Here is a 57,671-nt window from a genome sequence, read left to right on the forward strand (position 1 = left end):
CGATCCACCAGAGTGGTTTTTACGTTGATATCATCCTTGATCGCCAGGGCATCGCCGGGCTGTACTACAACGCCACCATCGGGATCTGGTTCAATGGTTTCTTTACAACTGGTCATTAAGGATACACAAGCTAGCACTAGCAGGAACAACTTGCTTACGGTTACTGCTGAGGTGCGGACTAATTGGGTACTTGCATTTTGGGAATTGTACATGGCTGTTTTCATGGCTAATGGTTAGTGAAAATGAATGCTGTTAAGTTTGAGTATGGAATAAATCATTACCCAAAAGTATCAGGCGTTGAGCAGACCAAAAGGTATGATGTCGGTGAAGCGGGAGAAATGCCCGATCAAACGATATTTTGAACAGGTGGTGTAACCGGAGAGACATAGAGGCATAAGAATATGCTTCTATTTACCGCACAAAGTCCAGCACCGCCTGGGTGAACTTCGCTGTTTCGGTAATAAACGGCTCGTGCCATGACTCACTGAAACGTACCTCTGTCACCGGCGCATTGGTCAGTACCTGTTTGGTAGCCTCACCTACTGCTACCGGTACTATGCCATCCTTCACGCCCCAGAACAGAGCTACCGGAATGCGGATGTCCCGTAGTAGCGGGCCCTTTTCGAACTGTCTGCTTTCGACGTTTCCGTAGTAGCTGTATGCCTTACTATGTGTGAATTGGGCCAGGGCTGTGTTAGGAGAGTTGAAAGCATAGTTGATCACGTACTTGCCGTCATCGTAGAGCGATACCGGGTTGCCGCCCAGCTTGTACATCCAGCGGTAGATGGGCTCCCACTCAATGGTTGCTGCATTCTCAAGCGTCACCGGATGATCCCGCAGGTACTTTTCGGCTTCGGTATTTTTTTGCCGCTGTGCCTCGCGCAGGGCCCAGTCATGTACGCTCATCAGCCAGTTGGCAAAGGAGTACATCCCGTTGACTACCATCAGCCCCGCCACTTCCTGCTGGTTGTTACCCGAAGTCAGGTACTGCCAGGAAAGCTCGACGCCAAAGCTATGAGCCAGCAGATAGATCTCTGCGTTAGGATACTGCTTTTTCAAAAGTTTTACGACAAAGCCCATATCCTCACTAAACTGGGCATAGCGCAGGGTACTCTCTTCTACCTTACCCGAGGATGCCCCGGCTACCCGCTGGTCCCAGTAGGCTACCATCGCTTCGGTTTCCAGTCCTTTGAGGTAGTAGCGGTAGCACATAGCGCAGTCGCCGGGCCCGCCGTGAACGTACAGGATAATCTTGTTGGACTGCCGGTCGCCTTTTACCCAGATGGGCATATCAGCTCCTTTGTTTCGCAGATAAAGGGTACTATCCTCGATGGGCTGCGGATCGCGGTCGCTACAGGCCAGCAGCAACAGCAGGCTGACCAGTGATAAATAGGTGTAAACTCCTTTCATTGTTTTTGTAGGGGAATGGTAACGCCCGCTTCCAGACTGAAGCGCATGAGCGTGGATGTATTATAAGGGCGTTGCTGCATTACATTTAAGCGGGTGTACCACGCTAGGGGTATATTCTTCCGCACGGATAAGTCTTTACCGATGCCCACAAAGGCCGTAGGCATAAAGGCGTTTCCACCTGCCCATCGTACCTGTTTGAAGTCGTCCGGGCCGTCGGGCGTATAGGTGGTTCCCTCCAGAAAGTAGTGGAAGTAGGAGGGAGCGAGACCGAGTTCGAAAATTCTCCCGCGTCGGCTGGTCCGCCTATAGGTGAGTTCGGGGGAGACTACCAGCCCGATGTGGTTATGCGGGTGGCGGTACACGGCCAGGCCGGGTGCAAACAGGAAGGTCTTACGAGCCTGATTCTTTTCCTTAATGTAGCTGTGGAGGGGTAATTCATAGGCTACTTTTAAGCCGTAGTGGGTTATAGTTTCGCCGTAGTAGCCTACCCGCAGCGCCTGCGCCTGCGCTTCAGGCATACAGGCCATCAGCAGAGGCGGCACGAGTGCCAGGCTTAGGAGTAGTTGAATCAGATTTTTCATGGACTAATAGTTATATGTAAATGGTTGGTAGTAGTACATAGACACGTCATTGGGCTCCTACCCCCACGCGCTTCATTCGAAAAACCCCCTTGACGGATGCTGTACCCATCTTACCAGGTGGAGTTGTGTCGATCCAGCCGGCTGGTTCTACGGTGAAGGTCCCTACTACCCAGGTGTCATCTGTGTTATCTACTTTCAAAGAACCGCCACTTACAGATGGAGCTGTTCCATAGAGGTGCTGATAGATCAGGGAGCCTTTTATGATATTAAAAGCTACATCAGCACTTTTGGTCCAGCGGAAGGTACCCGTTGGGGCACCCTTCCAACCTACTGAGGCGTATTCGGCTCCGCTTTGGCCCAAAACCACATTGTGAGTAGGATTGATGTTAGCACCACCCGGATAGGTTTTCCATTCCCCTCCATTAAGCTGGACTGAAATGCCTTCGGGAGCAACAAAGATATTTGTAATTAGGCGCAGGTCTTTGTATACCTTTCCTTCGATGGTAGTGGATTTATTTAAAAATACAGTAACCGTGGCAGGGTTAGTAGCGGGAATTTTGGCGGGAGCGTAGTAGTCCCCTTCATTATGCATGTGTGATAGGGTACCTTCTCCGCTTAGGGCCCATTTTTCGATATACTTAGTTGGTATAAGTATAGGTAGCGGTACAATTAAATCATCTTCGAACTCCGACTCCATCGTCTGAAATACTTTAAGATGAACTTTGTCCCCCGGATTCAGAAAAGAATTATATGGGTTGATGAACATTTTCTGAAACAAGCCCCAGTCGCTGAAGTGGGTGGTCTGGACGGTCACAGTATGGGCGGTTGTATCAATACTCTTTACGGTTGGTGACTGCCAGATACCCTTGTCGTTCTGGTAGGCTATACGCAGCAACGCGGGGTGGGAGCCATTTACATCATCTTCGTTGTATTGAAAAGTAATAGTTGCGGGTTTGGCGAAGTTAATGCCGTGAGGTGTTAGCCGGAAGGCCTGTCCCGTACCTGCCGGGCAGTGGTTGCTAATGGGTTGTACCGAAATTGTTTGGTTGGTGGTTAGTGCACCAGCTGGGATCTGGATCTGGACCCGTTTATCAGCTGATTGGATGATACCACCGGCCGGGCCTATAGTAGCCGTGGTGGCCGTACCTTCTGGATTGCCTACCGGCGTGACGGCACCGGTAGCAGGCTTTCCGGGGTTATTGTCAGGATTAGTAGGGTCAACAGTACCCGGATCGGTTTCGCAGGAGGCCATACACGCGACTAGCGTCAGGCTTAACAGTAGATTAGTAATGATTTTCATGGCTATAGTTGGTAATGAATTAACTGGACAAAGTTGGTGAGCTGCCAGTATGTTATTATATACATTCTGCATGAAACGGTAGATTTAAAAGCTGAACTGTACAGCATCTGGCTGTTAATAGGCTGAACTCCGTGTGGGAGTCAATTTGGAAGCAGTAGTTCATCAGCGCAGTGCACAATGAAGTATAGGTGCAATAGGTGCATGCACTGGAGCGTATAACCCTAAAAGTAACGGGTAGAAATTTTTCCTTCGGGGAATAGTAAGAAGCAGTTACTTGTAGCCTTTGCTGCTACAGAACACCTGTTCTTAGTTTATTGGTCATCAGAATGTTGACTTGATTTTGCAATTGTGTAATTTTGATCCGCTGATCCTAAGAACGGAATCCACCCATGAAACTACCCTCTTTTACCCGATATGACTGGCTCTTACAACTCACTGCGCTACCCGTATATATCATTATATATAACTGGCTGATTATAGGAGATAACTACTGGCACAGCTGGACGACTTTCGGGATGGCGACAGGTATTGCGGTGGTGATATCGCTGAGTAACTGGTATACCATTAGCTACATTAACTTTGAAGTCCGGAGTAGGTACGTTACCCTTCAGCACTACACAAAGCGGGCTGTACCAGGATTTATAATGGCCTCTGTCAGCTCATGTCTGCATTACAGCCTGTTGTTTCTGCTTTATCAGTGGGTCAATCTGCCCGGTTTTGTACCTGATCCCTTCCGGCTGGGACTGGTGCTGCTAATTAGCGTTATCGCTGTAGCTATTATTACTGCCATTTATGAAGGTATCCATAACTTTGAATACTGGAGGTACTCACGCCGGAAGGCCGACCAACTCAGCAAAGCTCAGTTACAGGTGCAGTTGGACATGCTGCGCCAGCAGGTCAATCCCCACTTTTTATTCAATAGCCTTAATTCGCTTATTTCACTGATTGACGAAGATCCCCGGCAGGCCGGAGCATTTGCCGAAGAGCTTAGCACCGTATACCGGTACCTGCTACGGAGCAACGAAGCGCCACTGGTACCATTGACCAACGAACTTGAGTTTATCCAGTCGTACTACCACTTACTGAAAACCCGCCACGGCCAGTCACTGACACTCGTTACCCTTATTCCACCCAGTGCCGAAAACCGGCAGATCCCGCCCCTGACGTTACAACTGCTGATCGAAAATGCCGTAAAGCACAACATCGTCCTGCCCGATCAGCCGCTTACCATTTCGCTGGTAGCTGACGAGCAATGCCTGACAGTTAGTAACAACCTGCAGCGCAAATCCAGTCCGGTACTTTCTAATGGGGTAGGGTTATCCAACATTTTAAGTAAGTACCAGATACTCGGGCAGCCTGTCCCGACCGTTGAGGACGATGGTCAGGAGTTTCGGGTGACGCTCCCACTGGTCTGAACCAGCGCGAGCGTCACCCCAAATAGATCAGCCTCATTTATTTTCTGCAAGCTGCACTTCCGCGCTCTTCTGAACAATGTTGTTTTTGACTTTGGGTACTGTTTTCAGGTACTCATAGATCGCCCCCACCTCCTGATCGGTGAGTCCTATTTTGGGAGCCATAGGTTGCCGAAGGATAGAGCCATCAGGTCGCACGCCCATTTTTACAGCCTTGATGAATTGCTCCTTGGTGTATTTGCGGGCAATACCAGTTTCTTCGTCGAAAGTAAGGTTAGCCGTTATGATGGGTTCTCCATTTTCACCCACCATCTCAATACCACCTCCATAGTATCCTTTACTCTGTTCAGGATGTACCTTATCCTGATCCAGCATATCGCCGGAGTGGCAGGCGTAGCAATCGCCGATAGCGTCGGCGGTATACTTACCCAGGGCTATCGGATCCGCACTGTCGGGCATGGCAACGAAAGTCTGCGGGTAGGGCAGTGGTTTCATCAGGGTGTGTGACAGTAGCTTAGATACAAAGCTCAGCTCCGAAGCCTGCGGCTCCTCGCTGGTAGCCTGCACCGGAAAGCGGTCTGAGCGCAGCCACGCTATTACTGACTTCAGGTCCTCATCGGCCATATTTGGAAATTGCGGCATGACAGGCGCAAAGGTGCCGTCACGCCGTACGCCGGTACGGAGAAAGTACACCAGCTCCCCGTCGGTCCAGTTACCGATACCCTTCTCCTTATCCTGAGTAATGTTTTTGGAATACAGTTTACCAAAGACAGCAGGTACCTCGCTCATATACTTTCCGGTGAGGCGGTTGTTTTTATCAGCGTGGCACTCCATGCACTGGATCTGAGCGATAACCTCTCCACGGGCCACGCGCTCCGGAGTAAGTTCAACGGATATTTTAGGAATGTTAGGCTGGTCGTAGGTAGGTACGCCAGTAATAGCTACATAGGCGCAGAATAACCCCAGTACTAAAAGCAGACTACCCAGCACAGCACCGGTAATTTTAAGTATTCTTTTCATACATGTAATAGATTAATGATGGCTAATAGTAATATCAGTGTGAATGAATTCACGGTGTAAAGGTGATAGTCCCGGTAACGGTACCCAACAGAAACTCTGGTGAAACGGAAGAAAACCCCTATAAAGTGAATAGTTATCCACCTGACTATCTAGGAGTTGTGGTTTTAGGGAAAGAAAGATAGAGGGTTGAAGAATGTGGATGCTGTAGGTTGTTTCAGTCACTTAAATCAACAGTTCATGCCTTCATTCTTCCAGTTGATGTACCCGGTTGTTTCTTTGTGATGATACAGTCTGCAACTTTGTATCGTCGGAAGGGGGAAACCTACCGACAGTCAAACTCTTACTTTTAAATCTTTACACTATTAGCCATGAAAAATTCTTACTTCCGCATCATTCCCCTGTTGATGATCTTGATGGTCACCGTTCTGTCATCCTGCAAGAAGGATAAAGACATCATTGCTCCCGATGCCGCCACTGCGATAGCAGGTCAGTACACGTACTCAGAGCTTACCTACAACGGTAAAACCTTACCTGCCAACCAGACCGATCTGAAAGGCTCTGTAAAACTGACTCGTCAGACCGCTTCTTTGGTGGATATAGCACTGAACATCCGCATCAAGAGCAGTGACAGCGAGTTTTTGGTAGGTACCCTGGATGGCGCTGATGTCATAGATCAGGGAAGTGGCAACTACAGCTTGTCGTATGAAAATGACGAGTTTGGTCAGATTAAAGGTGAAAAGCTTACTATCAAAGGCGTAGATTCAGATGGAGTATCCTTCACTATTACCGCCAAGAAATAATTCAATCACTACATTAGTATATACATATAATATAGCTATGAAATTAGTTAAGAAGTTTTCAGTGTTAGCCATGGCCGCAGTAATGCTGGCAGGATCTATGACAAGCTGTGCGACCGTATTTGGTGGACAAATCACCGAAAATCAGAAGCGTCGCCCCGCAGAGGGTGAGTCACGCCGGGAGGTGCGAATCGGCGCACTGGTTGCTGATATCCTCCTGTTCCCGCTGATTAGTATTCCCGTAGACTTTGCTACCGGGGCTATCTATAAGCCGCATTCCACTACTAAATCAAAGCCCGCGCAGGCAGCTAACACTACTGCTGCCGAGCTGAGCAAAAAATAATTCATAATGAGATTAGGTTAGGTTGATTGGTTAAAAAATCCGGCACACTCGTGCCGGATTTTTTTTGCTTACAGACAAGCTACTGTATGGTTTGTTACGTGGAGTGGCTACTTTTAGAGGAGTGGCTTGCTAATTTTACGGCTTCCCCTAACTTTGGTTCTTCAACAGCGTTATTATACAGATACTATCATTGAAGTAATACCTTACCTATGGCCCATCAAGACACCGTAGAAATACCTCAGCGGCCCCAGCGGGCTTTTATTGGAGAAGAATTTGATCTGAAAAGCTGGGATGATCTCCAGCCGTTTTACGAGAATCTTAAAAATCGTGAAATCAATAGTGGTAACGATCTGAGACAGTGGTTCCATAATCGCAGTGAACTGGAGTCGTACCTCTCTGAAAACTTTGCCTGGCGGTACATCCGACAGACCTGTGATACGGCCAACGAAGAGCTGGTGCAGTCCCTGCAGTTCTTTATTACGGATATTCAACCGCACCTGGCCGCTTATAGCAACGAGCTGGACAAGAAAGTAATCGAAAGCCCTTATCTGGCCGAGCTGAAAGACCAGGGCTTTGGAGTAGCAGTGCGGGGTATGAAGAAATCCATCGAGATATTCCGCGAAGAAAATATCCCACTACAGACCCAGATCCAGACTGAGGAGCGTAAGTATGGAGCCATCGCCGGAGCCATGACTGTAACGCTAGATGATGAGGAAATGACCTTGCAGAAGGCCGCCGACCGGTTGCAGTCAACTGATCGGGCGGTGCGTGAGGAAGCCTGGCGGGCCATCAGCGAACGCCGGTACCAAGCGCACAATGAACTGGACAGCCTGCTTAATAAGCTGGTGGAGCTACGGCATAAAATAGCCCATAACGCCAGCTTCGATAACTTCCGTGACTATATGTTTGCGGCTCTGGGGCGTTTTGATTATACTCCACAAGACTGCTTCGATTTTCATGAGGCCGTTACGGAGGCAGTAGTTCCCCTGCTCAACGATATGGCTCAGGAGCGTAAAGATACGCTGGAAGTAGATACGCTGCGTCCCTGGGATACCAAAGTGGACATACACGGGCGCCCGCCGCTAAAGCCATTCCAAAGTGGTCAGGAACTGCTGGACAAAACGATCCGCTGTTTCACGAAGCTGGACCCCTTCCTGGGCAACTGCCTGCGCATCATGAAAACGATGGGACACCTGGACCTGGAGTCGCGGAAAGGCAAAGCGCCTGGTGGCTATAACTACCCACTGGATGAGGTAGGGGTTCCGTTCATATTCATGAATGCCACCTCTAACCTGCGTGATATGATCACGCTGCTTCACGAGGGGGGTCATGCGGTGCATTCGCTCCTTACGCGCGATCTGACGCTCAACTCATTCAAGCATCCACCTTCGGAAGTAGCCGAGCTGGCCTCCATGTCCATGGAATTGCTGACGATGGACTACTGGGATGAGTTCTTCGCTAATGAAGAGGACCTGCGCCGGGCTAAGATCCAGCACCTCGAGTCCATTATCGAGACGCTCCCGTGGGTGGCTACCATCGATAAGTTTCAGCACTGGATGTACGAGCATCCGGAGCATACTCCCCAGCAGCGTACCGATGCCTGGGTGCAGATCTACAAGCAGTTTAGTGATAATGTAACGGACTGGTCAGGACTGGAGAAATTCTGTCATTACCTGTGGCAGCGGCAGTTACATATCTACGAGGTACCTTTTTACTACATCGAATACGGGATAGCCCAACTAGGTGCCATTGGTGTATGGAAGAACTACCGTGAAGATCCTGAAGCGGGACTACAGGGATACATCAATGCTCTGAAACTAGGTTATACGGCTCCGATCGGAGAAATCTATGCCGCGGCTCGTATACCTTTTGACTTTTCCAAAGAGCATATTACTGACCTGATGGATTTTGTGCGGAAAGAATTGGAACAGTTAAAAATTTAATAAAAACGAGCAAATGCTATTTGGTGGTTTTGGAAAAGGCCGTTACTTTTGCACAAAATCTATATAGACAAGTATACAATGAAACTCAGAAAGATAGCCGCATTGGTGGCAGGTATAGCGTTACTATCATCCTGCGAATATCAGAAGTATAACCGTGTAGAGCAGGAGGACCTACGTGAGGGTAGTGAGTACGTTTATGGACCTCACCCTGATTCGGCTGCCCGTCAGCTTTCTAATAAGTATGAAGATAATCCAGAGATGGATAAGCGTGCTCTTGCTATTCGTGAGAAGCTTTTTGGTAATACTGATGGTACTCCCGGTAGTACTGTACAGAGCGCTGCTGCCGCCCAGCAGGATACCACAGCTGCACAAGCCCAGTAAGTAACATATATCTGATACTGTAAGGCAGTGCTTCTTGACAAGTGCTGCCTTTTTTTGTCTTAGAGCTAAATTTACAAAACAATATCAGAATAGGATAGTTGAACGGGATGGGTATACGAGTGCCGGTTGGCCATTGGATAATTTTTATTAATTTTTCATCGTATTTACAGCAAAACAACATTTCTTGTAACTATTATATCCATTCTAATTTAAAACACTAAGTACTCTAAACTATGAACATAGCATTGGTTACCGGTTCAGCCGGCTTGATAGGAAGTGAATCTGTGGCTTTTCTGGCCGACAAATTTGATGTAGTCATAGGAGTTGATAACAATCTGCGTCAGTACTTCTTCGGAGCCGATGGCAACACCGAATGGAACCGCAACCGTATCACCGAAGCCTTCCCCAACTACAAGCACTACTCAGCCGATATCCGGGAGGTAAGTCAGCTGGAGCCTATCTTCAAGGAGTATGGTCAGGATATCAAGATGATCGTACATACCGCTGCTCAGCCTAGCCACGACTGGGCCGCCCGTGAGCCCTTCACTGACTTTGGCGTTAATGCCACCGGTACGCTCAACATGCTGGAGATGACCCGCCTGAACTGCCCTGACGCTGTGTTTATCTTCACGTCGACTAATAAAGTGTATGGTGATAACCCCAACTACCTACCACTGGTAGAGCTGGAAACCCGCTGGGAGATCGATCAGAACCACCCTTACTTTGAGAATGGTATTGATGAGCAGCACAGCATTGACCATACCAAGCATTCAATATTTGGAGCTTCTAAGGTAGCGGCTGATATCATGGTGCAGGAGTACGGTCGCTACTTCGGCATGAAGACCGGTATCTTCCGCGGAGGCTGTCTGACTGGCCCCAACCACTCCGGTGCGCAGCTGCACGGCTTCCTGGCTTACCTGATGAAGTGCGCCATCACCGGCAATCACTACACCATCTTTGGCTACAAAGGCAAGCAGGTACGTGACAACATCCACAGCCACGACCTGGTGAACATGTTCTGGCACTTCTACCAGAACCCCCGTCCGGGCGAGGTATACAACGCCGGTGGTGGCCGCTTTGCCAACTGCTCGATGCTGGAAGCTATTGCGCTTTGTGAGCAGATTTCAGGCAAGAAGATTAGCTACTCCTACTCGGATACCAACCGTATTGGTGATCACATCTGGTACGTGAGTGACCTTACCAAGTTCAAGTCGCACTATCCGGGCTGGAACTGGGAGTACGGTCTGGAAGAAACCCTCACCCAGATCCACGATGGTATCGCTGCCCGTCTGGCAGGTCAGGCTGTTTAATTTAAAGAGTTAAAATGCCTGAAAAGTACGTTATTCTTATTCCCCAGTTTAACGACTGGGAAGCCCTGAATTTACTGATAGAAAAACTCAATGAAGACGTGGAGGCCGATACGTTGGCCAATACGTCTTTATTGGTGGTAGACGACTGCTCATCCCGGGATCGTTCGGAGCCCTTTACGCCTTTTAAGGGTACTGGTATCCAGGTATTAAGGTTATACCGTAACCTGGGACACCAGCGGGCTATTGCCATTGGTCTGTCCTATCTGGCCCGCGAGGTTGACTGTGATAAGGTCATTGTCATGGATGCCGATGGGGAAGATGCCCCCCGTGATATCAATAAGCTGGTACAGAGGTCGGTCGAAAGGCCGGATAAGATCATATTTGCACGGCGGACCAAGCGGCAGGAAAACGCACTGTTTCGCGTTTTTTATATTATCTATAAGTCTATCTTTAAGCTCCTGACAGGGAAGGTCATCACGTTTGGTAATTTTAGTCTGGTACCTCAGCGGCGTCTTCAGAATCTGGCCAGGGTATCGGAAATATGGAATAATTATCCCGGAGGTATAATCCGTTCGCGTATTCCGTACGATGATGTACCCATAGAACGAGCCAAGCGACTAGCCGGAGAGAGTAAGATGAACTTTGTGTCGCTGGTACTGCACGGACTTAGCGCTATCTCGGTACTGATAGATACTACCGCCGTACGCATCCTGATATTTTCGTTGTGGATGTCGGGATTGGTGCTGGCGTTTATAGTTATTATCTTATTCCTCAAAGTAATCGGAAACGCTACTCCGGGCTGGGCCTCCACCCTCGCTACTACTTTGGTGATCGTTATTATGCAGTCGTTTCTGATTTCGCTGTTTCTGGTGTTTATGGTACTGCAGTACCGTACCCAGCAGCACTTTATCCCCGCTGTACATTACCGCGACTTTATCGAAAAAGTCGAAACCATAGCCTGATGCATGCTTACTTTTGATTACTCTCCTCTGATATACTGGGCTATTGGCTATTTGTTGGCAGGTGTGGTAATTTGGTCGGGAGTCAGTCGTCGTATTTCTAATCTGGCGTTTTTAAGCCTTAGCGTCGTGCTGCTAGTCATGATGAGGCTTCCCGTCCTCGTGATGAATCGGGAGATCAACCCCGATGAAAGCCAGATGATCAGCCATGGGATTACACTTTACTACAGTCCTGTTTACTGGCAGTCGGTGGATGGTACTACCATCGGTCCGCTGGACAACTACCTGCTGGTACTGCCGCGTCTGCTGGGCTTCCAGGTTGACTATACGTCGGCTCGTGTGATGGGGCTGCTTTGTGCGGTAGGGGCTTTACTTTTCTTTTTCGGCGCCGTGCGCCGCTGGTTTGGTAGTAGTACCGCCCGTCTGGGCTTACTGTTTCCGCTGCTCTTCCTGACATTCACGCAGGAGCCGGACTATGTTCACTATTCCAGCGAGCAGCTTCCGGTACTACTGCTAAGCTTTTGCCTGTGGTTGCTGGCCAGATTATCTACAAGTCAGTCACTCTCAGCCCGCTGGGCCTACCTGCTGGGTTTTGTAGCCGGAATGGTACCTTTTGCCAAACTACAGGCGGTGCCTCAGGCTGTGGTTCTGGCGTTAGGTGGTATCTGGATAGCTTACCAGTACTTCCGGTCCGAAAAGCAGTACAAACCCTTGGTAGCGCTACTACTGGGAGGCCTTACATTCCCGATACTGGTTACAGCTTGGACGCTCTACCACGGGGTATTCGATGACATGATCGATTTTTACCTGCTGGGCAACGCTATCTATGCTGGTAACAATAGCATTTTTACTATTCCGTCCTACCTGATCAGGCTGGTGTCACTCAGCCCTGATTTTCTATTTTACATCCTGCTTCTGGTAGTACCCATAGCGGTTGGCGTGGTACAGTGGGTAAGGCCTGCTTCCGGCCAGGGAGGATCTCTGTGGACTTTTCTGCCGTTGCTGTTTGTGGTGTACCTGTTGGCGGCCCTTTATGCGGCTACCAAGTCGGGTAACGCTTTTGTGCACTACCTTACGCTGTGTATATATCCATTGGCATTAGCGGCTTTGTGTGGTTTGCATTGGCTACGCCAGCAAAGAGTTGCCTGGTCTTTTGCCCTGCCTGGACTGTTGATATTCTGGTTTGCGGGAATGGATGCTTTCTCGGCCGTAAAGTATCGGCAAATCAACGCATATAATTCCGTAGGAGCTACTTCGCTGCCTGAGAGTACGTTGGTCAGCGAAATAAAGAAATACACCGAGCCGGGAGATTACCTGGTGGTGTGGGGGTGGAACCTGCTATACTATGTAGAAGCTCAGCTGCCACAGGGTACTGCCGAGAACCATTCCGAAAGGAGCATTTTTGTACATCCATTGCGTGATACATATCGGAATCGTTACATCAGTGATATAAAGAGAAACCGTCCGGTGGCGTTTGTGGATGCGGTGGATAATAGCTTGTGGCTGGGTAATCGCGAAGCCGAAGGGTACGAAAGCTTTCCTGAACTGGCTGGCTTTATAAAGCAGAACTACCGCTACGTGGGTACCTATGACAAAAACTTACTATTTATCCGTAAGGATAAGTACCCCGCTAAATAAGTCCGGGGTACTGGGCTTTTAGGAGGTCCTTAAGCGTAGTCTGATCCAGAACGTCCAGGTTCGCATCGCGCCATTTCTCCATAACTATCCGTAAGCTACAGGTCTCTTCATCCACGCAGTCCTCACACTTTCCGTAAAAGTAAAGCGACACACAAAGAGTAGGAGCAATGGGGCCATCAATAATGCGAAGTACCTTTGAAAACTTTACTTCTTCGGGAGGAATACGAAGCAGGTAGCCTCCTCCTTTACCTTTCTGGCTCTGCAGAATACCGTTGTTGCGCAGGTCGAGCAGAATAGCTTCCAGAAACTTCTTGGGGATTTTTTCTTTTTCAGCAATATAGGATATCAGTACCGGGCCTTTCCCATACTGTTCAGCTAGTACTTTCAGGGCTTTTAAGGCATATTTAGCTTTCTTCGAAATCATTGAGAGGCGATGAAGTATAAAAAATCTATATATCAAATATAGTAAATATTTTGATAACAGGAGGCTGGGGACCAAGGCGGCAGTAATACCGGAGATACAGGCTTATTTTACCTCAATAGGATTTGCAGAGTTCAGAGGCTCTCTGGAAAGACGGGGGAGAATAGTATCATAGAAGTCCTTGGGAAGGAAAGGCTTGGTGAGATAGGCCGTGAATCCGCTGGACATGGCGCGCTCTTTTTCAACGGAGAAGGCTGAGGCTGTAAGCGCGACAACAGGAATGTCCCGGTTTAATTCACGAATGATCCTGGTAGCTTCGTATCCATCCATTTCGGGCATTCGCAGGTCCATGAGTACCAGGTCGTATGCGTTGGCCTTGAACTTCTCAATAGCCTCCAGTCCATTCACGGCCGTATCAAACTGAATGCTACGACGCTTAAGGAAGTTAGTGGCTACCAGTAGGTTGATCGGGTTGTCATCTACTACCAGTACGCGGGCAAACGAGTAGGTGTCGGTTGTTTCAGGAAGAGCAACAGGCTCCTGCTTAGCTACTTCTTCTACTTCTTCGATGAACGGGAAGTCGATCGAAAAGGTGAAGCTGGACCCTTTGCCAACCTCGCTGAAAAGCTGTATTTCACAGCCGAACAGGTGCAGTAGTTCTTTGGTAATAGCCAGACCCAGACCCGTACCACCGTACTGGCGGTGTGTGGCCACTGTAGCCTGCGTAAAGCTTTCAAAAATAGTAGGCTGCTGCTCGTACGGGATTCCTATACCGGTATCAATGACCATGAAGTGCAGCCTTACTTTTTTCTCGTCCTTGCCGATTACCTTACTTACCACCTTCACCGACCCTTTCTCCGTAAACTTAATCGCATTATGAATCAGGTTGGTCAGGACCTGATTGAGCCGTACCTTATCACCTACGATCTGCAAAGGCATAGTAGCATCTACCTTAAAAATCAGATCCAGCTTTTTCTCGGCGGCCTTAGGAATAAAAGTTTTCTCTAGACTTGTCAGTAGTGCCCTTACATCAAACGGAACCGGGTCAAGCTGTACGTGGTTGGAGTTAATTTTATTGAAATCAAGTATATCGTTCACCACCGCCATCAGGTGATCCGAAGAGAATTTGAGCGTCTGTATCAGATCACTCTGAAGATTATTCTTCTTATTATCCTGCATCATCAGATGTACAACACCTACTATACCATTCAGGGGGGTACGTATCTCATGGCTCATCATGGACAAAAACTCTGATTTAGCACGAGTCGCCTGTTCGGCTATAGTCTTTTGCTTTTCTAGGGCTTCATTCTGTTTCTGAAGGGTATAGCGCAGGTAGAACTCTTTTTTATCCTTCTCGTACCGCATCTGGCACACGTAAGGAAATACCAGGTAGGCTCCTATCAGGAATAATCCGCCCTCACCTATAAACTGGGTAAGAGAACCAGGACTATGAAAATAGATAGCACTGGGAAGCAGCAGCATAGGTACCAGTGCTGAGATCAGGGCGTATCGGAAGTTCCACCGGACCACCAGCAGCGTAAACAGCAGAACGAGGATGATGTTGAATGTTTCCCGCTCATACGTCTGGTGTGGGACTTTCCACAGCAGGTAAGCGTGGAAAGCCGTCATTGTCAGCGTAGTATACAGAGCCAGGTTAGAGCTGCTAATCTTGTTTTTGTAATTTAAAAACAGGAATACAGCTATGGTAGCACTGGCCAGTAGCTGAATAGTTAATACCAGCTGCGTTAAGGGATTATTATGTATGTAGAAAAGAACAGACGTAATGGGATAGCCTACTATGAAAGCCATAGTAAGCATTCGGTGGCTCGAACGGGCTCTCACCTCAAGCTCTCTTTTCCAGAGGTTGTTGTACTGATAAGAGTAGTCAGTTTTGTTCAAGCAGATAAAATATTTTTAAAGCAGATAAAGTTTGGTACAAGGGAGTGAGCCTTGCCTATATCAAGCAAAAATCCCGCCAAAAATGAATTTTTCTGGCGGGATTTTTTGGTCTATAATCGGCTGATAGCTAGTTGCGTGGTGGTTTGCCTCCGGTTAGTAAGCCCTGCATCCGTTCCAGCGTTTTCTTCTCACCACAGAGGGATAGAAAAGCCTCCCGTTCCAGGTCCAGCAAATACTGTTCCGTAACATTCTGTGGATAACTTAATTCGCCTCCACATATTACATAGGCCAGTTTATTTGCAATCTTGACATCATGGTCACTGATGTAGTTGGCCATGCGCATCTGAGAGATACCCGCCTGGAACAAGGCGATACCTGTTTTGCCCTGCACCTTAATGTCCGAGCGTGGAGTCGGCTGGGTGTAGCCATTGTCAGCCAGCTCTACGGCGGCCTGTTTGGCTTCTGCAATCAGGCGGCTACGGTTCAGTACGATCTGGTCTTTGTCCTGCAGGTAGTTCATTTCGTAGGCTTCCTGTGCCGAAGTCGATACCTTAGCCTGGGCAATATTCATGAAAGCGTTCTGCAGTACATTCAGCTCGGGATCGCCGGTGCGGTAGAGATCGGAGCAGCGAACGGCCATTTCTTTGGTTCCTCCTCCGGCAGGTATCAGACCTACTCCCAGCTCTACGAGTCCAATGTAGGTTTCGGCGTGGGCTACTACCTTGTCGGCGTGCAGGGTCAGCTCGCAGCCACCACCGAGTGCCAGCGTGTGCGGAGCTGCTACTACCGGTACTGACGAGTAGCGGGCACGCATCATGGTCTGCTGGAACTGGGCGATCATGAGGTTGATCTCGTCAAAGTCCTGCTCAATCGCAAACATGAACAGCATAGCCAGGTTCGCTCCCGCCGAGAATGCCTCCGTAGATTCATTACCTATAACCAGTCCACGGAAATTCTTTTCGGCCAGGCTGATGCCTTTCTGGATTCCTTCTACCACCTCCGAACCCATCGTATTCATCTTGGAGTGGAACTCGAGGTTGAGGATACCATCGCCAATGTCATACAGGCTGGCGCCGGCATTCTTCCAGACCACATTGTCCGAGAAGTTGTTCAGGAGAATAAAGCTTTCCTGCCCCGGTACCGGCTTATAGCTTCTGGATGGGATATCGTAGTACAACCGCTTACCTTTCTCGGTCTTGTAGAACGACTCGTTTCCGGCTTCGAGCATTTCGTATACCCACGGAGCTGGCTGCTTGTCCAGACTTTCCATAATGCCCAGCATTTTGCGGATACCAATGGCGTCCCAGGTTTCAAACAAGCCCATCTGCCAGCCGAAGCCAGCCGTGATAGCCTGATCGATGCGGAATGTTTCGTCGGATATCTCGGGTATGCGGTAGGTTGCGTAGCGGAAGGCATCAGCAAAGGTCCGGCGGTAAAATTCACCTGCTTTATCCTTACCATCTAGTAGTACACCGAATCGCTTTGACAGATTATCGATGGCTTTGGTACCCTCCAGCGTAGCAAACTTTACTTTCTCGCTCGGGCGATACTCCATGGTATCAAAGGCCAGGGCCATAATGACCGTCTTTCCTTTTTCGTCCTTCGTCTTTTTGTAGAAACCCTGCCCGGTTTTGTCGCCTAATCGCTTGGCTTCGAAGAGCCGCTGCATAATAGGGGGCAGCATAAAGGCTTCTCGCGACTCATCCGTCGTTTCACCGGCCTGGTACAGGTTATTGGCAACATGTACGGTGGTATCCAATCCGACCAGGTCCGACAAGCGGAAGGTACCTGATTTGGGGCGGCCTACTACCGGACCTGTCAGCTTATCTACTTCCTCCACAGTCAGACCTATTTCTTCGGCGGTCCGAATGGTCTGCACCATGGCATAGATTCCCAGACGGTTGGCAATAAACCCGGGAGTATCTTTACAGAGTACTGTATTCTTACCCAGGAACAGGTCACCGTAGTGCATCAGGAAGTCGATGATAGCCGGGTCGGTCTGGGGACCGGGTATGACTTCCAGCAGGCGCAGGTATCGGGGAGGATTAAAGAAGTGGGTGCCGCAGAAATGACGTTGGAAGTCCTCGCTACGTCCTTCTGACATCAGGTGAATGGGGATACCCGAGGTGTTAGAGGTAATCAGCGTGCCCGGCTTGCGGAGCTGGTCTACCTTCTCAAATAGGCTCTTCTTGATATCCAGGCGCTCTACGATTACTTCAATGATCCAGTCGTAGTCTTTTATATCTTTAAGATTATCATCAAAATTACCCAGCTTGACCCGCTCCGCAAACTTGGAGCTATAAAGCGCAGCCGGTGAAGCTTTGAGTGTATTCTGGAAAGATTCGTTAACGATGCGATTCCGAACAGCCTGGTGTTCCAGGCTGAGTCCTTTGGCAGTTTCGGCCTCGGTAAGTTCACGGGGTACTATATCCAGCAGCAATACCTGTACACCAATATTGGCAAAATGACACGCAATGCGTGAGCCCATGATGCCGGAGCCAAGTACGGCGACTTTACTAATTGAACGATTCATTAGTTAAAAGGTATAAATGGTTTTTAGGATGATTTTTAGCTCAAAGCAGAAGTACTAAATATCCTCTACTCCTTCACTAGCCTTAAGTTTCTGATTTTCTTCTTCTACAATATGATTGATCTCTTTGATGACGTCCAGAAAGATAACAAGCTTATCCAGTGGTATCTTTTCACGGATCATATTATTGAAGGATATCACGCCCTCCCGGGCCATTTCGCGCTTGCGACGGCCCTCTTCGGTAAGCATGATATGTACGAAACGCTTGTCGGTTTCGTGTACTTCGCGCCGGATCAGCCCCCGCTCTTCGAGGTTTTTGAGCATCCGCACCAGGCTCCGGGGTTCCATACCCAGTAAGGGGGCTATTTTGGTAGCGGGAGTTCCGTTTTCGCTATCAATATTGAGCAACACATAGCTGGTAGCCATGGTCATATCAAAGCGGGCGGCATGAGCATTGTACATCCGGGATATCGAATGCCACGCCCATTTTATATGAAAATCCACTGTTTTTTCCTTACGCATACCTTATCAGATCTTGTGTGGCGTCAGAGTTGATCTCCTACAAAGAAATAAAATTAAATATTATTATGCAAGCATACTATCTTATGCTTGTTAGCTTCTTACAAAGCTGTAAAAAGCTGTTCCCGATACTGAATAATTTAACGGGCAGTAGCCTCAAGGGGCTGAGGAGCCGTATCGATTGGCTTGACCTGACGGGCTATGAAGATACTGAGAAAGATAGCTGTCATCGCAAAGAGGCCTACCAGACCATAATTGGTAACCTGTCCTTCGGGAGTTTTGCCGACTATGAGGCCTGCGCTATAAGCCGCCAGTGACTGGGCCAGTAGCTGTACCGACGAATTGATAGCCATAAAACCTCCGCGTTGGGTAGGTGTAACCACCGAGGTGACCATGGCCTGGGTAGGTACCAGTCGGCCATTTGAAAATACAAAGAACAGCCCCGAAACAAACAGGACGAACGCCAGCGGCGAAGGCGTCATGTGCGTAATAAGGTAGATAGGCAGCATGGACAGCAGTGCGAATACCACAAACACCGGGTACTTGCCCCGGCGGTCGGCCAGTTTGCCTACCATAGGAGCCGAGAATATAGTAAGCGCCCCACCCACCAGGTAGATGAGATATACATTGGTCTCGCTAAAGCCTACATTGGCTACAAGGTACGGGGTGATGAAGGGAATAATGCTGAAGTGCCCCAGCATGATGGTAGTAGTCAGGAACAGGGCCCGGAGCTGATTGGGGTTCCGGGTTATATTGGTCAGTACGGATAGAGGGTTACTGCGCTGCTGTTTGCTTTGTACGTGTTCGTTCAGAATGGGAACGTACCGCCAGATCAGAAATAGGACACCCAGCCCCAGTACGCCTACAAATACAAAGGGGGCATGCCAGCTGTATTCTGTGGCAATGTATAATCCGAATGGTACGCCTGCCACCGAAGCCGCCGAGAAGGCCGTCATGACGATGGACATAGCCTGAGCGCGTCGCTCGTAGGAGAATACATCGCCTACTATGGAAAGTACCTGTGAGCCAAGTACTCCGCCGAAAATACCCGCCAGCGCACGGGCTGCAATGAGCAGCCCATAGGTAGGGGCTATGGCACAAGCCAATGTACCTATCACGAAGCCCCCATAGGCCAGTAGTACCACGTACTTACGCGGGAAGCGATCTACTACAAAGGCCGCCAGAAAACCCGATATGCCGGCGCTGAGGCTGTATGATGAAACGATCAGAGCGAACTCCTGCGGGCCGATGCCGAAATACCGCATCAGCTGCGGACCCAGGGGCATCATGATCATGAAATCTACTATATGCGTAAAGTTGATACATGCCAGCACCAGGAGGAGCAATCGTTCGCTGCGGGTCATAGGTTTTTAGGGGTTAATCATATCCTTACTTTTCACTAACCAGTTTATCGATCAGCCGGTTGAAGTCTTCTACAAACTCATCGTAGTAGTGGCCGGTACCGGGGCCGTTGAAGCCGGTATGAATCTGGCGTACCTTACCTTTTTTGTCTATCACAATGGTAGTCGGAAACGACATGATGTGGTTTAGCATGGGCAAGGACTTAGCTGCAAGGGCTTTGTCGTTTAATCCGGCCAGCAACACAGGGTACTCTATATCGTAGCGGTCAATCATGCGGCGGAGTTTAGGAGCGGACTCCTCCAGCTTATCCGAACGCTCGTACGCAAGCCCTACGATCTCTACCCCCCGATCCCGGTTTTTCTTGTACCAGGGCGACAGGAAATTGCTTTCGTCCATACAGTTGGGGCACCACGATCCCATGATCTGCAGGATCACTACCTTGTTCTTAAAGCGCGGATCGCTGAGTGATACCTTCTTTCCTTCTGTGTCCGGAAAGGTAAAGGAAATGGTTTCGTAGCCGGGTTTCAGGTAGGTAAGCTTGGTAGCGTCGGGTAGTTCGGCCTTAGGATCGCGATGCGCCGTCCAGGTTTCATATCCCGTAATACCCGACCAGAAGCTTCCTTTGAGAGAGCCATCGGACTGGAAGGCGGCTTTGAACAGGAATACATGAGAGCCGTCAAAGCACGACAGGTACAGGCTGTCGCCTTTAACACTACCCGCCAGGTAGCGGTAGTCGCCGGTAGGCGTCAGGAAAGTACCCTGCACCGTAGTACCCTTTTGCTCAAATACACCCACCGCTACGGTAGAGTCCTTTCCATCTTGGCTGCGAAATAGGGTAGCCCATTTACCGTCTACATTTCTGCTGGAGGTAGTATTTTCTTCTTTAAAAAAGCGGTAGGTGTCGCCAAAGGTAGCCTTAAAAGGCAGCGTAGCTACTACTTTGCCCTGGCGGCTACGCTTCCACACGCCCGAAAGTTTATCTCCTTCCACCTTTGCTACCAGGTCAGAATCAAAAAGCTGCATCGGAATGTGCAGCGAATCATTCTCAACATAGGCCGTATCAAGCTGAAGCCGTTCAGTACCATTGAGGGAGTAAACGGTATAGGTTTTTTGATCAGGATTGGCCTGAATATCTAGCAGAAAGGGAAGTTTTTGTCCGTCGCGGGTAAGGGTGGCGCGCCAAACGCCGTTTTTTACAGGAGTACTGGAAGCCGAAGCGCCGGTAGCGGATGCCATTAAAAGTAAGGCGGCAAACCAGAGCAGATTTCGTATCATAATCACGTATTTAGCAATCGGGAGAGGACTTTTGATAAAAATTAAATCAGTAGCAGGCAGCCATGTGTACCATTGAAAATTGCTAAGTTTGTAACGGCCCCTTGCCAAGAATAAGTTCCTCAATACGTTGCTTTTTAAGAGAATGGATATACAGAATAGCTATCACGATCCGGTCATGCTTCAGGAATGCCTGAATGGACTGAATATAAGTCCCGAAGGTACGTACGTAGATGTGACCTTCGGAGGAGGAGGGCATTCAAGAGCCATTCTGGAGCGGCTCACTACGGGGCGTCTGCTTGTATTTGATCAGGATGCTGATGCGGCTGCCAACGCCGCCGCTCTGAAAGGTGATCCCCGTTTTACCTTTATACCCGCTAATTTTCGCCACCTGCGCAGGTACCTGCGCCTCCACAAAGCCGAACAGGTAGATGGTATCCTGGCCGATCTGGGGGTTTCGTCACACCAGTTTGATACGCCGGAGCGGGGCTTCTCGACGCGATTTGAGGCCGAACTGGATATGCGCATGAACCAGCAGGGTGAAAAAACGGCCCGGCAGGTACTTAACGACTATCCGGTAGAGGATCTGCAGCGTATCCTGGGGCGCTATGGCGAAGTACATAATGCCCGTACGGCGGCCGAGGCTATTTTTGCCGCCCGGCACAACACGACAATCGAGACAGTCAACGATCTGAAGGACATACTATTGCGCTACGCACCCCGCCACCGCGAGAACAAGTATTTTGCGCAGGTATTTCAGGCGTTGCGTATCGAGGTAAATGACGAATTGAGTGTACTGGAGGAGTTTCTGGAGCAGATTCCGGAGGCTCTGAAGCCCGGCGGACGGCTGGTGGTCATGTCGTATCACTCGCTGGAAGATCGCCTCGTCAAGAACTTTATCAACAAAGGGAAGTTTGAAGGAGAGGTGGAAAAAGATTTCTTCGGTAATGAAATCAAACCCCTGCGGGGCGTTACCCGTAAACCCGTAGAAGCTACGGCCGAAGAGGTAGCCCGTAACCCGCGTGCGCGCAGTGCCAAGTTGCGCGTTGCTGAAAAGATTGGAGAAGAATAAGAAAGAGTAAGGTTGTAACAGATTACAGGGATGGCAATAAACAAGCGGAGAATACAACCTAAGCCACCACGTCCCCGGCGGCAATATCAACTATTCAACTGGCTGAATCGCTTCCTGCCCCTGGACCGGTTCTTTGGAGATAAAGAGCCCGGTAAGGAGGAGCGTGTACCGGTCAAGTACTTTTACTACCTGGGGTGGCTGGTGCTGCTACTGGTAGTATATGAGCGGATTGGGTACTTGTCAGAGCAGTATGTCCGTAAGAGCATCAAGCTGCGAAGTGAGGTGGAAGACTTGCGTGCGGAGTATACTTCGATCAAAGCCGAATACATGAAAAGCGGCAAACAGTCCGAGATCATTGAGAAAATGAAAGCGTCGGGACTGGAAGAAAACCTGATGCCCCCGCACAAGATCATAGTCCAGTCACCGGACCAAAAGCGGTAGGTGATACATCAATAATACGTAATCAGGATTGAATGGCAGGAGCTTATCCTGTCACCGATACATCAGCAGCAGAGATAAGTACAACATGAAAAGCAGTAACGGAGGAGGCCAGAACAATAAGCAGGCGTTAATAACCCGGGCTCGCACTGTTGCGTTCTTTCTGGGGTTATTTGCGGTCGGGGTGTTTGCCAAGCTCATTCATGTGCAGTTTTACGAAACCTTCAAAGGCAAAAAGTGGTCGGCCTACGCCGAGCAGAATGACCTGAAGCTGGATACCATACCGGCTATGCGGGGTAATATATACTCCAGCGATGGGAGCCTGCTGGCTACCTCTCTTCCCTACTACTACGTAGGACTGGACGTAAAAGCTTCCAGTGAAGAGTATTTCAATGAACATGTTGATGACCTGGTTGATCTGCTGGTAAGAAACTTTGGCGAATATTCGGCGGAGCGGTACAGGCAACGTATCACATCGATCCGCCGTAGTAAGCGCTCACGCTACCTGCGCCTCAAAAGCCGCGAAATCAGCTACCTCGAGCGTGAAAAGGTACTATCATGGCCTTTCTTCCGTCGCGAAAAGGGGGGCGGAGGCGGTAAATTTGAAACCGTGTACCGCCGCTATGAGCCTTTTATGCCCATGGCCGATCGTACCATCGGGGGTCTTAACCCACGTACCGGTAAAGGCTGGGTAGGTGTAGAAGCCAGTTTTGATACGAAGCTGTCGGGCCGCAACGGAGTAGAACTGGTGGAGCGCGTAGAAGGTGGAGTACGGATACCCGTTGGAGATGAACTGAACATACGGCCTGAACCTGGCCTTGATGTGTACACTACCCTGGATATGAACTTTCAGGATATGGCAGAGTCGGCCTTGCGGCGTACGCTGCTGCAGTACCAGGCCGACTATGGTTGTGTTATAGTGATGGAGGTAGCTACGGGCGAAATACGCGCTATGGCAAACCTTACCAAGCGGAGCGATCAGGACTATCGGGAGGTATTTAATTATGCCCTGGCCGGTAGCACCGACCCCGGTTCTACCTTTAAGCTGCCTACCATGATGGCTGTTCTGGAAGAAACCGGTCTGGACCCTAATCGTGAATGGGTGGATACAGGCGATGGACTGGTCCACTATCGGAGAGTGAAGATTGAGGATACCAAGCGGGGCGGACACGGTAAGATTACCGCCAGAGAGGTAATGGAAAAATCCTCCAATGTGGGTGTACACCTACTGATGCAGAAGTACTTCTACCATCAGCCGGACAAGTACCTGCAGTACCTGAAAAAGTTTCATCTGACTACGCCTACGGGCATTCATATGAAAGGCGAAAAGCCTCCTCTGATCCGTGATCGGTCTTCCAAGCAGTGGAGTCGTACCTCACTTACCTTTATGTCGTACGGGTATGAGCTTCAGATGACCCCTTTACAGACGCTTACTTTGTACAATGCCGTGGCTAATAACGGGTACTGGGTACGCCCCATGATGGTACGCCAGATTCGTAGTGCCGAAGAAGTAGTGGACCAGCTGGAGCCTTACGTGGAAGAGGTTCCGCTCTGCTCGCCCAAGACCATCCGAAATGTACAGGAAATGCTCGAAGGGGTAGTGCAGCGAGGTACCGCCCGTAATATCAGCGCCAGCCACTACCGCATAGCCGGTAAAACGGGTACCGCCCAGAAGCTGGTCAATGGTCAGTACATGGTAGGGAGGTACTCTACATCCTTCGCAGGTTATTTTCCGGCCGATAAGCCCAAGTACAGTTGTATTGTCGTGATTGACAGTCCGCGTGGATTTAGCCGGGAGCAATTGTATGCAGGTAGTGTGGCGGCTCCGGTGTTCAAAGAGATAGCCGACCGTATCTATGCGTATGATATTACTATGCACAAGCCTATCCACAGAAAGCCTACTGAAGCGGCTAAAATGGTACAGTGGGTCGGTAAAGGTGCCGAACTTAAAGCTATCAGTAAAGCCCTGGATCTGACGCCGCTGCCCGAGGGTGAGGAGTGGGTACAGGGTACGGTTGTGGCTGCGGGTGATGTGCGCTGGCAGGCCAGACCGGTAGAGCGACCCGATGTACCGGACCTGAGCGGGATGGCCTTGCGTGATGCCCTGTATATCCTGGAAAATAAAGGGTTTAGGGTATCCTTCAAAGGAGCCGGTAAAGTAGTAGATCAGTCGCTGCCGCCGGGCTCAAAGGTATCGGGCCAGAAAAACATCTTATTGACATTACAGTAATCGGAATGGAAGATCAAAACCAGAAAATACTAAGTGAATTACTACGGGAGGTACCTCATGCTACGGTAGTAGGAAATACTGACCGGGCTATTAGTGAAATAGTACTGGATTCGCGCAAGGCAGATACTAATAGCCTTTTTGTTGCCGTCCGGGGTACCCAGACGGACGGGCATCAGTACATAGCTACGGCTATTGCGCAAGGTACCCGAGCGATACTTTGTGAGGAACTGCCTGCCGATACCCAGGCGGATGTTACTTATATACAGGTACTTGATTCGGCCCGGGCTATGGGGCTGATGGCCTCGGCTTTTTATGGATATCCTTCCCGCAACCTCCGGCTGGTGGGCGTGACCGGAACCAACGGTAAGACCTCAGTAGCTACCTTCCTGTTCCAGTTGTTCAGGGGGCTGGGCTACCGGTGCGGGTTAATCTCGACGGTACAGAACCAGATCGAGGATGAGGTGATTCCCTCTACCCACACAACGCCCGATTCACCTAACCTGAACCGTCTGCTGGCGGAGATGCATCGCAAAGGGTGTAACTACGTGTTTATGGAGGTAAGCTCGCATTCGGTGGTGCAGCAGCGGATCGCGGGGCTGAAATTTGCCGGGGGGATCTTCACCAACATTACTCACGATCATCTTGATTTCCATAAAACTTTCGATAACTACATAGCTGCCAAAAAGGGCTTCTTTGATCAGCTACCCGCCGATGCGTTTGCCCTCGTGAACATTGACGACCGCCGGGGCTCCGTGATGGTGCAGAATACCAAAGCCCGGATCGAAACCTATTCCCTTCAGACTATGGCCTCCTTTCGGGGCAAGATGCTGTCGGATACCCTGATGGGGATGCACATGGAAATCAACGGGCAGGAAGTATGGTTCCGGGTGATCGGACGCTTCAACGCTTATAATCTGCTGTCTGTGTATGGAGCGGCGGTACTGCTGGGTGAAGAACCCGGAGAGGTGCTGACGGAGTTGTCGAGTCTGAAAAGCCCCGCCGGACGCTTTGAACAAATGCATTCGTCCACCGATGTAGTAGGTATCGTGGACTATGCCCATACGCCCGATGCCCTTGAAAATGTATTGGAGACTATTTCACACCTGCGCCAGGGGCATGAGCAGGTTATAACGGTAGTAGGGTGCGGAGGCAACCGTGATGCTGAAAAGCGCCCCCACATGGCGGCCATTGCCTGCAAGTACAGCAACCGGGTCATACTGACCTCGGACAACCCGCGTCATGAAGATCCGCAGGATATCCTGGATCAGATGATGAAGGGGGTACCTCCGCTGGATTTCAAAAAAGTAACCGTCATACCGGACCGGCGTGAAGCTATTTATAAGGCCTGCTCCGGAACCAACCCGCACGATATAGTGCTGGTAGCCGGAAAAGGCCACGAAACCTATCAGGAAATCAAGGGCGTTAAGTACGATTTTGACGATAGGGAAGTCCTGCGTGAAGCATTTAATAGCCATGCTTCGGTAAAGTAGAACGAAAAAAGATTAAGAAATAAAAGGTGGTTTCACTTTATTAGGGGTTAAAACAGCACCTTTACTCAACTATTACTTACAGATTCATTACCCATGCTTTACTACTTGTTCGAATACCTCGACAGACAATTCAACTTTCCGGGTGCAGGTGTATTCCAGTATATTTCCTTTCGTGCTCTAGGTACTACCTTCCTGTCTCTCCTGATTGGGGCCGTGTACGGAAAACGACTGATCAATTATCTGCGCAAAAAACAGGTAGGTGAAACCATCCGTGATCTGGGGCTGTCGGGGCAGATGGAAAAGTCGGGTACCCCTACCATGGGAGGACTTATTATTCTGGCGGGTCTGCTCATACCGGTACTGCTCTTTGCAAAGCTTTCTAATGTATACATTATCCTGCTGATCATTACTGCCATCTGGACCGGGTTCATCGGCTTTATTGATGACTATATCAAGAAGTTTAAGAACGATAAAGAAGGATTGAAAGGGATGTTCAAGATAGTAGGGCAGGTGGGCCTGGGGTTAATCGTGGGTCTGACGCTCTCTTTCAATGATTACGTCAAGATCAGGGTATATGATAAGCCCGTAGCCAGTTCTACGATCGGTGAGGTACAGCGCTACCATGATATCATCAGCCCGACTATTACGACCCTGCCCTTCATCAAGAACAACGAGTTTGATTATAGCTCGCTGCTGTTCGGGGTACTGCCCGACGAGTATACCTGGATCATCTATACCATTATTGCCACTTTTATTATTACGGCGGTATCTAACGGTGCTAACATCACAGACGGTATTGACGGACTGGCGGCCGGAACCTCTATTATTATTGTGCTTACACTGGGAGTACTAGCCTATCTGTCGGGTAATGCCCGTTTTTCGCAGTACCTCAACATCATGTATATACCGAACTCAGGAGAACTGGTAATATTTTGTGCGGCCTTTGTCGGGGCCTGTGTGGGTTTTCTCTGGTATAATGCGTACCCGGCGCAAGTATTCATGGGAGATACGGGTAGTCTTATGCTGGGAGGTGTCATAGCCGTACTGGCGCTGGCTATCCGAAAGGAGCTGATGATTCCCTTGCTGTGCGGTGTGTTTCTGGCCGAGCTCCTGTCGGTCATACTGCAGGTAAGCTACTTTAAGTATACCAAAAAGAAATACGGGGAGGGGAGGCGTATCTTCCTGATGTCGCCGCTCCACCACCACTTCCAGAAGAAAGGCTACCATGAATCCAAAATTGTAACCCGCTTCTGGGTAATTGGTATCATGCTGGCCATTATGACCCTGGCGACGCTTAAACTGCGTTAATAAGGCCATCCTAATTGGGAGAGGCTGATAAACATCTGCTTAAGTAATTGGTTGTAGTAGGTAGAAACGTATGCTCCTGCATAGTTTCTACCTACTTTTTTTGTCAACCAGCGCTATTGAATGAAAGCAGAAATAGATTCTCTCCAAACAACCTACGAGTCCCATACAGTATCTGATCTTACTTCACAGTCTACCCTACTGGAACAGTACCGTAGTGTAAGGACCTACACCGAGGCGCTGTGTAAGCCTTTGCGAGTAGAGGACTACATCCCGCAGCCCGTTGAGTTTATCAGTCCGCCGAAGTGGCATCTGGCGCATACGACCTGGTTTTTCGAAGAATTTCTGCTTTGTAAGTACCAGCCCGGCTACCAGCGATTCCATCCGGACTTCAGCTACCTGTTCAACAGCTACTACAACCACGTCGGTACCCGCGTACTGCGTACCGACCGGGGCAACATCACGCGTCCGGGAGTAGAGGAGGTATATGAGTACCGCCGCTACGTAGATAGTGCTATGCAGGAGCTGTTACAGCCTGATAAGATTACGGACGAGCTGCAGGAAGTCATACTACTGGGGCTGAACCACGAGCAGCAACACCAGGAGCTACTTATTACGGATCTGAAATACATTCTGGGTCATAACCCTATTTTTCCGGTATATAGCGAAGGCTACACGCTGACCGAACGGGCCAATCTAGAGACAGGGATTTTATCTATCGAGGAGGGACTATATGGCATTGGCTATAATGATCAGGGCTTCTGCTACGACAATGAGCTGGGCCGCCACAAGGTATATCTGGAAGCCTTCGAGATTAGTAAGGCGTTGGTTACGAACGGCGAGTACCTGGAATTTATGAAAGATGGAGCCTATGAGCGCTTTGACCTGTGGCTGGACGAAGGCTGGTCGTGGGTGAAGCAGAATAATGCCAAAGCTCCCCTGTACTGGCATAATATAGAGGGCGAGTGGTACTACTACACCCTGAGCGGTCTCAGGAAAGTAGAGCCTGACAACATACTATGTCACATTAACTTCTACGAGGCGATGGCCTTTGCCGAATGGAAAGGAATGCGCCTCCCGACTGAGTTTGAATGGGAAGTAGCCGCGTCGCAATTCCAGTGGGGTACCCGCTGGGAGTGGACCCATAGCGCCTACCTACCATATCCCAGATTTAGTAAGGCACCCGGTGCTATCGGGGAATACAACGGCAAGTTCATGATCAATCAGATGGTACTGCGGGGAGCCTCTACGGCTACCTCACCCCATCACAGCCGGGCTACCTACCGTAACTTTTTTCACCCGCACCTGCAGTGGCAGTGTACGGGTATCAGGCTTGTTCGTTAAATCAGATTTATACACACCTAGAGATTATGCTTGTGCATTCCAACGTAAAACAACGCCTGAATCCTTTTGCTGAAGACGTTTTGAAAGGCTTATCGGCTGGGGAGAAGTATATATCGTCCAAGTACTTCTACGATGACGAAGGAAGTCGCCTTTTTCAGAAGATCATGGAGATGCCGGAGTACTACCTGACCCGCTCTGAAATGGAGATCCTGTCGGTGCAGTCAGCGGATATTGCCAGTGCTTTGCAATTTAAGGAACCCTTTAATATTGTGGAGCTAGGCGCGGGCGATGCCCTGAAGACCCAGGAGCTGCTGAAGTACCTAGTCCATCAGCAGGTGGACTTCACCTATATCCCCATTGATATTTCGGAGGAAGCTATGCAGCAACTTCAGCAAAAGCTGAATACCAGCCTGCCCGGCCTGCAGGTACAGCCGGAAGTGGGGGATTACTTCAGTATCCTGAAGAACATGGACTTCAGCGGACGCTCCAATCTGTTCCTGTTCCTGGGAAGTAACATTGGTAACTATGAGCCTGATGATGCTAAGGTGCTATTGGGAATGCTCTACAGCCACATGCAGCCGGGCGATAAGCTGCTGATTGGATTTGATCTGCAGAAGGCCCCGGAGGTGGTTCGTGATGCCTACGATGATCCGCACGGTATCACCCGCGCTTTCAACCTGAACCTGCTCCACCGCATGAACCGGGAGCTGGATGCTGATTTTGCCGTGGATGGTTTTGATTTTTACTGCTTTTATAACCCGTTTAACGGAGAGGTACGGAGTATGCTGGTAAGCCTGGTCGAGCAGGAGGTAAGTATAGGAGCTTTACAAACCACCTTTCACTTTGGTCGGAATGAGATGATCCGAACGGAGCTTTCCAAGAAGTACACCCTTTCAGAAATAGAGAACATGGCTCAGGCGTGTGGATATAGGGTGGAGGAGCATTTCTATGACCATAACCAGTACTTCACCGACAGCCTGTGGCGGAAGGAATAGCTGTCGCGACAGAAAGTCATCTGATTTGTATACTAAAGTAAGGGGTTTTGCATTTATTAATAGTCACAAATGAAAAGGCATTTGTGACTATTTTTGCTTTATTTCCTAACCTCCAAGGCTTATGCTTACCCTTCGTTCTCATCGTTATAAGATTCCTCTCCTCCTTTTGCTGACGGGCATCTGGAGTGCTGCGTCTGCCCAATCAACACAGGCAGGTCAATCGACTCCTCCCGAAGAAAATAGATTCACCAAAACCATCCTGACTAATGATCTGAATGAGCCGATGGAACTGGCCGTGGCGCCGGATGGACGTGTTTTCTTCACCGAGCGCAAGGGCGGATTCTATATGTATGATCCTAAGACGCGGGCAACCCGTCTGGTGCGGGAGTTTCCGGTGTACTGGGAGACTAAGTACGGCAATGGCCTCATCGGGCTGGCGCTGGACCCGAAGTTCGCGGAGAATCGTTACATCTACTTCTATAATACACCCATCTCAGATACGCCCAAGCAGCAAGTGTCGCGCTTCCGGCTCAACGACGATGGTACCCTGGACCTGGCATCGGAGAAAGTAATCATAGAAATACCCATTGACTACGAGATCAGCCGACATACGGGCGGCTCACTGGCCTTTGACCCGCAGGGGAACCTCTATATCTCTACGGGTGATAACACCAGTCCCTTTGCATCCAGTGGCTACTCCCCGCTGGACGAGCGGCCGGGGCGCGAATTGTTTGATGACCAGCGGTCGGCCGGTAATACCAATGACCTACGCGGAAAGATCCTTCGCATCAAGCCACTGCCGGAGGGAGGTTATGCCATTCCAGAGGGGAATCTATTTCCTAAAGGTACCCCAGCTACCAAGCCTGAAATCTATGCTATGGGCTGCCGTAACCCCTACCGCATTACCATTGATCCCGCGACATCGTACCTGTACTGGGGTGAGATCGGTCCCGATGCGGGTAAGGACAGTATTCAGGGACCTAGAGGCTACGACGAGTTCAACCAGGCTCGCAAAGCTGGTAATTTCGGCTGGCCCTACTTCATCGGTCCCAATATACCCTACCACGACTTCAACTTTGCTACCAATACCGTAGGAGCCAGGTTTGACCCGGCCAGTCCGGTCAATGACTCACCTAACAATACAGGGATTCAGAATCTGCCACCGGCTCAGCCGGCTATGATCTGGTACCCCTATGCCCAGTCACCAGACTTTCCTGAGCTGGGTACCGGAGGGCGAAGCGCTATCGCTGGTCCAGTCTATCATTTCGATGCAGCCTCCTCTTCCAAAGTAAATTTTCCGGCGCATTACGATAAGGTACTTTTCATTACGGAGTGGATGCGTAACTGGGTCTTTGCGGTACATTTTGACGAGCAATACAAGGTCAAGAAGTTGGAACCGTTCATGTCCCTGACCGGCGACTTCCGCCGCCCTATCGATATGGAATTCGGTCCGGATGGTGCTATGTACATACTGGAATATGGCTCCGTCTACGGCATAGACAACGAAGATGCCAGGCTGGTACGTATCGACTATAACCCCGGCAACCGAGCTCCGGTAGCCAGGGTCACCGCCCGCGATACCATTGGACTGGCTCCGCTGACAGTAGCATTTAGCAGTAGTAAGAGCTATGACTATGATAAAGACAAACTCCAGTACGAGTGGCGCTTTGAGGGAGGTAAGGTAGCTTCTACGGAGGTGAACCCTACCTATACCTTCCGCAAGAATGGTATCTACCCCGTAACCGTTAAGATTACCGATCCGGCCGGGGCCAGTGGTGTGGATACCCTGCTGATCCGGGTGGGGAATACGCTGCCGCAGGTAGCCATCAATACCACCAGCAACAGCACCTTCTACTTTGACAATGCACCTTTGGTGTATTCGGTGAAGGTGAAGGATAATGAAGATAAGGTCATTGATCCCAAGAAGGTGAAGGTAAAGCTCAGCTACATACCCAAACTAGCCGGGCAGGAGCCGCTGATCGGGCACCAGGAATTCACAGATCAGTTTGACCTGGGCAGGAGCCTGATGGCCAAGAGCGACTGCAAAGCCTGCCACCAGGTAGACAAACCATCGGTGGGACCGGCCTTCGCGGATGTGTCGCGCAAGTACCGGGGCGACAAGAGTGCGCTGTCACGCCTGGCCAACAAGGTCATAACGGGCGGCGGTGGCGTGTGGGGTGAAGTAGCCATGAACGCTCACCCCCAGCTATCGCGCGATGAATCAACCGAAATTGTGAAGTACGTACTATCCCTGGGTGATCAGCAGGCGCAGCAAAGCTTGCCCGCGCAAGGCAGCAAGGTACTTAAGGAGCATATAGGACAGAAAGAGCAGGGAGTATATATACTGACAGCCTCTTATACGGATAAAGGGGGTGCCATCCAGCCTCTTACCAGCAGTACATCTCTGATACTTCGCCCGGCTACTGTTGAGGCCGAGGAAGCGGATACTCTTTACCAGATCAGAAAGCAGCGTACCGCTTTGAGCGCCATCAAAGATCAATCATACTTTATGCTTAGAAATATAGATCTGAAAGGTATTCAGAAGTTGACTTACCGGTACTCTTCCCCGAATAAGGACGCGAAGGTAGAGGTACATACAGGCTCGCCCACGGGGCCTGTCATCAGTACCTTCGATCTGAAACCGACCGGCGACTGGAAGGAGTTCAAAGATGCGATGGCTCCGCTCAAAGCACCCGCCGGAAAGCACAATCTGTACTTTGTCTTCGTCCGAAAGGAAGAGCCTGACGCTCCACTCGCCAGTGTGGATTGGGTACGGTTTGAGCGATGACATAAGCAGTATATGCAGTGAAAGATTAGAAGGCGGAGCAGCAAGCTCCGCCTTTCTCATGTACTCATAAACCCTAAATTCATTAACTCCCTAAGTTCTACTTTACCAGCCCCCGGTCGTAGGTCCTGGCTATTTGGGGAGGTACCAGATCCTTTACATATAGTCGGGCAATGGCTTCGGCCATGTAGGGAAGCATATCGGCGTAGTTGCAGAGTACCAGGATGGTCAGCTTCTGGTCGGGAAGCCGTAGTATGTCGCCGAGGCCGGGGCCGCCGCTGTGGCCTACCATCAGGTGGCCGGCATTTTCCTCCCAGGTCCAGCCCATTATAGAGAATGCCCGTTTCTTATCCTGCATCAGCGGCATTTTGTCCTTAATCAGCGCCAATACATCAGGACGAATATAGGTGCCCATATCAACCGCTGTCGCCCATTTAATACTATCTTCCAGCGACAGATACAGACCCGCCGAGGCGTAGGAGGTTTGGGTGTAGATATTCTTAAAAATGAGTGGGTGTGTCTTGCCTTTGGTGAATATCTGGGATTTGTTTGGCAGGGGCTCCATGAGTTGTAAGGGTACCCCCCGCGTTTCCATATCGTATCCGCTGTTTGTCATTTGCAGAGGCATAAATACTTCCTCCTTCAGCAACTGCTCTATGGGCTTTCCTCCGATTTTTTCAAGGATGTACTGCAGGACAAAGAAGTCGCCGTTCATGTAGGATTCTTTGGTACCGGGTTGGAACACCAGCGCAGAGTCTTTTAGTGCCGCTACCAACTGCTCACTGGTTTGAATGCGGGTGTTGTTACCCTGAGGCCAGGGGATACCCGACTCGTGTGAGAGCAGATGTTTGATCTGAATATCCTTCCAAGCCGTCGGGCTATCGGGCGTGTACCGGCTGATAGGGTCATTCAACCGGATCTTCCCCTCCTGAAGCCACTTCATCACAAGGGTGGAGGTGAATAGCTTGGTAGAGGAGGCAATATGGAATAGCGTATTAGGTTTCACGGGCTGGTTCCACTCCACGTTAGCGATACCGTAGGTACCGGCGTGGAGGACTTTGCCGTCTTTGATTACCGCTACGGCCATACCGGGTGCGCCGGTCTCAGCCATTTCTTTCTTGATGAAGGCGTCGATCTCAGCCCGGGTGGGGGGAACTTGTTGGGCATAGGTAGTAGTCCATATCCAGTAGAATATGGCTAGCATTAAAGTGATTTTTTTCATGGCTTTGAAATGAATGAGGTACTTGATATGTATTACAGCAGTTCTAATGCTGGCCGAAAGGTAGGAGTACAGAAAATCCCTTTACAAAGCAGGAGGAGCCTTTTTGGCCGAACTGTCGTATTTTATACCCTGAATTGTAGCCTAAGCGACGGCTAGTTTCAGCCATTCCCTGAAGGCGGGTGCCTTGGTGCGGCTCATGGTGACTGCCTCGGGTAGCTTTGGGAGAGGATGCAGCAGGATATTGATTTTACCATTCTCAATGCGCTCGATGGATTTTACCAGTTCGCGGTGGATGATGTACTGCCGGTTGGCCCGGAAGAAGTAGTCTGCAGGTAGTAGTTGCTCCAGTTGTTCCAGTGATTTCTCAACCAGATGTATCTCGCCATTCACTGCACCAATAAGGGTCAGATCATCGGCAATGGCACAGTAGCGAATATCAGCCAGCTGTACGATGGTACTTCGGCCTCCCAACTTAGTCAGAAGCGTGGCCTTGGGGAGGTCCGGCTTCTGCTTTATTTCTTCCAGATGCTTAGACCACTGCCAGAAGTACATCGCAATATAAATACCGTTGATGACCAGCAGCCAGATCTGGAATACCCACAGATGGTGCGTGTACACTTCGCGGGGGACTGGTTTATCAGTTAGCAGGTAGTTGATGCTTTCGGTCAGGAAGATCAATATAGACAGGGACGCCACTGTGGTAAGCGCCAGCTGGAGTAGTACCCGCCGTAGAACGTTCCTCTGATAAGGGTACCTATAATCAAGCCTGCGTATAATGTACCGGACCGCCAGCCAGGCACAGATAACTTCAAATGTATCAAGCGTTAGTGCCGACAGGTACTTTCGGTTAAGCCGAAACTGTCCGTAGGCGATGTAGATATTGATAACGCCTATGACTATAAAGAGCAGGATGAAGAACTTGTCCTTATATGTGGGTTTAAACCTGTTTTCCACGAGTCCTGAATCGTAACGGCCATTTCTGATAATCTACCTTAAATGTACTGGATTGCAGGCAAAATGTAATCAGTAGCTTTATATAAGAATTACAAAGAAAAAGCACAGGCGGTAGACCTGTGCTTTTTCTTTATGAATTAACTACTAAAGGCTATTTCTTCAACTCAGCGTAGTGCTTAAAGAACAACGGAATGGTTTCAATGCCTTTGTAGTAGTTGAACAGGCCGTAGCTCTCATTGGGTGAATGCAGGGCGTCAATGTCTAACCCAAAGCCCATCAGGATGCTCTTTACACCCAGTTCCTGCTCAAATAACGCCACGATGGGTATACTTCCGCCGCCGCGGGTAGGGATGGGCTTCTTGCCGAATGACTCTTCCATGGCTCGCGAAGCCGCTTCGTATTCCACCGAATCAGTAGGATTGACGTAGGGAAGGCCGCCGTGGTGGGGCTTTACCTTCACCTTTACCGAGGCCGGGGCGATGGATTCAAAATGCTTAGTAAATAGCGCTTCAATTTCCTTATCAGTCTGGTTAGGTACCAAGCGCATCGATATCTTGGCGTGGGCCTTAGAAGGAAGTACCGTTTTGGCACCTTCACCTGTATAGCCGCCCCATATTCCATTAACATCCAGGGTAGGACGAATGGAAGTGCGCTCAATGGTCGTATAGCCTGCTTCGCCGGCTACGTCATCGATATGTAAGTCTTTCTTGTACTCATCCAGGCTGAATGGAGCCTCGTTCATCGCCTTACGCTCTTCTTCAGACAGCTCTTCTACGTTATCATAAAAGCCAGGGATGGTGATGTGTCCGTTCTCGTCCTTTAGTGAAGCGATCATCTCGCATAGTACATTAATCGGATTAGCCACGGCACCACCGTACACACCCGAGTGCAGGTCACGATTAGCACCAACTACCTCTACTTCCAGGTACGTAAGTCCACGCAGACCTACCTCTATGGAAGGTACATCATTGGCTATGATGCTGGTGTCGGAGATCAGGATGGTGTCACACTTGAGCATATCAACGTGCTCCTTCACGAACTGGCCCAGGTGGTCAGAGCCTACTTCCTCTTCACCCTCAATCATGATCTTCACATTGCAGGTCAGGCTATTGGTAGCTAGCATGGTCTCCAGGGCCTTGATGTGCATATAGAACTGCCCCTTATCGTCGCAGGCGCCCCGGGCGTAGATACGCTCGTTCTTGATCACCGGCTCGAAAGGGGGCGAATCCCACAGCTCATAGGGGTCAGCGGGTTGTACGTCGTAGTGTCCGTAGATCAGTACTGTTGGCGCGGCGGGATCGATCATTTTCTCTCCGTAAACGATCGGATGCCCGGGCGTTTCAAATATCTTGGCACGGTCAGCTCCGGCTTCCTGAATGCGATCACGGACATACTCAGCGGCACGACGTACATCGTCCTTGAATTTGGAATCGGCACTAACAGAAGGAATGCGCAGGAGATCAAGCAGCTCGTTAAGGAATTTATCGCGGTTTTGCTCTATGTAGTTTTGCATAGTTTTTAGTAGTGGTGAGAAGTATAAAAGCCTACAGAGGCGAGCCACGAAGTTAAAAAAAATACCCCTAGAACCATAGGTTCCAGGGGCTCACAGATGATTTATGGTAAGGCTTACGAGTTATCTTTGTGGCTTTTGAAAAGCTTCACACGGCTCTCATTGCCATTTAAAAGACGAACTATGTTTTTCTGGTGTGTCACTACTACCAATAGGAACATGGCAAAACCAAATACAATCAGCAGGGTTTCGGCCTGACCGAAAACACCCATCAGCGACAGCACCGGGAATGCCAGTGTTGCCAGCATCGAACTCAGCGAAACGTACTGCGAAGCTATCAGCGTCAGGATAAAAATCGTGATACAAACCAGCGCCAGCTCAGGGTGCACTGCCAGTACCATACCTAACAACGTTGCAACTCCTTTTCCACCTTTAAAACGAATAAACACAGGGAAAATGTGCCCAAAGATAGCTATAATTCCAAAAAGTATCTTGTAACTCAAGATGTCTCCCTCTCCAATGGCACCGAAGAAATACAACAACGGGGCCAGCAGGGTAGCGGTCCAACCCTTCATGACATCAACGAGCATTACTACTGTACCGGCTCTCTTACCAAGGGTACGGAAAGTATTAGTGGCTCCGGCATTTCCGCTTCCGTGTTTACGGACGTCTATTCCAAAGTAACCAATGCCGTACCACACCGACGTTGGGATAGAACCTAACAGATAGGCTCCGAGAATTGTCAATAGCAGCAACGAGACACTCATCAAAATTGTATTTAATCAATAAAAATTGTACTTCTTTTTCGAGCTTGTAGCCAAAAATAACACTATTGCTACAATATACAAGAGTTGGACTCTGCTTAATAAACTTTGTTTACTTCGAAATAATTCACGCTGCTGCCTAACTATCTATAAATCAGAATCCTTCTGCGGCTTCTTCCTTCTTTTTGACCGGTTTTTTCTGTGCTTCTTTTTTCTGGGCAGCTTTGACCACCTTGGCTTTTTTCAAAGCAGGTTGATAAAAGTCGTAGAACCTGTCCGTAAACATGGCCTTCTCTTCGGGACCAAGTGAAACAAGTGCCATATCTTTAGACTTGGCATTGCGTGACTTAGCCAGTACCTGATCGTTAAATTCTATTTCGGAAGAAACTACACCCAGTTGTTGCTGCGAATAATCAAAGAAGTACCATACATCAGGGGAGGCTTCGAGGTATAGGCTAAATTCATCGCCACTGTCGGTACGTCTGATCTCAAGCATACCTTCCATTTGGGCATTTACATCATTACGTCCCAGATTGGATACGCCTATTTTACCCAATGAATAGAGAGCGCCGTGCTTTTCGGACCAGTGCATATTGACGTTGGAAAGGACAATAGGAACATCCAGAGCCGACGAGGCTTCAAAAAGAGGCTTGTACTCGGCGGCTATCTTGGTGAAGTAAGCATCAGCGGTGGGCTGTCCGATTATCGCAGCCAGCTTAGTACTTAGTCGTGCGGGATCATCCTCAGCCGGGTCACTATTCTGTTCATCCAGGTTGGTCTGTACAATTTTCGTAGCCAGTGGGGTTAGCACAGGAGTCAGCACCGGCAGGTTCAGGAGTAGCATAGTATTGAACCGGTAGCGGAGGCTATCTACCTGCACTTCGGCCAATCCGGACCCTTTAATCAAATCCGAGGCCGTAAACTTAAGGGGACCGGCAAACGTAGCCAGGCCTTTCTGATCGTTGAATCGGAAAGCCAGTGCCTCGTTGACCAGATCGTCAGATCCGGCCGGAGGCATAATCTGCAATGACTTACTTTCAGCATCGTAGTTCATGGTGCCCTGGGCACTGTAGATATCCTGGTCACTGCTGGACTCCTTGGGCGAAAGGAACGTCAGGTACATACCTCCGCCGGCGCGGTAGTGAAGGCCGGCAAACAGGGGCTCTTCCACCTCATTTTTCAGGTTCTTATCTACTTTAATGGTGATGGCCTCCTGGTCGGGTGTCTCCTTAAGTGGAATCCACGAGCTCATCAGCCCGGGGCGTTTCTTGAGCATGGGACGAATATAACCATCGAGCTGCAGGGCGGGCTGGTAGGAGACTAGCTGTACACCGCCCTTATATTGTATACCCGGGAAGAGCAGCATACGCTGGTTTTCGGATACTTCGGCCCGGGCGGTTGTATAGTATACTTTCTCGGCGGTTAGCGCGGGGGCAGTCTGACGACCTTTCCTGTTGCTAGCAACCTCTGTATTACTCAGCTCACGCAGCTCGAAGTTCTGCATTTTGATAGCGAAAGTATCCTTTTGAGCTGTGACGTACTGGTACGTAGCCGATCCCTCAAAATGGTTCCGGGAGGTAATGCGGATGTCGGCATCTTTGAGCCGGTGGCTGCTATTGAGGGTATCAATCTCAATACGCGCTTTCTTCAGGGGAAGCATCTCTCCGTTACGTCGGATACTGACTACTCCCTTTTCCGGGATAATCTTCACGTCGGCTGTACGGATATAGGGGACGCCACTGATGTTGAGTGTCATCTTCTCTACCTCATACAGAGCGGCCGATCCATTAAACGAAAGTCCTTCCTGATCGGAAGCCATGGCCGTAAAGGTAGAGTTATCTATATCACCTTTCATGGCTATGGTTTTGTTGTTGATGTTCCAGCGGGCCTTGTTAATAGAAGTACGGTAGGCCGCGTAGGGGAATACCATTCCGGATGAGTCGGCTTCAAATCCCTCCGTATTAGTAGTAAGCTCTACCTGGCCTTTGGCTACATTGAAATCCACATCTACATTATTGCCTACCAGTATCGGGCGAAACGACTGCTGCTGACCATCTTTGATGGTAAACTGGGCCTGATTAGCCAGGAAGCCTTCCTTATTGAACTTGATGTCATTGGAGGTGAGTTCGGCATCAGAGCGCTTAAGCTTTCCATGACCATATAGCCCTGCCGAGCGGAGCAACAGGCCACCCTCCAGCTGGGTACTACCCTTATAAAAGTTAAAAAAGTTGCCCTTGGTGTCAATAAACATACTGTCGACCTTGGGAAACCAGCGCATGGTATAGTTTTTCAACTCTACGCTCGGGAAGTAGGCTTTACCAACAGCAGCTTCCTTTATACTGGCGGTAGCACCGGAGGCCATCAGCGAGTCAGGAGTAAAGAATATCTCCTCGGTAGGTATGGAAGCGGACAAGTGATTGATAATACCCGGCGCCCGTAGCCCCTTACTATTCATTACCAGCTTATCCGTGAGCTTTACCGTGGATTTTCCACCGTAGAGTTTGAGCGCCTCGGCCGTCGGCTTGTACTCAAAGCCCATGGAGTTATCGGGCATTGTCTTCAGTAGGGTTTTCAGAGGAGGAAGGATGCCAGCTGATTCAAAGGTACCTACAAAGGTAATATCCCGCTGATCGAGGCTGTCGGCATCCAGTTTGGGTATCTTAAAGAATACTTCCCGGCTGTAAGCCACTGCCCGGGTAGGCTGATCGAAAAATACCGTGATACCCTCCGGTATGACCATGCGGGGGGACTTGGTATTCTTCTGCCGTCCTGACTTATTTTTGGGATCATTCAGGTAGAAGGTACCTCCTTTATCGTATTTGATATGCCCCCCCACCTCGTTGGCTAATCCTTTAGCATATTGCTCCTGAGGCGTGTAGGTAATGGAATCAACCTGAATTAGATTAACAAAGAACTGGTCATAGTTGAATTTAAGATTTTGCCCGGCAAAGCGGAACTTGGAAGACTTGAGCTGACCATTCAGAGTAAAATCGCGGTTGCGACCTATCACTACCTGCTTATCGGATGGAACAGCGACGATCTTTAAAGAATCGCTCACCACAAAACGCTCCACACCGCGTACGGTCATCAGAGTATCTTTCAGGTTAATGGTAGCATTGGCTATTTCGCTGTTGGCCTGGAACTGAGAGTTGATCAGGAAATTATCATAATCGCTCTTGTCCATATTGGCCAGGATGTACATAATGCCCTTACGGCTCAACCGGTACTCTTCGCTCGCTTTATCCTTCTGGAAGTAGCCCTGAAGGGTAAGCCGTTCGAGTGCCTGGCGCATGATCACCGGGTCTTTTTTGAACTGGTTGGCCAGGTCATGTGGAGAGAATGTCTGTCTTTTCTGAGATTGGGAGAAACTAGCCGCCATGATCAGGGGCTGAAAGCCAAACTCCTCCGTCATAGCTTGAAAACGCTGAGGTCTGAAGTAGTCAAATGATTCCAGCTTGACCGGTACCACCTTCTTCCCCGCAATCATATAAAACTCGGCCTTCTCGTTGGGCAGGTGCCAGCGCATGGCTTCTGCCCATATATTCATCTTATGGTAGCTGTCAATGTAGGGGATACTTTCGTAGGGAGTACCATCCGCGCGTTCGAGGCGAAGCTGTCCGGCTCCGTCGCTATAATAAAAACGTACGCCGGAGTGGTATATGGAGTCAGTACCCAGCGGCATCGAAAACTCAGCGAGCTGAGCCGTAACCACCGAGTCATTAAGTACAAAGCGGCGGCTGCTGGCCCTAAAAACGGGCTTGTTGTTGAAGGTGACGGAAATCTCAGCGGGCTCGTTGCTCAACGAAGTGCTGTATATGCTATTACCGGCCATCGCAAAACCTCCCCGGTACAGCAGGCTCTTGCTGCTATTTCGCAGGACGGCATCATTGCGGTACGACACAAAACGGGGGTAGGTAGAAGGCTTTCCGGCCGCACGACGTACACTTCTGAACTCAAACTTGCCCTTGACCGGGCTGGTCAGCTTGCTGTCGTAGTGGAGCGTGGCGTTTTCAATGGTCAGGCTAGGACTAGCTGGCTGAAAAGAGTACTCATCGAAGTCGATATGGATTCCCTGATCTCCTTCCCAGGCAAACTTGCCTCCTTTACCTACGAAGGTACCTTCCTTAAGAGAGACACTACCCGTACTGGGACCGAAAGCGATGGAGTCATTGGCAGTAACTATTGCAAAGCTGGCATCCTGTAAGTCCAGCAGAGCACCCGTAAGGGTAGGTATGGGCTTGGCTTTGGTATCAATCAGTACCGAATCGGCGGGCAGGTCCCAGCCATCATTGGCCGGAGCGGCCGCTTTGGCGTCCGTGGTGGCGGCGGCGGGCGCGGTTTCATCAAACCGGAAGCGGTACTGGCCTGCGGTCAGGTACAGTTTGCTGAAGTTAGAAGTATAGAGTTGCTTCTTCTCTATGATAAGCTGAGCTGTTTCGAGTAGTTTCTGAAGTGATTTGGCATCGTAGGTATCACTGGCTTTATCCACCATGATCATAAAGCCATTAATATCTCCCTGCTGGGTGGTGATGGAATGCAGGTTGCGCATCAGGAGGTAGAACACCGGTCCGGCTTTCTGCCCTTTGGCGGCTAGCCGCCGCATCAGCCCCACAAACTCCTTCTGCTGGGTCGTATTGAGTGAGCTCATCCAGATACTTTCCAGATCCTGAGCCGCTTTGGCATAGGCCGGGTTCCGGCTGCTTTCCATCAGCTTTTTGGCATCCACTATAAACTGCCCCGGATCGTCCGATAGCCGGACTCCCTGCGCCCATACGGTACTACCCGTAAGAAAGATCAATCCAAACAGACAAAGGCGAAATAACTTCATATAACCCTATTCACAGTTTTCTTAGCTTGTTTTCTCAAAAACCACCGTAGCCCACTCATTACGGGTATCGGTTCGTACTTTGGTAAGGCCATTTTCCAGCGCGCACTGCACGATATCCGGCTCATCCATCTCATAGAATCCACTGACCACCAACCAGCCGCCGGGTAGCAGATGCTGTACGTAGTGGGTGATCTCGCTCAGCAGAATATTCCGGTTGATATTAGCCAGTATACCTCCAAACTGCCGCTCCAGCGGTACATCTGTAATGGTACCCTGAAATACCTCCGCGTCCTGCTCTACCCCATTCAGGGCAAAGTTCTCACGCGAGTTCTCTACTGCCCACTCATCAATATCAAAGGCCACAATACTCTTAGCTCCCAGCTTACGACCCAATATGGCCAGTATACCCGTACCACATCCTACATCCATGATGTCAAGTCCGGTGTGCGGCAGGCTGAGCTGCTCGTTCATCACCAGCCAGGTAGTAGCGTGGTGCCCGGTACCGAACGACATCTTGGGTGTAATCAGCAGGTCATAGGTGAAGCTGTCGTCCGGCTCGTGAAACTGAGCCCGAACCCGTACGGCCCGACCTACCTCAATGGGTTCATAGCTGCGTTCCCACTCTTCATTCCAATTCTTTTTCTCTAACGCTTTCCATGAATGAGCTATTGCAGTGAAGATCTGGTATTTGGCTATGACGGCCTCAAGAGCCGCCTCGTCAAATAGGTCCTCTGTAATATAGGCATTCAGCCCTTCGTCGGTTTCAACAAAAGACTCATATCCAACTTCGGCCAGTTCGGCGGTGAGTATATCCGTGTAGTCAGGGGTGATGGTCAGGCTTAATTCTACGTAGTTCATGAAGTAATCAGTAACAGACTTTTTAATGTATAAAGACAAAACAGGTAATGGCTGCAAAGGTAACCAATAATAAGCGGGAAGCTCACTGCACGAACTTCCCGCTGTTGTCTGATGGTTGGCCTTATTTTTAAGACATTTTCTAAATCTTCACGATCACCAGCTCCACCCTTCGGTTACGCTGGCGCTCCTGTTCTGAGGTACCTTTCGCGACGGGACGGGTAGATCCGTAGCCCTTGGCTTCCACCCGGCTGGAGGCTATGCCTTTATTGATGAGGTAGTCGCGGACGGCACTGGCACGCTGGCGCGATAGCTCGAGATTCTTGTCGAAATCGCCGAGGTTATCGGTGTGTCCCTCCACCCGTACCTGCAGGCTCGGGTTACTACGCATCATGTCCACGAGTTGATCCAGCTCTTCGTACGACTCCCGCAGCAGATCGAACTTGGACGTCTCGAAGTAGATGTTGTTGAGCGTAATGCTGGCTCCTTCCTTCAGAGGTACGAGATAAAAGTCTTTGGTAAGCGCGGCACTACCCGTAGAGTCGGCCGGATTGACCGCTGCTGAGGCACTCAGGTACCCTTTGGCCGAAACACTAAGCGCATAGCGTTGCTCCGGAGCCAGGCTCATGCGGTAGTTGCCCGACGAAGTACCCAGACGCAGGGTGTCAGCACCATCAGCATAGGCCAACTGGGCCGGGATGGGTCGGCGGGTGGAGGCGTCGTAGACAGTACCTTTCAGGGAAACAGGAGCGGTAGTTCTGGTGCGGGGGGCCTCACCAGGCTGTGGAGTACTGGCCAGTGGAGGTTCGTCTTGGGGCTCCTCTCTGGGCGGCGCCTTTTGGGCCGGCGCGGATGGTCGCAGTGGGTTGTTGATGTGTACACCGTAGAAATTCCAGAACTCAACCTGCCCCGGATTACGCCCTTCGAAGAAGTCAAATAGCTCAATACCCGGGTCGAGCCGCTCGTAGTACACCCGGAAATTAACTACATCGCCCGGATACACGACCTGCTGCTCCGGTTCTACGGCTATGCCTTCGGCCCGTATAAAGCTATATTTCTTAGTGGTATTACCGGGCTTATACAGGCGACTACGCGGATCAATGCTGATGTAGTTGGTAACAAGACGGCGGTTGGGGAATAGCCGGTACAAATCGGCCGGGTAGGCGCTCTTATACTCCATATCAATAATGGTGTAGCGGCTGGTCAGCTCTACCCGCGTGATACGGACGTAGCGGGCATACTGCTCTTCTACTAGGGGACGCTGGGTGATCTGTCCAATGGCGGTTCCTATACTGAGCCATACCAGACCCAGTACAATAGTAATCGCTTTCAAACTCATGGCTGTCAGGGGCTTTGTTTACGACCTAAGGAAACATTGCAAGAACGACAGTATGAGTAACTTAGTGTACTGAAAAGAGTTAAATAAAATTTTTGGGCCGGAGCTATACCTGGATGAAAGGTTTCCAGAAATCAGGGTCGTAGCGCTCCCAGGCATGGCACCCAAACGGAAGCTGTTCATGATTGATAGTATAGCTGGCGGCGGGGCTCTTCTCAAATGCAAAGGCCAGAGCCTCCTGCCACGCGGGAAGTTTGATAAAGAACTTCATAGGAGCCAGACGGCGCGCGTCCAGCGAGAAGAGCTTGTCTTCGTTGCCGGGCCAGCGCGTGTAGAACAGATTATAGATGCGGATGTACCGGAGCAGTGCCGGAATGCGTCGTAGCGACAGTCCCCCGTTCAGGACCGGATGGTGCTGACTAAGTACCCTGGCGTATTCATTGCCGGCTTTGGCCGGTAGTTTAAAAAGTTCAGCAGGCTCAAGACCGGGAGCGCCTATGTAGTCATATCCTTTGGCGCACCATTCACGCAACTCATCTTTAAATACGTAAGCATCCAGCTGGTAGAGGAGCATGTACTCATACCCGGAGAAGCTCTCATAAAACAAGCGCGAAACCATAAGCTCGTTGTAGCCATCAATACTCTTGAAGTACTTATCATCAAATGACCGGAACTGCAAAGCCGGATACTCCTGCTCCAGGCTGTTGAGCAGCAGGCTGGCCGGCTTGATCACGATGGTCGGGTAGGCGGATAGCACGGACAGACACTGACGTAGGGACGCCTTTTCAGCCTGGGTCAGGTCTGCTTTGTAGATAGGTATTACAATTGCTACCAGCGATGAGCTTGACGATTTCATTCGTAAGGAATGTACTTATGAGTGATGTACGGTTATAAGCAGCGGATTTATTCAAACAGGTCCCCCAGGGCAGGTAGCCACCAGTGCTTACTACTAAAGCGGTAATGCCCCGATACTACATCCTTCAGTACCGGCGAAATACGAAGTATCCGATTGCGGGGTAGGGTTGCACGGCGTTGATAGTGCCGCAGCCGTAGGAACAGTTTGATGAGCTTCTCCCGCGGGATATCGGGGTAGTCGCGCAGGTGCAGGTAAATTTTCTCCAGTTCATCCGCCTTATCCCGTATAGGAGCCAGTTTTATCTCCCGGTCCCGCTTCAAACGGTCGCGCATACGTACCGGCTCTAGTTTACCCCCCAGCCCCACCTGCTGGCTGGAGTGCATACGGTAAGAAATCAAGCATTCATTAATAAAGCCAATTCTGTCCTGTAGGCTCAGCACCAGAGCGATCCAGCCGTCGTGGATTAGCAGAGGTATATGAGTAGGGAAGGGAAGCAGGCGGTGCAGGCAGGAACGTCTAATCGCCATTGTAGCTCCTGTCACTACGTAGCCATTGAACAAGATCTCATGAGCTTTCCCCTGTAGCCATTTCTGCTGCTGGTGGTCTACAAACTCTACACCCTGCCATAGCGTATTGCCCAGGGATTTAGAGTTATCATCAATCATCAGTGCATCCGAAAACACGGCATCCTTATTTGGGTGCGCGTTAAGGTACTCTACCTGCTTTTTTACCCGGTCTTCGCGCCATACATCATCCTGATCGCATAGCAGTATGATATCGCCCCGGCACAGTAACAAGCATTTCTCGAAATTCTTGGTAGAGCCCAGATTTAACTCATTCTGGTAAATATGTATAGGAAAAGGAGCCTTTTCGGCAAAGGCTCGTATGATTTCTATAGTGTTATCGCGGGATCCATCATCGCATACTATAAGTTCATCTACGGGTAAAGTTTGACGGGTGATACTCTCCAACTGTTCAGGTAAAAACCTGGATCCGTTGTAGGTACACATAGCCACTGAAATCATACGAGTTGGTTAAAATAACAATTAATATCGGGTTGCGTTTAAGTCAGGTTTATGTTAGAGGAAGTGGGTTTATGCCGTGGATGCTACTGCGCAATGGTAGTTATTTGCTGCTCTTCCAGAAGCTCCGGAGGTACCTGATATACATGATGCGTCAAAGCCCATTGTAATAGTTGGCCGTGGGCTTGTGTATGGATAACATCAAAATAGACTAATGGTACGCTGTTGTCTTTCATCCACGCTGAAAGTGTCTCTTTGTTTTGTTGATTAAAATCCTTAATCAAGACTGAGTTTGTGCTATAACTCAGGCACCATAACAGCCCAGTTGTCAGGTATAGGGGCAAAAGTAGGTTTTTTTTTAGTTTCCCGGTATCATATAGAATTGAAATCACCCAAATCGGAATGAACGTAGTAAAAAACATGTACCTGGGTGCGATGCCACCGGCCGCCTTGGTGTCGAAGCGGGAAATAGCAATGAGAATACCTGTAAGGATTGGTAAACATAACAAACAAAACAGGAGAGGATTTCTAAAGGCATATCCATTCCATACTAGTTTTAACCAGTAATAAAACACTACTGCACCAACCACCATACATAAGATAATGTTCGAATAATGCCATGGAGAGTCGTATGAGCTTACATAGACAAAGCTGCCCAGGTACGTAAAAAATAACCGCATAGCCCAGTCAATCCTGAAAAGGGAGAGGTCACGTGTAACGCCAGTATGGCTGAACATTTGTAATAGAAAGTACATAAAGGCCATGCCTATCCAGATCGGCATGAGCCGGTACTTCTTCTGCAGGTATAAAAGAAGAAGGGCCAACGGAATGACCAGAATGCCATTGCCAAAGGAGAAAATCGCGATCAGGGCAGCTAGTACAGCTCCGAAATGATACCACGATCCTACCCTCTGGGCAGATAGGAGCCAGTACAGGCTCAGCATGGTAAAGAGCGTTACGGGATAGTGCTGAATCCCGCATGAGTAGTAAAGGGCAACCTGCCAGAACGAAAGACTAAATAAGAAAAAGCTTACGGGGATCAATATAGGCCAGACTCTAATTTGAATCTTCTTCAGAATAGCCAGTATAAGACCAAATGTGCCGAGCAAGTAGAAATTCTGGTATAAGATGAGCGAACCGAAGTTGAGCTGATCAAACAGTCCATAATAAACAACGGCAGAAATGCGTGATAACACTATACGGTGTTCATTGTGAGGATCAAATAGTGCAGCCAGTTGTTGCTTTACATCTACCGTGTTGAAATAAAATGAACGAATAACGCTGATAGTAGCATTATAGTCATCATAGGAAGGCATGTTAACTGTATTCTTTAAAACAGTTTGCCCAAATGCTGCAAAAACAAGTAGGCTTACCACAGCACTGACTGATTTCAGAGCTAGCTCTCTTTTTTTTATTAAAAACATGGCCTTTGATTTGAATAGTGTGTGTGGATATGACCGATATAAAGAAAGTTGATGTACTTTATGATTCCTTATAACCAGTAGTATATTTATCTAACGGTACCCCCGCCCCCATGCCCCTTGATGACGCGCTCAAAAAGGCTATCATTCAGATGCCTCCGAAAGAAAAAGATAAGCTGCTTCTCCGGCTTATCGGTAAAGACAAAGCCCTGTCGGACCGGCTGTACTTTGAGCTGATCGAAGACAGCAGCACGACCCAGGAAAGACGCCAGGAGATAAAAAGCAAAATTGTAAGACTGGCCCAGATGGCTCAGCATACCCCCGGTTGGATACTGATGGATATGCGTACGCTGAGTAGCGATATCGCTTACCACGTGAAGGTAACCAAGGACAAGTACGGCGAGATAGAGCTAAACCTATACCTGCTGAACGCGTTCTTTGAGTACCAGCCCGAGCCGCTCCGTATCTATACATCCCGTACCGAGAAGTGCGCGGTATACATGACGAAGAAAGCCAAGACGCTGCTGAACCGTCTTGATAAGCTTAACAGCGACTACTATGAAGACTTCGCGCAGGATGTGAATCGTCTGCTTCAGCAGCTGCATGCAATGTGTACCCAGCACTACGCCCGGCAGATGAGTATACCCCGCGAATGGCCGTAGGTACTTATCAAAAATCTATATTTGTCACTATGAACACAACCGCTTTACTCATTATAGATGCCCAGTATGACTTCTGCGATCCTGCGGGTGCCCTATACGTGCCGGGGGCAGATCAGGATGTAGTACGCATTGCGGGTCTGATCCGGGAGCATACCGGGAAGATAGATCAGATAGTAGTAACTCTGGATACCCACCACGTACTGAACATCGCTCACCCCGGCTTTTGGGAAGATCAGGAGGGTAATCCGCCCGCTCCCTTCACTCCTATCACGGCCGCCGATGTAGACGCCGGACGCTGGATACCCCGCTACGAAGCGGACTATAGTAGGGAGTACGTTCGTACCCTTGAAGCTCAGGGGGAGTTTCAGCACTATATCTGGCCCGAGCATTGCCTGATCGGTACACGTGGTGCGGCGCTGGACGACGCCATTGCCGGAGCCATTCGGGAGTGGGTACACCGTACTGGTCGTGATTATGAAGCGGTGATCAAGGGAGTACATCCATTCGCTGAGCACTTCGGCGTATTCAGAGCCCAGGTACCCGTGCCCGGAGCCCCCGAAACTGAGCTGAACACTTCCCTACTTACGCTGCTGAACCGCTATGACCGGGTACTGCTTGTGGGGGAGGCCCGCTCGCATTGCGTAGGGACCAGCATGAAGCAAATCCTGAAGTATGCACCCGAACTGGTACCGAAGCTGGTGGCACTGACCGATTGTATGTCGGACGTGACGGGCTTGGGATATCTGGCGGATCCGATCTATGCCGAAGCCCGCGACAAAGGCGTGCTATTCACAACCTCGACCGAAATCCAGTTTTAATACCAATTCGTTGCTGAGCAGGCGGACAAGCGATCACTGCTATTCAATTTCCTGTTCTGCTCATAAATCCGCTTACTGATGAGGCAATTTGTTTACCGGCAGTGGCCATTCCTGCTCCCCTTTGCAATCCTGTGGCTGGCAATGGGGGTTGTACAGCTCTTTTATGCGCAGAGTGATATCATTATTTCGATTAATAACAACTGGAATCCATTTTCTGACTACCTCTTTAAGTACAGCACCCACCTGGGCGACAGTATTTTTATATTCGCAGTGGCCTTACTGACGCTGTTATACTCATTCCGCAGAGCCCTGCTGATTATGCTCAGCTACCTGATAGCGGGTATGATCGTACAGATCTGTAAAAACTTTATATTTTCTGACATACAACGCCCCTGGTATACCATGGCTAAGGTAGCGCCCTGGCTGCATAAGGTGGAGGGGGTGCAGATGTACCAGAACGGGAGCTTCCCCTCCGGACATACTACGTCGGCCTTTGCCTTATTTGCGATGCTGGCTTTCATGAGTCGTACTCCGTGGCTCAAGGCGCTTTATCTGGTGCCGGCCGCGATGGTGGGCTACTCACGTATGTACCTCCTGCAACATTTTATGATCGATGTGTACGTGGGCTCAATGCTGGGCGTAGTAAGTAGCGTCCTCCTTAATTATTATATCGAAAAGTACTGGGAGGCGCACCCTAAGGCGTGGCATCAGAAAGGCCTTCTGACCTGATATCTTTTTGGGGATAACAGTGGGAGTCTCAGTCGGTTTTTATAAGTTTGTTAGGTAAGGTTGTTGTTTCTCTACAACAGCATGACTTATCCCACCACTGAGCGCATGATACGATTCCAGGACCAGGTAGTAGTCATTACGGGGGGCGCCTCGGGAGTTGGCCGGGCTACGGCTCTGGCTTTTGCCGGAGAGGGAGGCCGTGTAGTAGTGGCTGATGTGGCCGAAGAAGGGGGACATGCCACCGTAGAAATGGTCCGCCAGGAAGGGGCCGAAGCCATGTTCATTACCTGTGATGTAGCGCAGCCCGATCAGCTACAGCAACTGGTCTCCGAAACCGTGAGGACCTACGGCAGGCTGGATGTAGCTATCAATAACGCGGGAGTGGGAGGAGTATTTGCGCGCACTGCCGACGTACCCGCCGAGGAGTACCATCGCGTTGTTAATATCAATTTGGGTGGGGTGTTTTTTGGAATGCAGTACCAGATCCGTCAGATGCTCCGGCAGGGCGGAGGGTGTATTGTGAATGTAGCCTCGCTGGCCGGGTTACGTGGCTTTGCCAACTGCTCCATCTATACCGCTACCAAGCACGCCATAGTAGGGCTTACGAAGGCTTCGTCAGCCGAATACGCCCGCAAAAACATCCGGATTAATGCGGTCTGTCCTACGTATACCCGATCTCCGCTCTTTGAACAGCTACTCGAGCTGAATCCCTCCTACGAAGAAAAATTCAAACTGAATATTCCCATGAGGCGTTACGGACAACCTGCTGATACGGCACAGGCTATTCTGTGGCTATGCGACCCCCGCAATACCTTTGTGACAGGACTGGCGCTACCCATTGACGGCGGTATGATGGCTGTATAAGCCGGAACTATGTTTCTTATTGCTGAAAAACTGAATTGAATAGTATGATTTTTGCTGGACGGTACCGCCATCTTATTCTATTATTAGTGGTAGCCTTTGGCTTTTTCTGGAACCTGGGCAATGCCCCTCTGTTTGATGAGGATGAGGGCTTCTTTGCCGAAGGAACGCGTGAAATGGCTCTGCGTGGAGATTTTATCTCTACCTATATTAACCAGGAACCCCGCTTTGATAAGCCCCCCCTGACCAACTGGCTACAGTACGGAGCTACGCAGCTACTGGGCTGGAACGAATGGGCCATGCGCCTGCCTTCGGCCGTGGCGGCTCTGGGCTGGATGCTGGCCATATTCCTGTTTGTGCGAAAGCGACTGAGCGAGCGGGAGGCTTTCTACGCCACACTCATGGCAGCCTGCTCTCTACAGATCACCATCATTGGCAAGGCGGCCCTGGCCGATGCCCTGCTCAATGCCTTTCTGGTGGGGGCCATGTTTAGCCAGTACGAGATACTGCAGGGCGGTCATAGGAAGTATACCTTTCTTTTCTACGGATTTTCGGCGCTCGGCTTTCTGTCCAAAGGCCCCATTGCGGTACTGGTACCCGGTGCGGTTACGGTCCTGTACCTGCTGCGCTGGCGGAGTATCCGGCCGCTCTGGCGGGTCCTCGACGGCTCAGGTATCCTCTTGTTTCTGCTTATTACGCTGCCGTGGTACTTACTACAGTACCAACAGATGGGGCAGGCATTCATAGATGGTTTTTTCCTTAGCCATAACGTCAACCGCTTCCGGACTACCTTTGAAGGCCATTACGGCGGCATCCTGTACTTTGTACCTATCCTGCTGGTGGGGCTACTACCCTATACGGCGGTGGTACTTTCGGCTTTTGGCAGGCTGCGCTACCTGTGGCACGACAGGTACTTCTCGTTCCACCTGCTGTGGTTTGTTTTTATCTTTGTGTTCTTCTCGCTGTCGGGTACCAAGCTGCACCACTATATTATCTACGGCTATACGCCACTCTTTGTGCTGGCAGCCTGGTACATTGCTTACAATCCCGGCTTGCCGCTGATCTGGCCCCTGCTGGTATTCATGATCATTCTGCTGGTGGCGCCTTTTACGCTGCCCAACTTTATTCCGATGATCAATGATGCTTATGTTGTGGAGGTCATACAGGGAGCCGCCGCTGAGTTTAATCAGGAGTATTACATCGCTATGGGAGTACTCTTGCTGGTCTTGCTGGTATTGGAAGTAAAGAAGAGCTGGCCCAAGGACCTGCGGCTGCTACTGGCCGGACTGGTACTGCTGGTGACGATCAATATTCTTTGGATGCCCCGGCTGGCCAATCTCCTGCAGGAGCCGGTGAAGCAGGCGGCTCTGCTGGCCAAACAGCGGGGCTATACTAATCTGGTGGTGTATGATCACTATTACCCCAGCTTTCATTTTTACTCCGGCCTATTTGCCGAAGAACGTACACCTCGCACTAGTGATATCGTACTGGCCCGAAAGCACCGCCTGGAGGGAGTGCAGAACAAGGAGATTCTTTACGAAAAATACGGAGTGGTACTGGCCAGAATCCAAGGGCCATAACGGGTAGTTGCAGGAACTTGGGACAAATGGATAAGCAAGAAAAAAAGCATCTATCTTCCAACCAATAGCAGTAGGGGAGAGTCTCACCTGAAAAACTTGTCATCTATGAAAATACGGATACTGCTGGCAGCCCTCCTGCTTACGCTGATTTCAACAGCTGAGCAGTGTGGTATTGGCCCTGATCGCCTGCGCGACGGTTGCTTCGCCGACGCCCCCCTGGAAACAATTCCATGGGCTAAAAACCAATTAGCTTCCTTCCAGCAACCCAAAAGCGGGCCTTTGCGCGTAGTAGTATACTCCTACCGTAATGAGCAGTTTCTGGCTTTTGAGAACGCATTTATTTCTTCGCCCATGAGCTATATTTTTGACTGCTCGGGTACCTCTATTGCACAGAGAAATATAAATTATAACGGCTTCTATGATGAAGTCAAAACGCTCAAAGTACTTATTAGAGATACTTATTAGATTATTGCTGTCAAAGTACCCTACGCGCTGGCTAAGCGATATATTACTAGCTATCATTGAAAAAGCCTGAGGCCACTGTCAGACAGCGGCCCCAGGCCTGAAACCTCCCGTGGTGTGGATATTAACTGATTAATTATTCATAGTAAGTTGTTCGTGCGTCTCCTCCACGTTGTGGCGGAGCATCAGGCCCGACGATACGCTCGCCAGTACCAGCTTCAGTTCCGGGTGGATATTGTCTTTGAGCCAAACTTTCCCGTTGTTCAGGGTCGATACCGCGCCGATGGTCTTACCATCCAGTTGGAACTCGTAGCCGTAAACAGTGGTAGGATTAGCTAGTTTGGAGCCGCCTTCCAGTTCGCGCAGACCCACAATATCAATGCGGGTACCGTCGGTGTTGCTGCGGATAAAGCCTAACGTGGTGTTTTTGAGCGTACGGCCGCCGTCTACGTTGTGGACGATAAACTCCCAGCCTTCCTTAGAGCCGCTGAGTTCAATACCACCGGCAAAGTAGTTGCGGTAGTTGGTTGAGAGGGAGAAGTACTCCCGTACGGGCGATACATCCACATCTCTAAAACGGCTTACAAAGGCTACCTCCGCCGAACGGCCACCGGGGCCATACTGCTGGAAGCTTAGTTTTTCACGGGCTCCGTTGAAGCGGGCTACAAAGGGTATCGAATAGCTGAATGTCCAGCCGCGCTTTACTTTACTGGTAGTATAGTCGCCGAAGGTGAGTACCTGCCCGATCTGGAATCCCTGGCGTCCTTTGACAGAATACTCCGTCGAAACAGATTTGAGGTCATTGGTAACTGCAACTTCGGCAGTACGACAAGCCGTAAAGGCTACGGCCAGAAATGCGAGCATGAGGGTGTACCGTCCGGCGGTAACGATGGGGGTGAGTGTTATTTTTTTCATGGCTAACTAGGTGATTACTGTATATAAGAGGTGCAGGTGCAGCAAAAGGTTGGAACAGGAGCCACTTTTTTAGCCAGTTTTTTAGTGGAAGCTAGCTGTTTTTTATAGAATATTGTACTTAGCCTTTGATACTAACTGTCTGCTCCGAATTGTACATTGTGTGCATCTGGAGGCCCGAAACTAGTTAAACCTATTGACAGGTAGTCTCTGTTTTGTATGAAGACGGGATACCTGCTGATCAGTGGAGCAGGTACATTACCAATGGAAGCCAGTACTATACGTCATCGTCCTGCTTATCTTCTGCCGTTGCTGGTAGCGGCACAGTTTGCCGGTACTTCGCTCTGGTTTGCTCCCAATGCCGTTTTGCTCAATCTGCAGCCCTTTCATCCCGGCGTTACTACCTTTCTGCCTACCATGACCACGGCCGTGCAGCTGGGTTTTGTGCTGGGTACTCTTTGCTACTCCTGGTTTTCGGTAGCCGATCGGTACTCGCCCGTGCGGGTATTTATGCTGTCGGCTCTACTGGCCGCCCTGACCAACGCGGGAGTACTGCTGAGCTACCAGTGGCTCCCGGGCCTGTTCATGACGCGCATGGCGGTAGGCTTTTTTCTGGCCGGGGTGTACCCCGTTGGGATGAAGATCTGCAGCGATTGGTATGAGGCCGGTTTGGGCAAGGCACTGGGCTATCTGGTGGGAGCGCTGGTACTGGGGACCGCATTTCCGCACCTGATCCGGGCCCTGTCGGTGCAGCTCGACTGGCGATACGTGATCCTGGCTACGTCGGCCCTGGCCGTAGCCGGTGGACTGGTAGTAGGCCTATTGGTAGCAGATGGACCTTTCCGGCGGAAGGCCGGGCGGCTCAATCCTGCCATGCTCGGGGAGGTATTCCGGGTACCTGATTTCAGGCGGTATGCCTTTGGGTACTTTGGCCATATGTTTGAGATATACACCTTCTGGGCCTTCGTTCCGCTATTGCTGTTCACCTATACCCGACTGACCGGAACTGGACTGGATGTACCTCTTTGGTCATTCGTGATTATAGCGGTAGGGGCTCTGGGCTGCGTCTCACTGGGTGAACTGTCGCAGCGGTGGGGAAGCCATCGGACCGCCTGGCTGGCGCTGCTGATATCGGCTATTTGCTGTGGACTGGTACTTGGTATGGCGCTGTTGCCGGTAGTGGTACTGGTAGGGTACTTGATTGTATGGGGCATGAGTGCAGCGGGTGACTCGCCGCAGTTTTCGGCACTTGTGGCCCAGCACGCTCCCGTCGATTATCGGGCTACGGCCATTACTATCGTTACCTCCATTGGTTTTTTTATTACCATTCCCAGCCTGTACCTGACGCAGTGGCTGTTCGGCCTGTTTGGGCACCAGGCGCTGGTCGTGCTGGTACTGGGTGGTATCTTTGGCCTGCGGGCCATGCGGCATCGAAAGGTAGCCCCACGTGTATGATAACACCTACAAAAGCTAACATTAACTGTATTGGTTAAGTAGATCATAAATATAAGAAAGCTGCAAACCGTAGCCTGTGTCCCCACAGGCCACGGAATTAATAACCTTGTTAATCAATACACCGTCGCTAAAAACTACTAGCTAACCCCTACCTATGAAACCAGCCAGTTATTGGGTAAATAAATACAACATGCAGGCCCACCCCGAAGGAGGGTACTTTGCTGAAACCTACCGCTCCGCGGAACAGATCCCCCAGTCGGCCCTGCCCGACCGCTTTGGAGGCAGTCGGGTGTTCAGTACCGGGATATATTTCCTGCTTGAAGGGCACCACTTCTCGGCACTGCACCAGATCCAGTCCGATGAGCTGTGGCACTTCTATACCGGCGATCCGCTGGAGGTGTACGTCATCCATCCGGAGGATGGTCTATTGGAAGTCATCAGGCTAGGGCCTGATCCAGAGCGGGGCGAGGTGTTTCAGGCGGCGGTACCGGCGGGTACCTGGTTTGGCTCCCGCCCCATTCCTGGCAGCACCTACTCACTGGTAGGCTGTACCGTAGCGCCGGGCTTTGATTTTGCTGATTTCGAACTGGCCGATCGGGAGCTGCTGCTGGCGCAGTATCCCCAGCACCGGGAGGTGATTGAGGCGCTGACGCGGTAGCTTAGTTGGCTACAGCTTTCTGCGGATTACCGTCGAGTGCAGTACCCGGATGCGCCAGCCTTTTCGGGTCTTTTCCAGAATGGCCGATTCCAGCCAGCGGATGGTTGTTTCTTTTTGGTTGCGGGTGATTACCGCGGTATTCTCGTAGTTGGTCCAGGCTAAGTTGCCCTTCACAATGGTGTTGAAGAAGTCAAAACTGTTGAGGCGCTTGAAGTCGGCCGGGCGTGTGACGGCGAATTTGACTGCCAGCGTATCTATATTCCAAACCATCCCGTCTTCCAACAGCAGAAAATCCTCCGTAACCGTTTCCTTCATCTTTGGGATGCTGGCTTCTGTCAGGGCGTCAAAAAACAGCACTACCATCTGCTCTACCTCTTTCTGTTCTTTGGTTTTGGTTTGGGCCAGTACCTGCTGTAGAGGCAGGCTGATGAGTATCAGCAGGAGTATCTTTTTTAGCATATTGAGTAAGTTGAAATATGATTATCTGACCTTATAGAAGCCACTACTGCAGGAGTTCCCGTTCTTTCAGCCAGTCAAATATGATCTGATCGACCGGCGATACCTTATCCCGGTCATAGTAGCTGAGCCATACGACCTCCTCTATCTCGTTGGAGGCGGCTATGGTACCTTCGTAGCTACTCTCATAGCAGGTCATCTTCACTTCCACGCCTTCGGGCTGGTTGTCTGCCTGCGCCTGAAATACACCTACCAGCCGGATACTGTCCTCAACCAGCTCCACAGTGAGTTCTTCCCGAATCTCACGGGAGAGCGCTTCCCAATCACTTTCGCCGGGATCCCGTTTCCCTCCCGGAAAGTAGTACTTACTTCGGCCCCGGCTCCGGGTGCTCAGTATTTTGCCGTCGCGAATCTCAATCCAGGCTAGTTTGTCTATGATAGTCATAGCGGGTAGTGGTAATCCGGCCGCTAAATTAATGATAAAGCTGTACAGTACTACCGGGTCCAAGGGTACTTACATCCCGATGTCCACTCAGTAGATATTTTCCGGCCCAACTGGTAGTTTCCATGTTTTGACGCTTTTCTACAAGTAGCCGTACTAATCCCTGACGTATGAAAGCCATCACTCCTACCTACCTGTCTCTGATCACCGTAGCAGCACTTTCGCTGGGGCTCTTTTCTGGCCCATCGGCAGCAAACGCCCAGTCTGCGCGCAAAACCGTTTCCCTGTTTGACGGTAAGACCCTGAACGGCTGGAAAACCGTCGACTCGGCCCAAGCGGAGTGGTGGTACGTAGCTGATAGCGTGATCAGGAGTGGCGATGGCGTCAAAAAGATACCTGACAACAGCTACCTGTATACCACCCGTGAGTACGGTGATTTTGAGTTTCGGTGTTTGTTCCGGTTGTCCGGCAATCCGGCTACGGGTATGATCAACAGCGGCATTCAGTACCGGTCCCTCGTCCAGAACGGCAAGATGATTGGGTACCAGGCTGACATCGGCCACGGGTACTGGGGTGATATCTACGATGAACACCGCCGTGAAAAGCTTGTAGGGGGCGACCTAAGTACCCTACGGCACCTGCTCCGCGAAGACGGCTGGAACAGCTACATCATCCGCTGCCAGGGCAACCGCCACGAACTATACATCAACGGTGTTAAAACCTGTGAGTACATCGAGAAAGACCCTAACATCCCTAACAAGGGCGTCATTGCGGTCCAGATCCATTCGGGCGGTGCGGCGCAGGTAGAGTTCAGGGATATTACGCTGACGGAGCTGTAGTAATTTGTTAGTACAGATTCAGCTCTAAACCATTATTCATACTCCGAGATGACTCTTGTTAAATACAGATCCGGAAAAACAGGTAGCTCCAGAGCTGGAAGTGGTTACTTCGGCAACAGCTTATTCACCGCTTTATCCAGTTCGGGCATAGAGACCAGGTCGTAGTAGAAAGTACTCTTGGGATATTGAATTAAGGTCCACCAATGATTTTCCTTTGTATTGAGCCAGATGATCCGCCTCATACCTTTGTCAGTCAGGTTCTCGAAGGTCATT

Annotated in this window: 50 protein-coding genes (2 of these 50 running past the window's edge); 25 read left to right on the plus strand and 25 right to left on the minus strand. The window is 50.1% G+C overall.

Annotation, left to right across the window (positions count from 1 at the left end):
* The 4 genes from JUB14_RS00755 to JUB14_RS00770 form a co-directional block, all read right to left on the minus strand.
* Positions 1-116, minus strand: partial view of a right-handed parallel beta-helix repeat-containing protein gene (locus JUB14_RS00755; RefSeq protein WP_229367462.1) — the beginning only. It extends 1,048 nt beyond the left edge of the window; the window shows 116 of its 1,164 coding nt (coding positions 1-116); the start codon lies at positions 114-116; its stop codon lies off the left edge, out of view.
* A gap of 295 nt (positions 117-411) precedes the next feature.
* Entirely contained in the window at positions 412-1,410 is a 999-nt protein-coding gene (locus tag JUB14_RS00760) for an alpha/beta fold hydrolase (protein ID WP_207503596.1), read from the minus strand.
* Positions 1,407-1,991 carry a hypothetical protein gene (locus tag JUB14_RS00765; protein WP_229367463.1) on the minus strand — a complete coding sequence of 195 codons (585 nt, stop codon included), beginning with the start codon at positions 1,989-1,991 and terminating at the stop codon, positions 1,407-1,409. Before JUB14_RS00765 ends, JUB14_RS00760 begins: the two co-directional genes overlap by 4 nt.
* Positions 1,992-2,037: 46 nt before the next feature.
* Entirely contained in the window at positions 2,038-3,291 is a 1,254-nt protein-coding gene (locus JUB14_RS00770) for a hypothetical protein (protein WP_207503598.1), read from the minus strand.
* 389 nt (positions 3,292-3,680) lie between these two features.
* On the opposite strand from JUB14_RS00770, the gene JUB14_RS00775 reads away from it, so the two are divergent.
* On the plus strand, positions 3,681-4,706 hold the full coding sequence (locus JUB14_RS00775) for a sensor histidine kinase (RefSeq protein ID WP_207503600.1): 1,026 nt from the start codon (positions 3,681-3,683) through the stop codon (positions 4,704-4,706).
* A 33-nt stretch (positions 4,707-4,739) separates the two neighbouring features.
* Here JUB14_RS00775 and JUB14_RS00780 read toward each other — a convergent pair whose 3' ends face one another.
* Entirely contained in the window at positions 4,740-5,723 is a 984-nt protein-coding gene (locus tag JUB14_RS00780; RefSeq protein WP_207503602.1) for a c-type cytochrome, read from the minus strand.
* Between the two features lie 368 nt (positions 5,724-6,091).
* Here JUB14_RS00780 and JUB14_RS00785 point away from each other — a divergent pair, with 368 nt between their 5' ends.
* The 7 genes from JUB14_RS00785 to JUB14_RS00815 all read left to right on the plus strand — a co-directional run bounded on the left by JUB14_RS00785 (position 6,092) and on the right by JUB14_RS00815 (position 13,094).
* Positions 6,092-6,523, plus strand: a complete 432-nt coding sequence (locus JUB14_RS00785) for a hypothetical protein (RefSeq protein ID WP_207503603.1) — start codon at positions 6,092-6,094, stop codon at positions 6,521-6,523.
* A 37-nt stretch (positions 6,524-6,560) separates the two neighbouring features.
* The gene (locus tag JUB14_RS00790; protein ID WP_207503604.1) at positions 6,561-6,863 is read left to right on the plus strand and encodes a hypothetical protein; all 303 of its coding nucleotides are present in this window, start codon (positions 6,561-6,563) and stop codon (positions 6,861-6,863) included.
* Positions 6,864-7,072: 209 nt separating this feature from the next.
* Complete coding sequence (locus tag JUB14_RS00795; RefSeq protein ID WP_207503605.1) at positions 7,073-8,806, plus strand: M3 family oligoendopeptidase; 1,734 nt, start codon at positions 7,073-7,075, stop codon at positions 8,804-8,806.
* 78 nt (positions 8,807-8,884) lie between these two features.
* Positions 8,885-9,187, plus strand: a complete 303-nt coding sequence (locus JUB14_RS00800; protein ID WP_207503606.1) for a hypothetical protein — start codon at positions 8,885-8,887, stop codon at positions 9,185-9,187.
* A gap of 233 nt (positions 9,188-9,420) precedes the next feature.
* Positions 9,421-10,497: an NAD-dependent epimerase/dehydratase family protein gene (locus JUB14_RS00805; protein WP_207503607.1), complete on the plus strand. Its 1,077-nt coding sequence runs from the start codon at positions 9,421-9,423 to the stop codon at positions 10,495-10,497.
* 14 nt (positions 10,498-10,511) lie between these two features.
* A complete protein-coding gene (locus tag JUB14_RS00810) occupies positions 10,512-11,459 on the plus strand; it encodes a glycosyltransferase (protein ID WP_207503609.1) in 948 nt (315 codons plus the stop codon).
* A gap of 3 nt (positions 11,460-11,462) precedes the next feature.
* Positions 11,463-13,094, plus strand: a complete 1,632-nt coding sequence (locus JUB14_RS00815; RefSeq protein ID WP_207503611.1) for a hypothetical protein — start codon at positions 11,463-11,465, stop codon at positions 13,092-13,094.
* Here the strand turns inward: JUB14_RS00815 and JUB14_RS00820 are convergent.
* The 6 genes from JUB14_RS00820 to JUB14_RS00845 form a co-directional block, all read right to left on the minus strand.
* Positions 13,087-13,518: an RrF2 family transcriptional regulator gene (locus JUB14_RS00820; protein ID WP_207503613.1), complete on the minus strand. Its 432-nt coding sequence runs from the start codon at positions 13,516-13,518 to the stop codon at positions 13,087-13,089. The two genes, JUB14_RS00815 and JUB14_RS00820, sit on opposite strands and share 8 nt — an antisense overlap.
* Before the next feature lie 102 nt (positions 13,519-13,620).
* The gene (locus JUB14_RS00825) at positions 13,621-15,324 is read right to left on the minus strand and encodes a response regulator (RefSeq protein ID WP_207503615.1); all 1,704 of its coding nucleotides are present in this window, start codon (positions 15,322-15,324) and stop codon (positions 13,621-13,623) included.
* 217 nt (positions 15,325-15,541) lie between these two features.
* Positions 15,542-17,947: a 3-hydroxyacyl-CoA dehydrogenase/enoyl-CoA hydratase family protein gene (locus JUB14_RS00830; RefSeq protein ID WP_207503617.1), complete on the minus strand. Its 2,406-nt coding sequence runs from the start codon at positions 17,945-17,947 to the stop codon at positions 15,542-15,544.
* A 54-nt stretch (positions 17,948-18,001) separates the two neighbouring features.
* Positions 18,002-18,466 (minus strand): MarR family winged helix-turn-helix transcriptional regulator, encoded by a 465-nt coding sequence (locus JUB14_RS00835; protein ID WP_207503620.1) that lies wholly within the window; start codon positions 18,464-18,466, stop codon positions 18,002-18,004.
* A gap of 137 nt (positions 18,467-18,603) precedes the next feature.
* On the minus strand, positions 18,604-19,827 hold the full coding sequence (locus JUB14_RS00840) for an MFS transporter (protein WP_207503622.1): 1,224 nt from the start codon (positions 19,825-19,827) through the stop codon (positions 18,604-18,606).
* 25 nt (positions 19,828-19,852) lie between these two features.
* The gene (locus JUB14_RS00845; RefSeq protein ID WP_207503624.1) at positions 19,853-21,100 is read right to left on the minus strand and encodes a peroxiredoxin family protein; all 1,248 of its coding nucleotides are present in this window, start codon (positions 21,098-21,100) and stop codon (positions 19,853-19,855) included.
* A 142-nt stretch (positions 21,101-21,242) separates the two neighbouring features.
* On the opposite strand from JUB14_RS00845, the gene rsmH reads away from it, so the two are divergent.
* From rsmH to JUB14_RS00885, 8 genes are all read left to right on the plus strand, one after another.
* Positions 21,243-22,169, plus strand: coding sequence for a 16S rRNA (cytosine(1402)-N(4))-methyltransferase RsmH (rsmH, locus tag JUB14_RS00850; protein ID WP_207503626.1), 927 nt, complete (start codon positions 21,243-21,245; stop codon positions 22,167-22,169).
* Positions 22,170-22,199: 30 nt separating this feature from the next.
* Entirely contained in the window at positions 22,200-22,610 is a 411-nt protein-coding gene (locus JUB14_RS00855; RefSeq protein WP_207503629.1) for an FtsL-like putative cell division protein, read from the plus strand.
* An 85-nt stretch (positions 22,611-22,695) separates the two neighbouring features.
* Complete coding sequence (locus JUB14_RS00860; protein ID WP_207503631.1) at positions 22,696-24,837, plus strand: PASTA domain-containing penicillin-binding protein; 2,142 nt, start codon at positions 22,696-22,698, stop codon at positions 24,835-24,837.
* A gap of 5 nt (positions 24,838-24,842) precedes the next feature.
* Entirely contained in the window at positions 24,843-26,327 is a 1,485-nt protein-coding gene (locus JUB14_RS00865; protein ID WP_207503633.1) for a UDP-N-acetylmuramoyl-L-alanyl-D-glutamate--2,6-diaminopimelate ligase, read from the plus strand.
* A 93-nt stretch (positions 26,328-26,420) separates the two neighbouring features.
* On the plus strand, positions 26,421-27,635 hold the full coding sequence (gene mraY, locus JUB14_RS00870) for a phospho-N-acetylmuramoyl-pentapeptide-transferase (protein WP_207503635.1): 1,215 nt from the start codon (positions 26,421-26,423) through the stop codon (positions 27,633-27,635).
* 120 nt (positions 27,636-27,755) lie between these two features.
* On the plus strand, positions 27,756-28,976 hold the full coding sequence (gene egtB / locus JUB14_RS00875; RefSeq protein ID WP_207503637.1) for an ergothioneine biosynthesis protein EgtB: 1,221 nt from the start codon (positions 27,756-27,758) through the stop codon (positions 28,974-28,976).
* 26 nt (positions 28,977-29,002) lie between these two features.
* Positions 29,003-29,971, plus strand: coding sequence for an L-histidine N(alpha)-methyltransferase (gene egtD / locus JUB14_RS00880; RefSeq protein WP_207503639.1), 969 nt, complete (start codon positions 29,003-29,005; stop codon positions 29,969-29,971).
* Between the two features lie 121 nt (positions 29,972-30,092).
* Positions 30,093-32,759: a PQQ-dependent sugar dehydrogenase gene (locus JUB14_RS00885; protein ID WP_207503641.1), complete on the plus strand. Its 2,667-nt coding sequence runs from the start codon at positions 30,093-30,095 to the stop codon at positions 32,757-32,759.
* 97 nt (positions 32,760-32,856) lie between these two features.
* Here the strand turns inward: JUB14_RS00885 and JUB14_RS00890 are convergent, their stop codons facing one another.
* From JUB14_RS00890 to JUB14_RS00935, 10 genes are all read right to left on the minus strand, one after another.
* On the minus strand, positions 32,857-33,978 hold the full coding sequence (locus tag JUB14_RS00890) for a serine hydrolase domain-containing protein (protein ID WP_207503643.1): 1,122 nt from the start codon (positions 33,976-33,978) through the stop codon (positions 32,857-32,859).
* 141 nt (positions 33,979-34,119) lie between these two features.
* Positions 34,120-34,932, minus strand: coding sequence for a LytR/AlgR family response regulator transcription factor (locus JUB14_RS27980; RefSeq protein WP_207503645.1), 813 nt, complete (start codon positions 34,930-34,932; stop codon positions 34,120-34,122).
* Positions 34,933-35,083: 151 nt separating this feature from the next.
* On the minus strand, positions 35,084-36,445 hold the full coding sequence (locus JUB14_RS00900) for a dipeptidase (RefSeq protein ID WP_207503647.1): 1,362 nt from the start codon (positions 36,443-36,445) through the stop codon (positions 35,084-35,086).
* Between the two features lie 113 nt (positions 36,446-36,558).
* Entirely contained in the window at positions 36,559-37,209 is a 651-nt protein-coding gene (plsY, locus tag JUB14_RS00905) for a glycerol-3-phosphate 1-O-acyltransferase PlsY (protein ID WP_207503649.1), read from the minus strand.
* A gap of 151 nt (positions 37,210-37,360) precedes the next feature.
* Positions 37,361-42,034 carry a hypothetical protein gene (locus tag JUB14_RS00910; RefSeq protein WP_207503651.1) on the minus strand — a complete coding sequence of 1,558 codons (4,674 nt, stop codon included), beginning with the start codon at positions 42,032-42,034 and terminating at the stop codon, positions 37,361-37,363.
* 21 nt (positions 42,035-42,055) lie between these two features.
* On the minus strand, positions 42,056-42,892 hold the full coding sequence (gene prmA / locus JUB14_RS00915; RefSeq protein WP_207503653.1) for a 50S ribosomal protein L11 methyltransferase: 837 nt from the start codon (positions 42,890-42,892) through the stop codon (positions 42,056-42,058).
* Between the two features lie 139 nt (positions 42,893-43,031).
* Positions 43,032-44,228: an OmpA family protein gene (locus JUB14_RS00920; RefSeq protein WP_207503655.1), complete on the minus strand. Its 1,197-nt coding sequence runs from the start codon at positions 44,226-44,228 to the stop codon at positions 43,032-43,034.
* 103 nt (positions 44,229-44,331) lie between these two features.
* Positions 44,332-45,081 (minus strand): DUF5672 family protein, encoded by a 750-nt coding sequence (locus JUB14_RS00925; protein WP_207503657.1) that lies wholly within the window; start codon positions 45,079-45,081, stop codon positions 44,332-44,334.
* Between the two features lie 47 nt (positions 45,082-45,128).
* Entirely contained in the window at positions 45,129-46,106 is a 978-nt protein-coding gene (locus tag JUB14_RS00930; RefSeq protein WP_207503659.1) for a glycosyltransferase family 2 protein, read from the minus strand.
* An 83-nt stretch (positions 46,107-46,189) separates the two neighbouring features.
* On the minus strand, positions 46,190-47,527 hold the full coding sequence (locus tag JUB14_RS00935; protein ID WP_207503661.1) for a hypothetical protein: 1,338 nt from the start codon (positions 47,525-47,527) through the stop codon (positions 46,190-46,192).
* A 110-nt stretch (positions 47,528-47,637) separates the two neighbouring features.
* Between JUB14_RS00935 and JUB14_RS00940 the strand changes: the two genes are divergently transcribed.
* The 6 genes from JUB14_RS00940 to JUB14_RS00965 all read left to right on the plus strand — a co-directional run bounded on the left by JUB14_RS00940 (position 47,638) and on the right by JUB14_RS00965 (position 52,639).
* Positions 47,638-48,186, plus strand: coding sequence for a hypothetical protein (locus JUB14_RS00940; protein ID WP_207503663.1), 549 nt, complete (start codon positions 47,638-47,640; stop codon positions 48,184-48,186).
* 29 nt (positions 48,187-48,215) lie between these two features.
* Positions 48,216-49,004, plus strand: coding sequence for a cysteine hydrolase family protein (locus JUB14_RS00945; protein WP_207503665.1), 789 nt, complete (start codon positions 48,216-48,218; stop codon positions 49,002-49,004).
* A gap of 78 nt (positions 49,005-49,082) precedes the next feature.
* The gene (locus tag JUB14_RS00950; RefSeq protein ID WP_207503667.1) at positions 49,083-49,733 is read left to right on the plus strand and encodes a phosphatase PAP2 family protein; all 651 of its coding nucleotides are present in this window, start codon (positions 49,083-49,085) and stop codon (positions 49,731-49,733) included.
* A gap of 81 nt (positions 49,734-49,814) precedes the next feature.
* The gene (locus JUB14_RS00955; protein WP_229367464.1) at positions 49,815-50,597 is read left to right on the plus strand and encodes a glucose 1-dehydrogenase; all 783 of its coding nucleotides are present in this window, start codon (positions 49,815-49,817) and stop codon (positions 50,595-50,597) included.
* A gap of 44 nt (positions 50,598-50,641) precedes the next feature.
* Positions 50,642-52,174, plus strand: a complete 1,533-nt coding sequence (locus tag JUB14_RS00960) for an ArnT family glycosyltransferase (RefSeq protein WP_207503669.1) — start codon at positions 50,642-50,644, stop codon at positions 52,172-52,174.
* Between the two features lie 105 nt (positions 52,175-52,279).
* Positions 52,280-52,639 (plus strand): hypothetical protein, encoded by a 360-nt coding sequence (locus tag JUB14_RS00965; RefSeq protein WP_207503671.1) that lies wholly within the window; start codon positions 52,280-52,282, stop codon positions 52,637-52,639.
* Positions 52,640-52,768: 129 nt separating this feature from the next.
* Here the strand turns inward: JUB14_RS00965 and JUB14_RS00970 are convergent, their stop codons facing one another.
* A complete protein-coding gene (locus JUB14_RS00970; protein ID WP_207503673.1) occupies positions 52,769-53,551 on the minus strand; it encodes a hypothetical protein in 783 nt (260 codons plus the stop codon).
* Between the two features lie 216 nt (positions 53,552-53,767).
* Here JUB14_RS00970 and JUB14_RS00975 point away from each other — a divergent pair, with 216 nt between their 5' ends.
* Both JUB14_RS00975 and JUB14_RS00980 read left to right on the plus strand, forming a co-directional pair.
* On the plus strand, positions 53,768-55,003 hold the full coding sequence (locus JUB14_RS00975; RefSeq protein ID WP_229367465.1) for an MFS transporter: 1,236 nt from the start codon (positions 53,768-53,770) through the stop codon (positions 55,001-55,003).
* 154 nt (positions 55,004-55,157) lie between these two features.
* On the plus strand, positions 55,158-55,661 hold the full coding sequence (locus JUB14_RS00980) for a cupin domain-containing protein (protein ID WP_207503675.1): 504 nt from the start codon (positions 55,158-55,160) through the stop codon (positions 55,659-55,661).
* 9 nt (positions 55,662-55,670) lie between these two features.
* Here JUB14_RS00980 and JUB14_RS00985 read toward each other — a convergent pair whose 3' ends face one another.
* Both JUB14_RS00985 and JUB14_RS00990 read right to left on the minus strand, forming a co-directional pair.
* Entirely contained in the window at positions 55,671-56,120 is a 450-nt protein-coding gene (locus tag JUB14_RS00985; RefSeq protein ID WP_207503677.1) for a nuclear transport factor 2 family protein, read from the minus strand.
* A gap of 43 nt (positions 56,121-56,163) precedes the next feature.
* Positions 56,164-56,562: an NUDIX hydrolase gene (locus tag JUB14_RS00990; RefSeq protein ID WP_207503679.1), complete on the minus strand. Its 399-nt coding sequence runs from the start codon at positions 56,560-56,562 to the stop codon at positions 56,164-56,166.
* A 167-nt stretch (positions 56,563-56,729) separates the two neighbouring features.
* On the opposite strand from JUB14_RS00990, the gene JUB14_RS00995 reads away from it, so the two are divergent.
* On the plus strand, positions 56,730-57,398 hold the full coding sequence (locus tag JUB14_RS00995; RefSeq protein ID WP_207503681.1) for a 3-keto-disaccharide hydrolase: 669 nt from the start codon (positions 56,730-56,732) through the stop codon (positions 57,396-57,398).
* Between the two features lie 104 nt (positions 57,399-57,502).
* Here the strand turns inward: JUB14_RS00995 and JUB14_RS01000 are convergent, their stop codons facing one another.
* On the minus strand, positions 57,503-57,671 hold the 3' end of the coding sequence (locus JUB14_RS01000) for a DUF6265 family protein (protein WP_207503683.1). The gene runs 380 nt beyond the window's last position; the window shows 169 of its 549 coding nt (coding positions 381-549); its start codon lies beyond the right edge, outside the window — the gene reads right to left on this strand; its stop codon occupies positions 57,503-57,505.

The organism is Telluribacter humicola (assembly GCF_017355935.1).
Lineage (GTDB): Bacteria > Bacteroidota > Bacteroidia > Cytophagales > Spirosomataceae > Telluribacter > Telluribacter humicola.

Coding starts and splice junctions, on each gene's coding strand:
- JUB14_RS00760 (WP_207503596.1), bottom strand. CDS start 1,410: ATGAAAGGAGTTTACACCTATTTATCACTGGTCAGCCTGCTGTTGCTG.
- JUB14_RS00765 (WP_229367463.1), bottom strand. CDS start 1,991: ATGAAAAATCTGATTCAACTACTCCTAAGCCTGGCACTCGTGCCGCCT.
- JUB14_RS00770 (WP_207503598.1), bottom strand. CDS start 3,291: ATGAAAATCATTACTAATCTACTGTTAAGCCTGACGCTAGTCGCGTGT.
- JUB14_RS00775 (WP_207503600.1), top strand. CDS start 3,681: ATGAAACTACCCTCTTTTACCCGATATGACTGGCTCTTACAACTCACT.
- JUB14_RS00780 (WP_207503602.1), bottom strand. CDS start 5,723: ATGAAAAGAATACTTAAAATTACCGGTGCTGTGCTGGGTAGTCTGCTT.
- JUB14_RS00785 (WP_207503603.1), top strand. CDS start 6,092: ATGAAAAATTCTTACTTCCGCATCATTCCCCTGTTGATGATCTTGATG.
- JUB14_RS00790 (WP_207503604.1), top strand. CDS start 6,561: ATGAAATTAGTTAAGAAGTTTTCAGTGTTAGCCATGGCCGCAGTAATG.
- JUB14_RS00795 (WP_207503605.1), top strand. CDS start 7,073: ATGGCCCATCAAGACACCGTAGAAATACCTCAGCGGCCCCAGCGGGCT.
- JUB14_RS00800 (WP_207503606.1), top strand. CDS start 8,885: ATGAAACTCAGAAAGATAGCCGCATTGGTGGCAGGTATAGCGTTACTA.
- JUB14_RS00805 (WP_207503607.1), top strand. CDS start 9,421: ATGAACATAGCATTGGTTACCGGTTCAGCCGGCTTGATAGGAAGTGAA.
- JUB14_RS00810 (WP_207503609.1), top strand. CDS start 10,512: ATGCCTGAAAAGTACGTTATTCTTATTCCCCAGTTTAACGACTGGGAA.
- JUB14_RS00815 (WP_207503611.1), top strand. CDS start 11,463: ATGCTTACTTTTGATTACTCTCCTCTGATATACTGGGCTATTGGCTAT.
- JUB14_RS00820 (WP_207503613.1), bottom strand. CDS start 13,518: ATGATTTCGAAGAAAGCTAAATATGCCTTAAAAGCCCTGAAAGTACTA.
- JUB14_RS00825 (WP_207503615.1), bottom strand. CDS start 15,324: ATGGCTTTCATAGTAGGCTATCCCATTACGTCTGTTCTTTTCTACATA.
- JUB14_RS00830 (WP_207503617.1), bottom strand. CDS start 17,947: ATGAATCGTTCAATTAGTAAAGTCGCCGTACTTGGCTCCGGCATCATG.
- JUB14_RS00835 (WP_207503620.1), bottom strand. CDS start 18,466: ATGCGTAAGGAAAAAACAGTGGATTTTCATATAAAATGGGCGTGGCAT.
- JUB14_RS00840 (WP_207503622.1), bottom strand. CDS start 19,827: ATGACCCGCAGCGAACGATTGCTCCTCCTGGTGCTGGCATGTATCAAC.
- JUB14_RS00845 (WP_207503624.1), bottom strand. CDS start 21,100: ATGATACGAAATCTGCTCTGGTTTGCCGCCTTACTTTTAATGGCATCC.
- rsmH (WP_207503626.1), top strand. CDS start 21,243: ATGGATATACAGAATAGCTATCACGATCCGGTCATGCTTCAGGAATGC.
- JUB14_RS00855 (WP_207503629.1), top strand. CDS start 22,200: ATGGCAATAAACAAGCGGAGAATACAACCTAAGCCACCACGTCCCCGG.
- JUB14_RS00860 (WP_207503631.1), top strand. CDS start 22,696: ATGAAAAGCAGTAACGGAGGAGGCCAGAACAATAAGCAGGCGTTAATA.
- JUB14_RS00865 (WP_207503633.1), top strand. CDS start 24,843: ATGGAAGATCAAAACCAGAAAATACTAAGTGAATTACTACGGGAGGTA.
- mraY (WP_207503635.1), top strand. CDS start 26,421: ATGCTTTACTACTTGTTCGAATACCTCGACAGACAATTCAACTTTCCG.
- egtB (WP_207503637.1), top strand. CDS start 27,756: ATGAAAGCAGAAATAGATTCTCTCCAAACAACCTACGAGTCCCATACA.
- egtD (WP_207503639.1), top strand. CDS start 29,003: ATGCTTGTGCATTCCAACGTAAAACAACGCCTGAATCCTTTTGCTGAA.
- JUB14_RS00885 (WP_207503641.1), top strand. CDS start 30,093: ATGCTTACCCTTCGTTCTCATCGTTATAAGATTCCTCTCCTCCTTTTG.
- JUB14_RS00890 (WP_207503643.1), bottom strand. CDS start 33,978: ATGAAAAAAATCACTTTAATGCTAGCCATATTCTACTGGATATGGACT.
- JUB14_RS00900 (WP_207503647.1), bottom strand. CDS start 36,445: ATGCAAAACTACATAGAGCAAAACCGCGATAAATTCCTTAACGAGCTG.
- plsY (WP_207503649.1), bottom strand. CDS start 37,209: ATGAGTGTCTCGTTGCTGCTATTGACAATTCTCGGAGCCTATCTGTTA.
- JUB14_RS00910 (WP_207503651.1), bottom strand. CDS start 42,034: ATGAAGTTATTTCGCCTTTGTCTGTTTGGATTGATCTTTCTTACGGGT.
- prmA (WP_207503653.1), bottom strand. CDS start 42,892: ATGAACTACGTAGAATTAAGCCTGACCATCACCCCTGACTACACGGAT.
- JUB14_RS00920 (WP_207503655.1), bottom strand. CDS start 44,228: ATGAGTTTGAAAGCGATTACTATTGTACTGGGTCTGGTATGGCTCAGT.
- JUB14_RS00925 (WP_207503657.1), bottom strand. CDS start 45,081: ATGAAATCGTCAAGCTCATCGCTGGTAGCAATTGTAATACCTATCTAC.
- JUB14_RS00930 (WP_207503659.1), bottom strand. CDS start 46,106: ATGATTTCAGTGGCTATGTGTACCTACAACGGATCCAGGTTTTTACCT.
- JUB14_RS00935 (WP_207503661.1), bottom strand. CDS start 47,527: ATGTTTTTAATAAAAAAAAGAGAGCTAGCTCTGAAATCAGTCAGTGCT.
- JUB14_RS00940 (WP_207503663.1), top strand. CDS start 47,638: ATGCCCCTTGATGACGCGCTCAAAAAGGCTATCATTCAGATGCCTCCG.
- JUB14_RS00945 (WP_207503665.1), top strand. CDS start 48,216: ATGAACACAACCGCTTTACTCATTATAGATGCCCAGTATGACTTCTGC.
- JUB14_RS00950 (WP_207503667.1), top strand. CDS start 49,083: ATGAGGCAATTTGTTTACCGGCAGTGGCCATTCCTGCTCCCCTTTGCA.
- JUB14_RS00955 (WP_229367464.1), top strand. CDS start 49,815: ATGACTTATCCCACCACTGAGCGCATGATACGATTCCAGGACCAGGTA.
- JUB14_RS00960 (WP_207503669.1), top strand. CDS start 50,642: ATGATTTTTGCTGGACGGTACCGCCATCTTATTCTATTATTAGTGGTA.
- JUB14_RS00965 (WP_207503671.1), top strand. CDS start 52,280: ATGAAAATACGGATACTGCTGGCAGCCCTCCTGCTTACGCTGATTTCA.
- JUB14_RS00970 (WP_207503673.1), bottom strand. CDS start 53,551: ATGAAAAAAATAACACTCACCCCCATCGTTACCGCCGGACGGTACACC.
- JUB14_RS00975 (WP_229367465.1), top strand. CDS start 53,768: ATGAAGACGGGATACCTGCTGATCAGTGGAGCAGGTACATTACCAATG.
- JUB14_RS00980 (WP_207503675.1), top strand. CDS start 55,158: ATGAAACCAGCCAGTTATTGGGTAAATAAATACAACATGCAGGCCCAC.
- JUB14_RS00985 (WP_207503677.1), bottom strand. CDS start 56,120: ATGCTAAAAAAGATACTCCTGCTGATACTCATCAGCCTGCCTCTACAG.
- JUB14_RS00990 (WP_207503679.1), bottom strand. CDS start 56,562: ATGACTATCATAGACAAACTAGCCTGGATTGAGATTCGCGACGGCAAA.
- JUB14_RS00995 (WP_207503681.1), top strand. CDS start 56,730: ATGAAAGCCATCACTCCTACCTACCTGTCTCTGATCACCGTAGCAGCA.